This window comes from Symmachiella macrocystis (assembly GCF_007860075.1).
Taxonomy (GTDB): Bacteria; Planctomycetota; Planctomycetia; order Planctomycetales; family Planctomycetaceae; genus Symmachiella; species Symmachiella macrocystis.
Window position 1 is genome coordinate 1 of sequence record NZ_SJPP01000006.1, and the last position, 57,671, is coordinate 57,671.

Sequence of the window (57,671 nt, forward strand, 5' to 3'; positions counted from 1 at the left end):
GGGGGCTATGGGCTTCCCGGAGCTTGGTAATAATCTGTTCTGACGTATGACGCTTCCTCGGCATGATTGCCTCCTTCTTCTGGAACCAGAAGCCCAAATCCTATATCAAGCTCTGGTTTCGGTTAAAGGGGGCAGGTCACTCTCTTTGTCGCGCATGCTGTTAACCAGTAGGTGAAAAGTTTTGGCACTCTCCCCCGGTTAACGCAAAGAGACAGATTTCTGTTAACCAGAAATCGCGTGTGAGACATTCGGATTTGTCGCCCGAAGGCGATTTAGCGTCCCCTTGCCCCTTGCCCCTGCCCTTGCCCCTGCCCCGTACCGTTCTCGCCGTACCGTTCTCGCCGTACCGTTCTCGCCGTACCGTTCTCGCCGTACCGTTCTCGCCGTACCGTGCGCTCACTTTATGTCTTATGGAGGTTAACAGCTCCAATATTTCCTTTCACAAAGAGAATGTTCGTGTTTTGCGGTCATCAATAATCGTTGCGGCTGAGAAAAACGTGAAAATGTCGCGTACGTTTCTGTATGGTTGTACGTCTAGCTAAATAGGCACTGTTAGACGGAGTAGTTGCCTACAGCCAGTTGCGAAACCGCTATCTTACTGAACAATTTGGCATAAGTCTTGCTCTCTGATCGGGGTGAAAGGAGACCCTGATTATGAGATTGACGTTCGTGTTCTGGCCGTCGGTTCGACGGCACAAGCACGGCGTCCAGGACGGAGCCAAGACACAACTTACGGATGAGCAATGGGATCGGATCAAAGACCTCTTTCCGTGGGAACCGCCCACGCGATACGGCGGACGCCCTCGCAAAGCCCCGCGCGATTGCCTGGAAGGCATCCTGTGGGTGCTTCGCAGCGGGGCGCGTTGGAAAGATTTACCAAATTCGTTTCCCTCTTTTTCAACTTGCTGGCGACGATTTCGAGATTGGACCGAATCGGGCGTGTTCAAGATCGCTTGGGCGCGGCTGCTCGACGACTTGGGCGAAATCAACTGGGAGGAAGCGATGGCCGATGGCACGTTTTCCCCAGCAAAAAAAGGGGCGCCGAGGTCGGTAAGACCAAGCGCGGCAAGGGGACGAAGATCATGTTGCTCATCAACGGCGAGGGTTTGCCGTTGGGAGTCGACACCGAATCGGCCAGCGCCTCTGAAGTGAATTTGATCGAGCGGTTGGTGGATCGTCGCACGACGCAGCGGCCACCGGCGCGATTGATTTACGACAAAGCCGGCGACAGCGATCCGTTGCGTGAACGTTTGGCGGCGCGGGGCATCGATTTGATTTGTCCGCATCGCCGCAATCGCAAGCGGCCTGCGACTCAGGACGGTCGCAAGGTTCGGCGGTATCGGCGACGGTATGAAGTCGAACGCACAATTGCCTGGCTGCAATATTTCCGGCGTCTGGTGACGCGTTACGAATACCACGCTCACCTCTTCCAGGGCTTCGCCCAACTTGCGTGTTTGTTCACTGTGTTACAGACGTTTTGAAACTGGTTGTAATTGTTTCCCTTCTTTTTTCAGCTAGATGGCGGCGGTTCCAAGAATTGACCAAGTCGGGCGTCACCCATTTGTTATATTCGCTAACTGTCTTGCAGGGGGGGGGGGGAGACTGATTATTGTGTCAATGTTAATGCAGCCGGTCCTCGTTCCTGCGACCTTCCTATAAGGGGTCTATCTCATGTCATTTTCGATGTCGCTTCACATTGGTGTCAACGAAGTTGATCCGGACACGTACGGTGAAGTGCCTAGGCTCCGTAGCGCCGTGAAGGACGCGGAGGCGATGGAACAAATTGCAACAGACCTGGAGTATCAGGACACGTTTCATCTTCATAATGAAGATGCGACTGTCTCCGCAGTGCTAACGCGAATTGGTGAGATGGCTCTGCAGATTGAGCCTGGCGGCGTGGCGATGGTAACCTATGCGGGGCATGGATCGGAAGTTCCGGACGACACGGGCGACGAACAGAGCGGTCGTGATCAAACTTGGGTTTTATACGACAAGATGTTGATCGACGATCAGCTTCGCGCGATGTGGGGCAGATTTGCACCGGGTGTTCGTGTTTTCTTTGTATCGGATAGTTGCCACAGCGGAAGCATGGCACGCACATTCAAGGAAGCAATCAACAAGTTGAAGGATAACACACCACAGTTCTTGCTGGGAACTCGTGACTTCATCGGACCAGACATTCCGAAAGAACGCATCCTTCCTCCTGATGCCGCACTGCAAGCCTTCTCAAAATATGAGAGTGAAATCGTTTCGACTCAGTGGACTTGTGGGAATCGAGGGCTGGGCGTTATTGGGGCAACCGTAATTTCGCTGGCAGCGTGTCAAGATGATGAAGTTGCTGGTGACGGCGCGAATAATGGGGTCTTCACGGCCGCCCTTTTGCAGGTATGGAACAATGGGCAGTTCTCTGGAAGTAGTCAGCAATTCCTGGATGCGATTGCCAGAAAAACCCGTATGTACCAACGCCCGCGTTTCGAGGCGTTCGGTGCATCCAATCCTGGGATGATGGAACAGTTACCGTTTGGGGTTGCGTTGTCTGGTTTTCGTGGCTTGCCAGCTGATACGTTCCAGGTGCCACCCGATAAGTGGAGTCTGGATTGGTGTCGAAAGCTTGGACTTGTATTCGATCAACCGGTCTTGGGTGAGTCTGGGAAATATGGTCTTGGGCGCGGGATTGGGAATGGTGGCGAGTTGACAACTTTTGACGAGCCGGCTTTTCGATGCGCACTTGAATTCAATCCAGCCGCCAGCAAAATGATTACTCCTGAACTGTTCGAAACGGCTGTCAAGCAACAGCTTGCAGATGCGTTGTCTGCCGCATTTCTACAAGTACATGGCGGACTAGTTGCGCGCGGAGCAATCCATACGAATTATGCACCACGAGACGTTCATGGGGAGATCTCTGGAAAGGTGTCGTGCGACAAAGATGGATGTAAGGGTGAAGTCGGCGGTTCAATTCGCTTCTAACATTTCGATGAGTTCAAGAACATCTATGTGTTTGTCTGCCTATTGAAGGTCTATCTCATGTCATTTTCGATGTCGCTTCACATTGGTGTCAACGAAGTTGATCCGGACACGTACGGTGAAGTGCCTAGGCTCCGTAGCGCCGTGAAGGACGCGGAGGCGATGGAACAAATTGCAACAGACCTGGAGTATCAGGACACGTTTCATCTTCATAATGAAGATGCGACTGTCTCCGCAGTGCTAACGCGAATTGGTGAGATGGCTCTGCAGATTGAGCCTGGCGGCGTGGCGATGGTAACCTATGCGGGGCATGGATCGGAAGTTCCGGACGACACGGGCGACGAACAGAGCGGTCGTGATCAAACTTGGGTTTTATACGACAAGATGTTGATCGACGATCAGCTTCGCGCGATGTGGGGCAGATTTGCACCGGGTGTTCGTGTTTTCTTTGTATCGGATAGTTGCCACAGCGGAAGCATGGCACGCACATTCAAGGAAGCAATCAACAAGTTGAAGGATAACACACCACAGTTCTTGCTGGGAACTCGTGACTTCATCGGACCAGACATTCCGAAAGAACGCATCCTTCCTCCTGATGCCGCACTGCAAGCCTTCTCAAAATATGAGAGTGAAATCGTTTCGACTCAGTGGACTTGTGGGAATCGAGGGCTGGGCGTTATTGGGGCAACCGTAATTTCGCTGGCAGCGTGTCAAGATGATGAAGTTGCTGGTGACGGCGCGAATAATGGGGTCTTCACGGCCGCCCTTTTGCAGGTATGGAACAATGGGCAGTTCTCTGGAAGTAGTCAGCAATTCCTGGATGCGATTGCCAGAAAAACCCGTATGTACCAACGCCCGCGTTTCGAGGCGTTCGGTGCATCCAATCCTGGGATGATGGAACAGATACCGTTTGGGGTTGCGTTGTCTGGTGTTTCTCCAAACGACACGGGCGACGAACAGAGCGGTCGTGATGAAACTTGGGTTTTATACGACAAGATGTTGATCGACGATCAGCTTCGGGCCGCAATAGTTCGTTCTCCACGAGTCCAAAGGGCAAAAGATTTATTGGCGGCGAATGGAGTGTATCAACAAGGGTGTAGCGCTTTCATTATACATGTTCTCCAGGTTCCATGGGAAAATGCGAATGCGTTAATGGGAAATAATCCAATATCCGCTGGTACATGGCCGAATTACACGGGACTGAGCCCCGGCAATATCGTCGGGTGGAAGTCCACTTCCGGAAGCGGTCATGTTGCCATTTATATTGGCGAGGCGGATACGAAATTCATCGATGTCCGAGAGCCAGGTGCCGAATCACGGCCAAGGGCTATTGTGAACGGTTATGGCAGAAGTCAAGAGTTATTCAAGTCGTCAAGGTTCTGAGAACTCCAACAGGGTAGTATGAATGTTAATGGTCCGTCTGAGTCAGGTGGTCTGACTCTTGATCTTGTAACAGTCGAGTTAAATAAAGGTTCATAAATGTCACTTTCTAGACCTGGTGATGAAGAAAACCTGATTATGGTATCACATTTGAGAGTAACCGCATCTTGGGACGGTTTTACTGCGGAAAGGGTGTCTAACAAGGCGACCGTTACAGTTCCGGCGGGATGGTCGGTCAAAGCGTATCGTACAATAACTCACTCCAACTCAAATGGGTCGTCCTCGGTTGACATACTCGATGAAGGAACAGACCTCAATTTTATTGACGAGATTGATGAATCGTACGATGACTCAATTGAAGCGGCGATCAAGGAAGGTAAAACCGACATTGCCGCAAAGATCAAAAGCCTACAGAAGAAACATAGAAGAATTTTACAAACTTACTCAACAAATCGGACCACAATTAGAGCAAAGATAAGTGCGAAACCCCACGGAAGTTTTGTAGACCGAAAGCGAGGCTGGATAGATATATCCGTAAAATGCCGACTAGTATATCTCGGGGTAGGCTCAAGTGACGTTGACGATATTATTGAAGATGAAACTGGCTTCACAGTGAGCTTAACGAGAGGTGCGCCGGTCGCGTTTCAGAACCAGTTGCGGGGGATAATCGATAACATTCCTCACGAATCACGGGACGTCGGAGAAGTGATTGAAAGCACATCAAACATTCCACAGGATGAAGGCCGGTGGATAAGCGTACAAACAGAGTGAGAGTTCTGCGGACCGCGCGGGATAAGAACAATGGGCAACGGAAGTTGAACAACAAAAGAGGTTCATCTTAAAAACTTCCGGAAGGACTGTCGGAGGAGATAATGTTAGCCTGCTGAAAATAGGATTCCAAATCGGACGTTTTATAGGCCCTGCGCGCACAGGGAGCGCTCGTACCAAAAGGAGGAGTGATTGCGGAATCACGCAGCACGTTCGTAACATTGGATCGATCCGCTAAACCGTTCGCGGCAAACGATCTGATCGTGTTGTTCTTAGTCGGCGGGTCGCTCCCCAAATATCTCTTTGTCGCGCATGCTGTTAACACATGGGGCAAAGGTTTTGGCACTTTCCTCCGGTTAACACAAAGAGAGACATTTCCGTTAACCATAATTCGCGCGCGAGATGGCCGATTTCATCGCGAAGGTGCGAATTGCCGTGCCCTATTCTGCACGCCCAATTCCGTAACGTGCGCTAGCTACACCCCTTAGGTTGCCGCGACTCTCAAAACTCTCTTTGCACAAAGAGATATTAGTTCGAGGAGGGTTTTGAACGGGGAGCTTGTTTCTTTTCTGCGGAAAGAAACTACACACCAGTTAACGCCCTGCACCGAGAAATCGGTTGCGGGGCGTTTCGCGTTTCTAGCCTTTATTTGCAGTGGTTTGTGGCGATTCGGTAGTTGGCGAAAAAGTCTCTTTTTTACCAGAGACCAACTGGGGTCCGAGAGGAACCCACCAGGTCCCTTCCGCACCCCGGAATTTCGGGCCAAAACTCTCGGACTCTCGAATTAACAGAGGGCTTGGAGTTAACAACCCGTTCCCTTTCGGGGGCTGGTTTTTAGGTTCGAACTGGCGTGGACAACGGGCTTCATTTTTTCGGTGGTTTTTTACGCACGCAAAAAAAACGATTGAGTAGATGGGAGCGCGCCTTCTTGGGGGCTTCTCCCTTCTTGCCGTCCATTTCAAAAGTCTGGGCAGATCGCTGTTGGCTAAACCTGGCATCGAGGAGTAGACCGACTCATCGGTGGAATTTGGAACGCCGTTCCATTCATCAACGCCCTGGTCGGTCGGAATACGTCCCTCGGTGCGGCGAAGCAGCACAACTGTCCGTTCCATCGATCGCTTGGACGCTGAATCGCTCTGGACCGCCGTTCTCAGGGAGCGAGTTCGGGCAGCAGCTTGACGATAATTTCGGAGCCGGCAAGCTGTATGGCGTAAATCTCCAGAGTGTGCCGGCCAATGAATCGCAGGACGTAGGCTATGGATTCTGGCGGCTGGATGCGGCTCGGGCCGCGCAGGAACAGACACAGGCTGAAGGACAAAACGCCGAGGCCGAGAATGAAGGCGGCGAAATGGATCTGAGAAAACGAGAATTCCCTTTGTTCCTGCCAGACGTAGACCACCGAGGCGATAAAACAGGCCAGCAGGCGCATTAGGCCCACGTTCTTTATCGACGCGTGCGCGGGCGCTGCTGAGCTTTGGGCTGTGCCGTCCTCGTCGGTAGCTGATCTGCCATCGACAACCATGCGTTGGCATAAGCCGAACAGAGCCCACAGCCATCCCTCCGCGCCGTAATCGACAATCTTCGCCGCTATCGTTAGCACCGCCAAAAGTGCGGAGGCGAGGAGGACGAAGGCGGCCCAGCCGCGATGTTGCATAAAGATCCGCACATAGGGACGTGCAACGCGAATGATTGCGAGGCTCAAGAGAATGTTCGGTGTCACCCAGGTCCAGCCTTCGTTCCAGCTCTCAAGCAGGGTAAGAATGACACCGAGCCAGATCCAGCGGACCGGGACGGTCCGGGTCTGCGCGTAGCCCAATAGGAAGAAGAACACCGGAGCCGCCAAGCGTCCGAAGACGCTCCACCAGTCAGCGTTTTCAATGAAGAAATAACCGAAGTGGTCAACCGCGACTAGGACGATTGCGGCAGTTTTCAGCCAGTCGGTGTTGTCAACGGCGTGGGGTATTCGCGTTGAACGCGTGGCGTCGTGCATTTCTGGGCTCACTTGGGCTGAACATTCTGAGGCGTACGGATGACAAGCGCAGCGCAACTGTCCGTTCCCACGATCGCGTAGGCGCTGAATCGCTCCGGTCCGCCGTGGTCAGGGGGAGCATGGACGACATGCAGCCTTGGGGCTAGCTCGAACTCGAAGGCCTCGAGGCCGTATGGCAAACCCTCTCCGATGGACTTCAGCGCTGCTTCCTTGAGGCTCCAGAACTGATAGAAGGTCCGCAGGCACTGCTGACCGCTGACCGCCTCGACAGCCTCGGCCTCGGCGACCGAAAAGTACTGCCGAGCGAGCTCTCTTGCTTCCAGGTCCCTCGTTTGATCTTCAAGGTCGACGCCGATCGCATGCGTCGACGACCAGGCGCCGAGAAGACCGGACTGGCAGGAGGAGAAGCTGAACCAAAGATCCGGCGACTCGGAAAGGTAGGGTCTCCCATTCTCAGTCTCCTCGAAGACAATCTCCGATAAGGGCTGCGACAATCCGAGCGCGGTGGCACCGCAGAAGCGACGAAACGCACGGCGCTGTTCGAACCGGGCCTTGTCGCATTCGGCGTCAAGGCGGTCCCTTCTCTGCAGTTCGGCATCGGACAGGACCGACGCGCAATGCCTCGACACCTCAGCGTCGCGCGAGATCGGCGCGTACAGTACGCGAGCCGCATGACGCGCAGGTGCGGGTGTCACATCGCGCGAGCCCACGGTGAAAAGCTCGCTGATCCGTTCGCTCGAGTCGCTCATTGGATATCGTGAGCCTCATTAGTGTCACCCGGCGTTTCAAAACCGCCTGGTCGTGGCTGAGTGAGAAGGGGAGGTGAGTGTTGAACTCCACTGACGGGGTCCGTGGGGCTGCCCTCGTAAGCTGCTGTGGGCAGGTGCATCTCCTTCAGGACCATGCTCAATGGTAGGAGCGTTGTATCGGGCTCGATGACCACACCGCCCATGACCGTGGCGCCGAAGCTGACCGAACTGCCGTCCTGGATCTCTGTCCGCTTCACCTTCAGCATCATGTTCTCGAAGGTGTGGAGCTGCAGCAAGCCGTCGATGATGCAATCGTCGCCGAAGCTCACTGCGTTCCAGTCAAAAGCCTGCAGGGGATCTTCGATGATTGTCCGTCGCCCTATTCGACACCCCATCCGCCGCAGGGCGAAATTCGCGAGCACTGTCCCGGCAAGGGTTCTCATGGGCCTCCGGTACCAGGCAAAGAAGCAGTCCTGAACGAAGAAGTAACTGAAGTGTCGCAAGGACCAGAACAGAGTCGAGTGCGCGGTACCCCACTGGTTGCCGACGATGACCCTCTTGAGCAGGGCACAGCACTCAACCAGAACAACTTCACCCAGAATCAATGCGAGGCACGCGCTCACGACCGCGTGCCCGCCCAGCCTCAGCAGAACCGTGTAAAGAATCGCGAAGACGAGCACTTCGGCGATGGGCAGCATACCAACACTGAACACGTCATGCAGGGAGACACGTGCCAGGAAGAGGGGGAAGCTCGGCAGTGCTCGAGCTTCGTTCTCCGCCTCGAAGTCCGCACTGCCGAACTTTACCGGCGGGTTTCCAGCCACCGTGATGGACTTGCCGTCTCGCGACCGCATCTGGCGTCTGAACCGGATGTCAGTCGCCGGCGTGGAGACACCGAGGAGGAAGTTGGTCGGGAAGTTCCCGTACTCCGCGACGCAGTTGTTGCTGAAGAAGGAGTTCGCTGGCATATCGATCGGTCGGAGCGTCAGGTGTTCGGCCCCCTGGTCGAGCATATTCGTGAAGCCCCCGTGAGCCCAAAAAACTTGTGAGTCAGCCTGGGTGAGCTCCGGGACGAGGTTGAGCATCACGTCACACTCAGAGGCGCCGGAGCGCGCAAAACGCACACCAGCGAGAGTACGCAGATACTGTCCGATGATGCTCCAGGTCCACAGACGCTGGATCTGATCCATCAGCTTCACCCGGTACAAAAGGAGATGGCCCTTAAGCCCGTACGAGGGATACAGCCCCGGCGAGGCAGGCGTGTAACGAAGGAACACACAGCCCACCATTGAAACCAAGACGATCGTCACCCAGGTGGTGACGAAGGTGTAGAGGCTCATCTGCCAGACGATCTCGTGCAGGGGTGTGATCTGGAAGTAGTCACTGTTACTAGCGATCTCACTGGCGGGAAGAAGGACGGCGGCGAACCAGGCGACCGAGGCCGTGGGCACGACAAGAAGCAACAAGTCCAGGAAGATCTGCATCAGGATGCCGAGCGTCCCCAGGAGCCAGAACGGCAACCCGTACCGGCAGTGGTTAGCTGTGCGTTTCACCGCCGCGCAACGACCGGCGAAGTGGGCGGGGGCGCCCTCCCACATTTCGTCGGCACCCACGTCGGCAAGGATCGGCGTCAGTGGAGTTATCCAGCTGCCGCGGCCCACCGTCACATCGTTGGCGATGCCAGACCGCATGCCGATCTTGCAGCCACTCTTGAGGTGAACGGGGCCAATGTGCAGCTCCTGCCCGACCCACCTCGACATGGACAGGTACGCTCCCGTTTGGATGGAGACATCGTCCTCGATGGAGAGGAGGTCCAGCGGCCCGGAGAACACCACGGCGTGCGCGCAGTGAACGTTCTTGCCCACGGTCGCTCCCAGCCCGCGCAGCACCCATGCCATGAGCGGTGCGCTTCGGAACATCGCATTCAGCGGTCGGAGGACCCATTGTTGCAGCCGCCCGATATACCAGGTTCGCAGATGCATTCGGCTCCACTTGGGGTACACACCCGGCGCCACCCAGTTGTTGCGGATGTGACCGCCCATGCAGAGCTTGATCAGCATAACCCAGAGCAGGCCTGCGAACGGCAGCGTAAGAGCAAGCAAGTACGTCAAGACGCCGACGACGATGAACTCCTCGAGGTGAGCGGTCACGAAAAACTCGCCGATCTCTGCGAAGGCGACGAGCCCGATGAAACCCAGGATGGGTGGGGAGTAAAGCAGCAGCAGAAACAGGATCTGCAGGGTGGTGAAGTAGCCGACCGAGAGCACCTCTGCGGATGCCTCATCGCGCTCGCTGCGGTTGCCGTTGAATCGCGCGGCGGACGTGTGGTGGGCTCCGGAGGTCTGCGGTCGCTCCCGTGAGCGGTGGTGGGCCACCTTCCTGGCCGTGTTGCAGTCGGTTAGCAGCGACAGGACGGAGACCACCCTGCCCGCCGCCCGCAAACGGTTCGCCAGTCGCGCGATGACGATCGAGTGCCCGCCATGGTCGGCGAAGGCATCATCCCATCCAAGCGCGCGGTCAAACACGTCCCTGCAGATCGCCAGCACTTCCGCGGCGCCCTGGGCCACCTCTGAATCGGCTTCGGGGGGTTGGATGTCGTCGGCCTCTTCGTCCTGCGTCCTGGTTCGGGCGCCACGAGACGTCCCCTCCGCTGCCGGCGCCTCGTTCGGCAGCAAGCGAGAGAGGTCGGGCAGGCGCTCCCGGTCGATCTTCCCGGACACGGGCTTCATGACGAACCCATCGACCAGGAAAATCCTCGTCGGGACCGACGGCGCCGGAAGCTGTGCACTCAGCCTCTTGGTGACGCGGGCGGCCCACTCCGCCGGTGCCGGAGCGACGAGTGGGCTTTCACCTTCGGCGACCAACGGCGCGGCGACGAAGGCGACCAGCTCCTCGTTCTGGTAGTCCAGCACAGCCACTTCGATCTCCTGGAACTCCGTCTGGAGGATGTCCTCGACAGGCTGGGTCTCGACGCGGTGCCCCCGTACTTTGAGCTGAGCGTCGATTCGACCCAGGAAGTGCACACGCTGCGTCCGGACGTCGATTCTGCATTTGTCTCCGGTGCGGTATAGACGCTCGAACCGAGGGTGCGTGATGAACTTCTGCGCGGTTTGCTCTGGCAAGTTGCGGTAGCCGCGCGCAACGTGAACTCCACCAATGCAAAGCTCTCCGACCTCCCCGTGGGGCAGCGGGTCGAGCTTGCCGACTTCGAGGATGACGTAGGTGACGTTGGCCAGCGGAGGGCCGATGGTCACCGGCTCCCCCGGTCTCAAGCTCTGGCGGCTCGTGTCGGTGCTCGCCTCCGTCGGGCCATAGGTGTTGATGATCTGCCGTCGACCTCGCGTCCACGGCTCCACGAGCGCGGCGGGGAAGGCTTCCCCCGCCGGAACGACGTAGCGGCACAGCGGGTACGGGAGATCCAGCTCGGGCGACGGTGTGAGCGTGGTCAGCAGCGCTGGCGGACAGAATAGTACCGTGACCTCTGCTTCACGGAGGACGGGGACGAGATCCGGACCGGACCGGATCTGCTCCTTAGTCAGCAGGACCACGGCGCAACCCGAGACCCAAGCGCTGTACATCTCGGAGATGCTTCCGTCATATCCCAGTGACGACGTGAGCGAGGTCGCATCCATGCCCGGGTTGAGATCGAAGTAGTCCGCGTAGCTGAGGGCCAGGTTCACATAGCCCGCGTGCGGGCACTCCACTCCCTTGGGCATCCCGGTGGTTCCGCTCGTGTAGAAGATGGTCGCGAGGCGCTGCGTAGGGTCGTCTAGCCATGGTGGCGGCGCGCTGCGCGTCATCGTCTCGGGTAAAGCCAGGACATCGAGCGTCGGCAATCCACGGAAGCTGTCTTGCCCGCGCGTGAGGACGGCCACGGGCTGTGCATCCTCAAGCATGTGGGTGATCAGGGCTTCCGGCAACGTGGTGTCGAGGAACATGACCGTGCCGCCAGCCTTGAGAATGCCGACATGAGAGGCCACGATCTGCCAGTTGTCCTGCGACATGACCACGACCACGACTTGGTCTGGGCCCGTGAGGAAGGGAGACAGGGCCGCGGCCACAGCTTCGGCTCGCGCGTCGAGATCAGCAAACGTCAGCGACTCTCCGGTGTGTGGAATCTGCAAGGCCGGGTGATCCGGGAACCGCCTGGCGGAGCGGCTGAATATCTCCGTCAACCACCGCACTCCTTCCTGATGCGGAATGTTCACGAGGTGCCGGTCGCCAAAGACATCCGTCAAGCTGTAGGGGCAGGTGTCCTTCTGCACGTGTTGCGTTTTCTCGGCCACCCAAAGGTATCGCCGCCACGCCACAAACGTCAAGCCGAAGAATACTACGAACACGGCTGCCAGAATCGAACCTGCCATGGAATTTCTCACACAGTCGTGAAGTCAGGACGTTCAATCGAAGTACCGCTGGAGCGTTCCTTCCCGGCGGATGTCCAGGGTCACGCAATGGAACCCACCACCCAACATCTTTGAGTGGCGTAGCTTGAGGGGGGCGACATCGAGGCCATGTTTTTCCAGGAGCTTGATCAGAGCCTTCTGGTCTCGATCGACTGCGACTAGGTCCGGACTGACGCTGAAGAGATTCATGTCGATCCACTCGCTGCCGATGCTTTTGGACAGATAATCGGCATCGTGCTTGTTGGTGCTTTCCATGGGTGGGCTGTAAATAATGTCCCACTGCTTTAGGATCGCGGGCAGCGTATCGTCATTGACTCGGGTTGGGTTGCACAGCATCAGACCTGGACGCAGGGCCACAAATGTTGAGTCGATGTGGCTGCCATAGTAGACATCCTCGAGGAAGTGAACCCGAAAAGTGTCTCCGAGAATCGTCTGCAGCCATTGCCCTCCCAATCGGTTCCCCGTTCCACTGACCAAATAGATCAGGTCCCGGCCGAGGCGCAGGATGTTTGCCGCATCAAAGGCTGGTTCATCGTTGCACGGCGTGGGCTTGTTCAGATCGACGTCAAAGAGCGAGTCCAGAAGCATGGGTTTGGGCGCGCTGTACCACTTTGCACCTGATTTCAGGTAGTCCACCATCATGGTGCGATAGCTGAACGCTTCCTGGGCGCGGCTGCGAATGACATTGGGTGTTTCGATGATGTGATTGCCAATGACAAGCATGACATCGCGAGGGCAATAGTTGTAGAACCCCTTGGATTCCCATTCGATCGTCGAGAATGTGGCCTCGTGTGGCCATGTCTCCGGGCGTTTGACGGTAACGCCCTCTCTTTCCAGGACTGCAATGAATTCTCTCAGATCCTCTTCCGTCTCTTCAATGATCCACTGCGGAAAGGGTCCCTGCGGGATCTCCTCGAGAGACCGATCGGGAAACTCTGCGACCTGGGTGCTCGGATCTGCCGTAGGAAATCGCGCGCCCAGCGGATTTCCCACGATGACCTCCTTGAGCGGATCCCATTCATTGCAGCTCCAAACGATTGGGGTTGGATTCACCAGCTTACTCTCCCCGTCCGGGTAGGAACCCACTAACACGCATGCCAACGCCCGCCGCGTCGGCGAGGTTCCGCACCAGCCGACCGACGGCGAGGTCAAGAACACCGAGACCGAAGGGGCTGAAGACCGTCACGCCTTCAGCGCCGTGCCTGGGCGGAGCTGTGCCGAGGAGGACATCGGCCAGGGTGCAGCGAATGAATGCCCGGCTGCCGGACTGCTGCTCGGCCAGATGTACAGAGGTCTCCGCGCGACAGACGTGATTGACGTCGTCCACGATGTTGTCTGCCGCCAGGATCACCTCGGGCTTCAGATCGCGCAGGGAGACATGCAGGATCGTACTGCCCGGCTGGAACTGAATCTCGGGGCCCACGTAGGGGGCCAGCGCGGTGGTGGCAAAGGAGACCAATCGACACTCGGCGGTGATTTCCTCCAGGCGGCCGGCGAGCACGCCTTCGACTCCAGGGCACAGAGAATCGCACTCTTTTAGGAACGACGCGGCACGGGGCGGGTCGGTGTCGAATACGAGCAGCCTCCGAGGAGGTCCCGACATTGCCATGAGGAAGCGCAGGATCTCCCGATTGATCACACCACAGCCGACCATACCGATCGATTCTGTCTCTTCCGGGTAAGCCAGGTGTCTCGCCGCCAGCGCCGCACTCGCAGCTGTCCGCCGGGCGCTAATCAGCGAACCCTCCAGCAGCACGTCCGGCCGGCCGGTATCGACGGAGTTGAGGACCATGACGGCGGAGGCCCGTTCCATTCCCTGCTCCACGTTCTCGGGGAAGGAGGCAATCCACTTGATACCGGCGACAGGCTCGCTGCCCCCCAAGAAAGCGGGCAAAGCAATGATCCTGTCACGCGGCTTGTCCGGGAAGTGGAGAAAGTTCGACTGGGGAAGGCTGCTCTGACCAATGGCATGTGTTTCGTAGGCCAGGCGCACAGAATCGATGACCTCTCGCTCTCTGCCCTCAAGCAGCGCCTTCACGTCCTCGGCGGTGAGGACCAACAGACTGTCTGACATGGTCGTCTCCCTAGCCACGGATCTCGCTCACGGGACCCAAGTGCCGACGACCGATCTGCAGCCCGTTCTGCGCGAGCCACGAGTCGCTGAAGATAGTGGAGGCGTAGTGCTCTCCGCGGTCCGCGCAAATGCAGACCGCCCGTTCGATGTTGTCGTGTGTCTGTAGATACCGGGCACAGGCTGCCAGGCCGGCCCCGCTCGACCCGCCGATCTTCAATCCGGTAGCGGCATCCAAGGCCCGGCAGAACGCAAACGCCTCACAATCGCCAACGTAAATAATTTCGTCGTAGAGTCCGGGGGTCACGAACTCGGATCGCCGACTGGAGCCGATGCCGGTCACCTTCCGCACGCCGAGAGATCCGCCTAGAGCCACCGAACCTCTGGCGTCGACCGCGATAATCCGAGTGTCCGGGCTAGCGTCGCGGAAGAATCGCCCGATGCCCGCCAGCGTGCCGCCCGTGGAGACAGCGACGAAAACGGCATCAACCCTGCCCTCCATCTGCCGGTATATCTCGGGCGCTGTTCCCGAATAGTGGGCTTCAGGGTTTGCAGCGTTAGAGTATTGGTTCGTCCACGCCAGTCCAGGATCTTCAGCCAACATTTCCCGGACGCGTGCCAGCCTGCTTAGGAGATACCCGCCAGTTTCGTCTGGCGATTCGACGATCCTTGTCTCGGCCCCCAGGGCGTGGAGCCGACGCATGTTCTCCGCAGTCATGGTGGGGTCGACCACTGCGGTGAACTGATAGCCTCGATCGCGAGCGAGCATCGCAAGGCTGATGGCCAGATTGCCTGAAGACGATTCGAGTAGGCGCCCTCCCGCACACAGCTGTCCGGTTGCCTCGAGGCTTTGAAGCAAGCCAAACGCTGTACGGTCTTTGACGGATCCCCCCGGGTTGTGACCTTCGAGCTTCAGATAGGCATTCCGACTCTTCCCGTTAATCAGCAACCGAATACGCCCAATGGGTGTGTTGCCCAGCTTTGTTTCTTTGACGACGATTGACTGTGTCAAACTCATTCATTGAAACCCTATATTTATGCCCGAAGAAAAATTTTGCGACAGGCGTGGTCGTTCTGTGACGAGTGGCCAGAATTTAGCCGCCCCCCACACCTGCTCCTCGGCGAAAAGGCCCAGACTCGACTGGCAAATGGAGCGAAGCAGAGATTGTATTGGGCAAGGGCAGCACGATCAGTGAGCCTGCACGCAGGGCAAACGACTGTTAGGAGGCAGAATGCCCTGCGTTTGTACCAGGTTCTATTTCGTTGTTCCCACCTTGATGGATTCCCACAGGGCGCTGTTCGGAGCAATAATGAAGTCTCGGTTCGCCTTGTCAAGCTTGGCCACTTCGGAACCTTTGTAGCCATCCCAGAAAGTCCCCCACTCCTTGAAGGTTGGGGCCTGTACCACGAAAATCAAGTCGTGCTCACCGTTGGCGTTGACGGCAACTGGGAAGTGCACGGAGGCTTGTAAGTTGGCGCAACCGTCCATTTTCCGCGCGGCTGCAAGCCACTTCTGAGCAGCCTCCACCACCTGCTCTTCGGTGGCGTCATCGTCCAATTCGCATCTCCACATCTGGGTGGCCTTCATGTCAGAGGTAGGAGCGGCCGACCCGGCTGGCAGCTTTACTTTGATGGATTCCCACAGGGCGCTGTTCGGAGCAACAATGAAATCACGGTGCGCCTTGTCGAGCTTCGCGGCTGGAGAATCCTTGTAGCCATCCCAGAAAGTCCCCCACTCCTCGAAGGTTGGGGCGCTGACTACGAAGAGCAAGTCGGTATGGGGGAGGTTGTTGACGGCAACCGGGAAATAGATGGAAGCCTCAAGGTTCTTACCGCCTTTCATCGTCTTTGCGGCCGCAAGCCACTCATGAGCAGCCTCCACCACTTGCTCCTCGGTGGCGTCATCGTCCAATTCGCATCTCCACATTTGCGTGGCCTTCCCGCCCGCAAAGGCCGGAGCGACTGCAATCAGCATCACTGCAACGAACATCCATGGTAGGTTTCGGTTCATAACGCGTCTCCTTTTCTGTGTGTTTGCTAAGTTTAAAACGAAAGTCGCGCGGTCCAAAACTGGTCGCGTCACTCGCTCAAATTTGCCATCATTTCTTATTTTTACTCGCATTAATATCCCAAAGCAACTCACGTACCCTCATGGAGTATATGAGCAATATCGATCATTTGAATTTGGGTGGGAATACGCTGACGACATTTTTGACTGTCCTTGAAGAGACGTCTGTTTCCAGGGCAGCAGAAAGACTGGGTGTTACGCAGTCAGCGGTCAGCCATACACTCGAGAAGTTACGAGGAATATTTGACGACCCGTTGTTCGTTCGCGTAGGACTGGGAATCGAATCAACGGCCAGGGCACGCGCACTGCAAGGCTCGGTGGAATCCATGGGGGCAGGTCAGGCAGGCACGGAGGAAACCTGCTGCGTTTGGCGTTAATCGGACGTCCGCCAAGTGACGCCGATGAGTATTCCGGCTATCAATGCCGCGACGAGAATCGTCGCCTTTCGAACGCTCGGATTTTGCGTTGCAGTCGGCGTTGTTTGGCTTTTACGTCTCGCCTTTTTCTTACCCATACAGCGTGCGATCGAAAGAATAAATAAAAAGTCGAGTGCCCACTTCCGGGCACTCGACGATGGCAGGCAAATCCTACTTCACCTCCGCCACTTCAACGGTGATCTTGTCGATCTTGCCGGTGAAGCGAGTCTCCTCGCGCCCAATTCCGATGCCTTCGACAACAGGTGTCTGATTGTCGAGCCCCACATCGGCGGTCTCGTCGGCGGAGAACATCAAGGGCTGTGTTTTCTTGATGCGACCTTCCGCAACGACCTCGCCATTAACCGAAATCGTAGCCTTACCTCCCTTGCCCGCGCCACCGCCATCGTATTTGAAGTCGAGTTTCACCTCGGCCGGGCCGGCGGGAATCTTGTCTTTGGCCGCAATGGTGTCTTGCGAGAGCCCCAAGAAGTTATAGGTGTAGGCAGGCTTGCCGTCCTTCATGTAGAGTGACCAGCCGCCAAAACGCCCACCCTGCGCCAGTATCACACCGCTGGCACCGTCTTTCGGAATTTCGAGTTTTGCCGTGATCGTTTTTGACTGGTTCTTCACGTTGATAAACGTGTTTTCCAGCATGCCGTTCATTCCATCGTAGAGTGTGAGTGACGTACGACCAGCCATGACGTCTGGCCGTCCTGCGAGGGCCGGATTGACGCGTTCGATGACGCGATCGTCAATCGGTAATACGTGGTACTTCTCCGCTTCCTTCATGAACAGAGCTTGCAGTTCTTTCAGCTTTTTTGGGTTCTTTTTAGCCAAATTGTTGACGAGGCTGAAATCCTCCCTAACGTCGTAAAGATCCCAGACGTCAGATTTGAGTGGCTTTTGTTTCAGTGCTTGCCATGGGGCCCGATGAAGCGTGCGGGCCAGCCAACCATCGTGATAGATGGCGCGGTTTCCGAACATCTCAAAATATTGAGTCGTGTGCCGCTCTTTGGCCTTTGCATCGTTGAGAGAGTAGAGCAGGCTGACCCCTTCAATTGGCGTCTGCGGGGTTCCGTTGACGGAATTTGGTTCTGGCAAACTGGCGGCTTCCAGGATCGTGGGCGCAATATCGATGACGTGTCCGAACTGGCTGCGAATTCCGCCTTTTTCCTTGATCCCGTTCGGCCAGTGAACGACCATCCCGTTCCGTGTGCCGCCAAAGTCTGAGGCGACTTGCTTTGTCCATGAGAATGGAGAATCAAACGCGACTGCCCAACCGGCCGCCATGTGAGGAAATGTCTCCGGCCCCCCCCATTTATCGATGAGCGGGAGAAGGTCTTCTACTTTCTCTGTCACGTTGTTGAAATACGTCATCTCGTTGTACATTCCAACGAATCCACCTTCCGCACTGGTGCCGTTGTCACCAGCGATGTAGATGAATAGTGTGTTGTCCATCTCGCCGATCTCCTCGACGGCTTTTACCAATCGGCCGATCTCGTGGTCCGTTTGCTCAAGAAATCCCGCAAAGACTTCGGCCTGTCGCGCGAAGAGTTTATGTTCGTCGGAGCTCAACGCGTCCCAATCCTTGATGTCATCCGGCTTCTTGCCGAGCTTGGTCTCTGCTGGGATGATTCCCATTTTCTTCTGCCGAGCGATCGATTCCGCCCGAATCTTGTCCCAGCCCTTGTCGAATTTCCCCTTGTATTTGTCAATCCATTTTTGGGGAACGTGATGCGGTGCGTGAACGGCACCAGTCGCGTAATACGCAAAGAATGGCTTGTCCGGCGTCATCGACTGCTGCGCTTTGATCCAACCGATTGCCTGGTTGGTCATGTCGGTCGTGAAGTGGTAGTTTTCCATCTTCGTAGGTGCAACACGGGTCACGCCGTCGTAGACTAACGGATACCACTGATCCGTCTCGCCCCCGATAAACCCAAAGAACTTGTCAAAACCTTGGTGGGTCGGCCAACGATCGTAGGGGCCCGACACACTCGTTTCCCAGGCAGCGGTTTCATGCCATTTGCCGAACGCTCCGGTACTGTATCCGTTGAGCCGCAACATCTCGGCCAACGGCGCGACGCTGTTGGGAATCTGCCCGGTGTTGCCAGGAAATGCCGTCGCGGTTTCCATGATGGAACCCGCATTCGCTGTGTGATGGTTTCGGCCGCACTTGAGCGCGACCCTGGTCGGTGAGCAGAGAGCCGTCGTATGAAAGTTGTTGTATCGCAGGCCTGACCGAGCAAGGCGATCAAGCGTCGGCGTTTGGATCGGACCGCCGAATGTGCTCGGTCCGCCAAAGCCGATGTCGTCGATCAGGACGATCACGACGTTCGGTGCGCCTTTGGGAGCTTTGACCTCAAACCGTGGCGGCGCTTTCACGTTGCGTGCATCCAGCTCACTGTAAGTCGGTCGCTTGGGTTCCTGAATTGGGAGTACGGATCTATCTATTTCGTAGTCATCGCCCCGTTGTTGCGCCAAAGCGCTGCCGCTAGCGAGCACGCCTGTTGCCACAAAACAAACAACGACCATATTCGTCTTCATATTCATGACTGATGAATCTCCAATTGCGTTTTCCAACGTATTTCAGTATTCGATGCTTCAGCACGGTTGCCATCGCCTTTTTCGACTCATTTCTCCATGTCGTGATTCAAGTGTCAGTGAAGATTCTGGACCTGGAACACTGACACCTCAGCGCTTCTTTCCCTCTTCGACCAACTCGATCTCTCCTGGTCGCCAGGTCTTATCGTACCATGGCTCAAGTGGGCCATAGAGGCGGAAGATCGTATTCCAGCCTTTGCCGGGAACTGTCTGAACCCAGTTGTTCTCCTGACCCTCAGGAGCCTTCGGACCAAAATAAACATCGTAGGAACCGTCAGAATTCTTGATCATGCCAGGCTTGTTATTGTCGATACCTGGAAACCGTTCGTCCGTCTGCAGCATCGAGCGAGTCTGGTTATCGTAGAGCGTGAATGACCAAAAGTCTTTGGCTGGCACGTTGGGTGGCAGGTGGACCTTGTAGGTCTTGCCACCGTCCAGCGGGTTACCGTCGGTATCAAGGTAGGTGTAGGCGTACTTCGAGCCCTTGCCGATGATCTTTTTTGCCATGGCGGGGGTAATACCAGTGGCATAGAAGTGAAAGCCCGCTCGTGCATCCAACAGTGTTGCGCCGTCGAGGACCCAGGTGTACTCTCCTCCCGGGAATGGATTCATCCAATTGCTCTCTCCCGGGTAGAAGTAGAACATTTCGTCGCGCGGCTTGGCCCAAATGGTCTTCACGGACATCCCGCCGGCGGCGGCTGCGGCGCGGAGGATCCTTTTCATTCGCGCATCCGGCTTGAAGGGCTGCCCTTTCTTGATTCCGATAGCGGCCATGTGGCCGAGGACTTCCGGGCTCTCTCCCATGCTGGGCTCCGCCTGAACTACTTCGTTGATCTCTTCGAAGATGTGCTCGTCCATGCGGTGAATCGTGTTAAAGGATTTACCGGAGACGTTGACGAAGTTCATCTCCGGTGGGTTATCCTTCTTGGACAACGGGTAAATGCGGTAGCTCTTCTTGGTCGCGTCCACCGCTGTTTTCGTCGAGCCGTCCACCTGGAAACCGCGCCAGATCACCCAGTTGCCATACGTGTTGGTGCGGGCAACGAAATACCCTTCTGGCACTTCTCCTTCATATCCTGGGGGAAGGATCAAGAACTTGCCGCCCTTACCTTCGTCCGGTCCGAGACGCCCGAAGTCCGTGACGTACTTGAACCAGTGATCGTTTACGAACCCCAATACATCGGGTGGGGTTTCGATGACCATCGGCTCATTCTCCATATTGAGCCAGGCCATCATGTAGACGCTGGTGGTGTTCGCGGTCAGAAACAGCGCCTTGGAATCCATCAAGTCCTCGAAGAGCACGGCCGTCGTGTTGGCCGGCCCCGACTCGAGGAGCCCTTTCCGAATCGCATCCATCGAGGCAATCTTGGTCCCATCCATATAAGCCTGGACTGCGTGTTGGAAGTCCAGGAAGTTGTAAGCCTTCTGAACGGTCTCGTCGTTCGGCACGCCGTCGAAGAAGCTCAGGTCGCCGAGGCGGGTTTCGATATCGTCGGGTGTAACGATCCCCGGTGGAATCTCGGTGGTCATCTTCATCCTGGTCGGCTTAGCAGCGGAGGTGTCTTGAGCTATCGAGGCTTCGGCCAACAAGGCAATCAATGCGACGGCAACAACCGAGTGGTACAAGTTTCTGCTCACCATTGGGGAGTCTCCAGTGCGTAAAACAAGAAAATTGCGACCTGACGATTTCGAACTCAAGTCGTTCATTTGTCGCGTTGCTCATCCGCGTCTTCGATGTACCCGAATATATATCCATGTTGACAACCCGAATCAACTCACTTATCCTCATAGAATACATGAGCAATATCGATCATTTGAATCTGGATGGGAATACTCTGACGACGTTCTTGACCGTCCTTGAAGAGACGTCTGTTTCCAGAGCAGCAGAAAGACTGGGCGTCACACAGTCAGCGGTCAGCCACACACTCGATAAGCTGCGAGTCATATTCGACGACCCGTTGTTCATTCGCGTGGGACGAGGTATCGAATCAACGGCCAGGGCACGCGCGCTGCAAGGCTCGGTTGAATCCGTTTTGGGCGACCTCAAATCGCTTACCGACCACCGGGAATTCGACCCGCTGGTCGAGCAAATGGAATTCACTATCGCAGCGAACGATTTTCCGATTCACTTCATCTTTCCGAATTTACTCAAGGAATTGTCTGAGGATGGCATCCATCCCCGGATACGCTTTATTCCTTCAGGGATCCCGAGCGTCAGTGTCCTGCGAGCATCACGTTACCGAATGCTCATAACCCCCACACCACCGAACGATCCGGAGTTAAAGAAGGAAAGCCTCATACGATCGAAAATGGAGATATTCTTTGATGCCTCGGTCAGAAAGCCGCCAAGAACAAGGAAGCAGTTTTCCGAAAGTCGCTACGTGGAAGTCAGATTCAGCGATACCGAAGCGTCACTGATGGCTTTGCCTGGCTTCGATGTATCGAGAATGAATCCCCCCATGATCTCCGTACCCAATTTCGGTTTGCTGGCTCCAATGATTAAAGGGACCGATCGCATTACGACGCAGATTGCTGCGATGAAAATGGGGCTGCTGAAAGAGCTTGATACGAGTCCTCTGCCATTTAAAACAGACCCATTGGATCTCTTTCTTATCTGGCATCGTCGTGAACATGATGACCCCGCCCACCGATGGCTTAGGCAGAGAATAATCGAGACAGTCACTTCTTTGACGGAGGGCTAACGATTTAAAAAACGTTCCATTGATGCCTCGCCAATTCGGTCTGATTCGTCCGCGATCTCAATTCCTGTGTCGGTTTGCTCGGCACGATGTTGGGATGTTGATGCATCTCGGTTCGTCACCTCCATCCTCCACCGGGTAGTTCTCCAAGTAGAGCCCGTTAATCGGGCTGTCGCGGTTTGAGATTTCTCTCGCGGCCCTTCTACACATTCCACGGAGAGACTATGCCCGGACCCAACGATGCTGAAGCCATTTCGACAGACGTGTGTTCTGACCTCGCACGCATATTCGCCGCCGCCCTTCTCAGGCTCAGCAGCCGTGCGGCACTCTCTGGCAACAATTCAAAAACCAATCCCCCGACATGCCTTGAGGTTCCTCCAAAAACCGTGCTCAGTGACCACCACGGTTAACGGTTTTTGAGAACCCTCAACAAGGAGAAACGCATGTCGTTGAGTATTGGTAAAGAAGTAGCCGCTCTGAAAAAGATGACCGTCAAGGAACTCCGTGACAAATACGCGGAACTCTTCGATGACGAAACCCGCACAGGGAACAAGCGCGAGTGAGCGGGCAAATAGGTACTTCGAAAAAATGCTCTTTTTTCCTGATGCCAGCGGGAACAGCCGCGCTACTAAGCAGAGTTTCTTTTTTTGTACTGATCTTTTTTGGGTGGGCCAATGCCCTTCAAACGCGTGCTCCGCATCAGCCACCTTCGCGAAATCCTCGGTTTCGCGTACAAGGTCGTCGTCGAAACCGATGAGCCGATCATCGTCCAGCGGTATTCGCGGCAGGACGTTGCCCTTGTGCCGCTGTGGGAATGGCGGTTCCTGAAAGAGCTCGAGGAGCGGGTGAAAGCCGGTGATTTTTTAGGGCGCGAAGTTTTGGGCGACGGCGCAGATTTCGAGGCCACATGGCTGGATGACGGCCGGGAATCGAGGTAACTGTCCTGTCCTGACGAGCGGCGACCGTCGCCGCGAACCGAAACCAGGGACACCAGAAAGGACATTTATCATGGCCGCGAAGAAAACAACCCGCAAAACGACCACCGCCAAGAAGGCCAAGCTCAGTCAGATCCAGGCCGCGATCCGCAGACGGACGAGTCGGCGCGTTCACTTTCACAGTGTGCGAACCGGGAAAGCGTGCTGGCGGGTGCTGTGTTGGGCTTGAGCGGACCGGGACAGAAAATCTCCGGCATCATGCCCTGCACGGTCATCCGGCCCGGCGACATGGCGGACAATATACTGGACCGCAACAAACACCCCGAGTGGAATGGTGAACGAACCAAGATGGTGTATTCCTTCCCCACCGACGAAAAACTGTGGGCCGAGTATGCGCGCATACGGGCTGAAGGGATGCGGGGGGGTGACGGCGGCTGGGCGGCGACCGAGTTCTATCGCGAACACCGCGAGGCGATGGATTCCGGCGCACGCGTCGCCTGGGAACAGCGCTACAACCATGACGAGTTGTCCGCGTTGCAGCATGCGATGAACCTCAAACTGCGGGATGAAGCCGCCTTCTTCGCTGAGTACCAGAACGAACCCTTATTGGAAGAGACCGTCGGCGATGACTTACTGACCGCCGATCAAATCGCCGCGAAGACCAATGGGATGCCGCGTCGTGAACTTCCCGTGGCGTGTAACCATCTGACGCTGTTCATCGATGTGCAGCAAAACCTGCTGTACTACCTCGTGGCCGCTTGGGAGGATGATTTCACGGGCTACGTCGTGGGCTACGGCAGCTATCCGGATCAAAAGCGACCGTACTTCACGTTGCGGGATGCGCGACAGACGTTGGCGACGGTCGCCCAGGGAATTGGCCTAGAAGGTTCGATCTATGCCGGACTGGATGCGCTCACACGCGACCTGCTGGCGCGGGAATGGCACCGGGACGACGGGGCGGCGATGCGGATCGGTCGTTGCCTGATCGACGCCAACTGGGGCCATTCCACCGATGTCGTGTATCAATTCTGTCGGCAAAGCGTGCACAGCGGCCTGTTGATTCCCAGCCATGGGCGATTTGTCGGCGCGTCGAGCGTTCCGTTTGCCGAATACAAACGCAAACCAGGTGATCGCGTCGGTCACAATTGGCGAATTCCGAATGTGCGCGGCAAACGCGCCGTCCGACATGTCGTCTACGACACGAATTATTGGAAGTCCTTCGTTCAGGCGCGGCTGGCCGTAGCGCTCGGTGATCGTGGCTGTTTGTCGTTGTACGGCGATGAAGCGGACCGGCATCGATTGTTGGCCGAACATCTTACCGCTGAATATCGCATTAAGACGCAGGGCCGGGGACGCACCGTCGACGAATGGAAACACCGGCCAGACAAGTTCGACAATCACTGGCTGGATTGCCTGGTGGGTTGCGCCGTGGCTGCGTCGATGCAGGGAACGTCGCTGCTAACGACGGAGAAACCGGCACGGAAACAGCCCGCGCTCAAGTTGTCGGAACTGCGGCGATTGAAACGAGATCAACAAGGAAGAATGCAGTGGTGAGAGGCCATCTGTTTTGTTAGTGGAAGAGGAGCCTGAGATGAACAATGCGTGGCATGAACGTGATAGTCGTGGCATCGTTTGCCCGCGTTGTAACGACCGTTGTTTCATAACTCCCAATTCCAAACCACTGCTGCGTTGGACGGCCAGTAACGTCTCCAACGAGACCGATGCCGCCGATAACTGGAAGCCGTCGAAGAAAAAGAGCGTCGAGCGGATCGATGGCATTGTCGCACAAATCATGGCGTTGGACCGGGCGAGCACGCAGGAACAGTTTACCAGCGTGTACGAGAAGCATGGGTTGCGGTCACTTTAGCGTGCATGTAAGCGCAACCATCAACGCGGAAGGCGGAGGCTCGGGGAGACTCGAAAAAGGTTTGCGTCAGGTTTGGAGACGCTGGAACTCGGCGGCGGGCTATCGCCGTTGTTGATAGCTGAATTCGGTGCTGAGCACATAGCAGTTGGCTGCTGGCAAAGTGGGGCGATTTCGATAGGACGTTTCTGCAGTTACTGGGGGCGCGTCCGCGACGGTTGGGGAAATGATCGCCGGCGACTTGACTGCAACTACCATCGACCGCATAGTGCATTGGAGTATCAGCCCCCCGCCGCCTAAGCGGCCGGCTGCATTCTTCCGGGCTTAGCTACGCTACGTCCGCCAGAATCCAGCCGAACTATTGAACCCCGATTCTCTCACTGAGGCTGGAATAAACATCGAGGCAAGGTCAATAGAATCGATGAATACCTTAAAAAACCAACTGATCTACCCCCAATTCGCCGGTTTGAAAGCCGGCATGATTTCTTCGTTCCGTATTTCTACTTCGTACCGGCTACCATGCCAACCGCATCGGGCTAGGGCGTTATCTAGGTTGCGAGGTCCAGTGGATTCGGCATTCGGGCAGGACCATCTGTAGTTGGTTTACTCCTACTTCTGTGACTTGAGTGTCGTTGAGCCCAATACGACAGCAGCGCTTACAGCCTCGAAGATGTTTTAGTCCCTTATCGTTATCGTCCGTGGAGGCAGGTCAGAGCACAATGAGAAATTCCTTGATATTTGCCTTAGCGGGTTTCGTAGCGATCACCGGCTGTTCGACAGTCGCCCAGGGTGCTACTCTCGATCTTTCTCGCGCAGTGATCGTTGGAGCGGGCGACGTGCTTCCTGCCAAGACCGTCATCATGCTTCAGGAAGAAATCGAGAAACGGTCCGGAATTCGTCTTCGATCGACGGCATCGATCCCGACGACATCACAGCCGTTGATACTCATCGGCACACGGACAACTTTTCCCGAAGATAGGGCAATGCCTCCGGGGACCCTCAAAGTTCCGCTCACCGATGACGGGTACGCAATATGGGTCGATACAAAGCGACTCGATGCGCCCACCATATATCTTGTCGGCAGTGATGGCCGGGGAGCCTTATTTGCTGTGGGGTGGTTGCTGCGCAAATTGATGTTGGCACCTGGGAAAGTTGAATTGTCGTCGACGGTTGCGCTCGCACGTAGCCCTCAATACCCCATCCGTGGGCACCAGATCGGGTATCGCCATACCGCCAATACCTATGACGCATGGGACGTTCCGACCTACGAACAATATCTCCGTGACATGATCCTCTTTGGGACGAACAGCGTTGAGTTAATTCTTGAGGGGGGGCGAGGATATCGGGATGGACCAGTTTTGCAAGAAGACCAGTGGGAGATGAATGTGAAGCTCACACGGATGATTAAGGACTATGGGATCGACATCTGGTTGTGGGAACCGCTGAAAGTCGACATTGCGGATCACGCAGTCGCGGAGAAAGCAATGCGTCGCCGAGCCGAGTTCTACGCGGAGTGTGCGCGAATTGACCACGTGATGGTTCCAGGCGGCGATCCAGGTCATACCGACCCGAAATTACTGATGCCGTGGCTGCGCCGGCAGGCTGACGTCCTTCATAAAATTTTTCCTGAGGCGGGACTGTGGGTGTCCCATCAGAAGTTCAACCCACAGCAACTCGACTACTTTTTCGACTACTTGGATAAGAATGAGCCGGAATGGCTAGCGGGCGTGGTCTTCGGGCCGGGCACGGGTATTTCGCTTGAGGAAACGCGTCGACGAACTCCTGCTAGGTATCCAATCCGGCGCTATCCCGACATCACGCACAACATTCGTTGTCAGTATCCCATTCCAGAACTCGACGGCATTCTGGCTCAGACACTGGGACGCGAGGGAATCAATCCCCGCCCCGTAGCGATGAGCCATATCCACAATCTCCAGGCGAAGTATTCGGATGGTTTCGTCTCGTATTCCGATGGCGCTCACGACGATCTCAACAAGATGGTCTGGAGCGAACTTGGTTGGGAAGGCGACGTTGATCTGGATGAGATTCTGCTTGACTACGGTCGAGTGTTCTTCGGTGAGGACCTCGGCGCTGACTCCGCTCGCGGTTTGAAAATGCTTGAACAAAATTTGAAAGGGCCGGTGCGAGACAACGAGGGCATCGATGCGACTCTGCGCCACTGGCGGAAACTTGAACGACAAGGCGGCGCGAAACTCAACAACAACTGGCGATTCCAGATGTACCTATTTCGAGCAACGTTCGATGCGTACATCCGCGCTCGCCACCTTGTGGAACACGGCTATGAGCAGCAGGCGATGCAGGCGCTCACTCAAGCGGGCGAAGTGGGGGTCGCACAGGCCGTCGAGAACGCTCGCGCGGCACTCGCTCAGCCCGACCGTACGCGAGCGTTTCTCGACCAACGCGTACTTCTCGAAGAGATGGGCGTGAAGTTGTTGCGACTGATTGGGTTTCAGATGAGCATCGACGAACCGTTTCTCGCTCGGAATCCGGAACGCGGCGCCCTGCTTGACAAACTCGATCGTCCGCTCAACGACCGCCTGTGGCTCGAAGGAGAATTTAGAAGGATTTTATCCACTGAAAATCCCGTCACACAATTGGCAATGATTGAACGCATCGTGCACTGGGAAGATCCCGGTCCCGGAGGCTTCTACGATGATTTGGGAAATGCGACCAAGCAACCACATCTCGTACAAACGTCGACTTGGCGGGACGACCCCGGCTTTGTTCGCGGTCCTCAGGAAGCACATTTTCGTTCTCTTGACAATTACAGCCGAGGCCGCATCTCCCCGCTGAAGTGGTCGTGGCTCGACTATGCCCAAGGGACGCCGTTGACAATGCGCTACAAGGACCTGCCAGCGGATGCAAAGTATCGCTTGCGCGTTACCTATCACGGACGCTTCGCGCCTGTCATGACGCTGACGGCAAACAACGATCATCAGATTCATGGCGCGCTGCCCATGCCGGTGCCCGTCTGGCCCGTGGAGTTTGACATTCCGCAGGCGCTGACTCGTGGTGGCACGCTCGAGTTACGCTGGGACCTTGTCGATCGCCGCGGCTGTCAGGTGGCGGAAGTGTGGCTGATGCGGCGGTAATCGCACGTCCCGTTGATCATTTATCTACAGTGTCTCCGATCAATCTCTGATTCGGTAAGATGACAAGATTCACTCCGCCGCGCGTGAAGGTTCAAAAAACACCTTAACCACCGTTTGCGAGACTGCCGGGAATTTGCCTTGTTGTAATGCCGTTCCGCGAATGCTGAACGTACGCATCCCACGCAATCTCGCATCCGACTTTGAGAACACTTCGAACACCGTGTGGTTTTTACCGGCTGGGACCTCCAGCGGTTCAGCGCGTAGGGCTCCGTTTAAACCCTTTGAAACAATCAATTCGAGACGAACAGCTTCGGGTAGCTTGACGGATCGCAGAATCTCAATTGGAATTTCAATGCGGTCGCCCGGTTTGGCCAAAATCTCACGTCCTGGGTTTGTAACCTTCAATAATGCGCCTTCGAGCGAGAGTGAAATCGCATCGTCCTTGTAATTCACCAATTGCCGAATATTTCCCTGTGGATCTGGCACCTCGGTGATAGATATCATCCGCATCCGCGACGTGCGGTTTGTTTCCAGCCATTCCGGCAAAAAACAGGGGAAGATAATCCGGTCGGCGCCCACCGGAACGGTCACGTCTGCTGCGTTCATGCCCTGTCGGTGTCGCTGTTGGTAGGCCGACATCCGCACAATCACCGGCCCGTCAAAGTTCTCCTTCCGAGTGACGAAGATTTCGGCCGGATATGTCGTCCCTCGATGAGCCGTGCGGCTCACGCCGGAATGGGCGGGAACAACTTCGGCACGAGGTTGCATCGTTACCGCCAGAAGCATTGCCGAAACCTCGTTTTCGCTCGCCACACGTGCGACCGGATTGCCGGCCGCAACCGCCGTCGCGGTGCGTATGACGCGACGTTCACCTATCGTTGAAGTGCCGGCGACAGTAATCAGTGACGCGTGAACAGCGGAGGTCATGTCAGATGTAAGCAGAATCTTGCCTTCGTTCTTGTTAGGGGCGACCACAATGTTCTCCGGCGCGGAGACGCCAGCTGGTAATCCTGCCACAGTCAATGTGATGGCACCATCGAATCCACCGATGCGTTTTACGTTCACCGGCAGATTGTATTCTCCGCCCAACGGAATGCTTGCAGTTTGGGGAATGGTGAGTGCAAAGGTCGCGGCAGGCTGCTCAATGGACAACCGGTAAATTGAGCTCGGCTTGCCTTGGGCACTTGATGTGTCCGTGACAACCACGGTGTAGATTCCGTCAGCGGGCGGCGTGAATTCAAGTCCCGCATCTGTTGTACCGGGCAGGTCGTCGTTCTCCGCCGCTTCTTTGCCGGTAGAATCGACGACGGCAATCGACAAATCCAACTTTGATCCAAATCGCCAAGATTCGGCTGCAATCCTCAACGGTTCGTCTGATCGACCTCTGAACTGATAACGGTGTTGATCGCGTTTATCGGAAAAACGAGCGGTGACGCCGCATGGCAATGTTAGTTCGTGGTTCTGGTCGCCGTTAGCCCCACGAACCGTTTCAGAATTCTCGCTGACGGGAATCGAATACTCTATGACCTGCCCGTGGCTCCCTGAAACGGTTGCGAGAAACACATTGCCCTGCATAGTCGCCGGGATTTCGACGGATGTATTAATCGATTCCCATTTCGCCTCCCTCGATCGTAGGCCCATTCCAATCAACTCGACTTCCGAAGTCTTTCCGCGTTGAACACAAGCGGGAATCGTCGCAACAATTCGCGGCCCGGTGGTGGCATTTAGTCGATAAACATACGACCGATTGCCTCGAAAATCGATATCGTGAAGACTGAGTTGGTAACGCTCTCCGGCTTCTGCCAAAAAAGTAACGCAGGTGTCTACCCCTTCGCTGTCGACCGCATCGGCAACCGTCATACCTTTAGCATTACGTATTTCCAAGACACCATGTAGCGGAGACCCGAGCCGTCGGGCGGTCAATTCGAACGTGACCCAAGTTGATTCCGGAAGTGTAAACCAATATTGATCCCGTTCTTCGATTCGCTGGATGCAGCCGTTTACAAGCACAGGAAACTCGGGTAATCGCTGCGGCTCCAAACGGTGTTGATCTTCGAGAATTTCCGCGCCGTGACCAACCATCAAGACACCGGTTTTGGTCGCACCGTTGGCATTGGCCGCCTGCCAAAAAATTAGTCCCGGTGGAGTCCCAGTGGGAATCGCAAATGTGGCTGGGAATTCGCGCGGAATCAAAAATGCTTTGGAACTGTTCGCCTTGGGGCCGAACCAATAGGGAGGTTGCGGAACCAGCATTTTGCTTCCCGGGCCGCTGATCGTCAGCGTAACGGGCGAATCGATGACAAATGGCTCCATGTCGGACGTCCAGTCATACCCCCCCAGCTTCACCTGAATCGTACTTCCGGCGGGGCCACCAGGTGGAAATACATAACCGACTTCCGGTGCCTTTTGTGCGAAGGCCACCTGAGTCGCGGTGGACAATATCAATCGGCTCGCAATTACCCAAAAGGCATGGCGGTATTGCATATGTTGAGATCCGCGGTGGAGAGCTTGCGATTATGAAGTCGCCATGGCCGTATTTACTTACCAACCGAACGAGTCGCTAGCCGGACGGCTCGGCAAAATGATCCCCGTCGGCTATGCGAATAGGTCAGTAATGACGCGACCGCCGTTGGCCATGGGGATTGGCCGACCCAACGGTGTCTCATAGACCTTGCCCGTCTGCACCCCCAGCGCGTGGAGGACCGTCGTCAGGACATCTTGCACACCATACGGTTCGGTAACCGGGTACGCCGCATGCTTGTCGGTCCCGCCGACTACGGCGCCAGGCTTGGTCCCGCCGCCTGCCAAGATAATGCTCTGCGCCATCGGCCAATGACCGCGACCAGCATTGGGCCCAATTCGCGGTGTGCGGCCCATTTCGCCCATAACAACGACGAGGGTTTCGTCGAGCATCCCGCGCTCGTCTAGGTCTGTAACCAAAGCACTTAATGCTTTATCCAGATCGGGTATCAGATCTTCTTTGTGTGTCCGGAAATTGAAAGTATGCGTGTCCCAACTGCCATGGTCAACTCCGATGAATCGGCCGCCTGCTTCGGCGATTCGACGTGCGAGTAGGGCAGACTGCCCCAAGGAAGTGTGCCCGTAGGCAGCCCGGAGACTTTCGGATTCAGATCGCAAATCGAAAGCCGCTTTTGCCTGAGGCGAGGTGATGAGGTCGTAGGCTTTATCGTAATAAGTCGACATCGTGCCCACGCGCGTTTTGTTTGATTGCCTTATTTGAAGTCCCTCGACGCCAGCCAACAACTTTTGTCGCAAACTCATTCGATCACCACCAATTGATAACGGTGGTACTAAATCTTTGACTTCAAAATCGGGTTGAGCAGGATCATTCTCAATCACGAACGAGGCGTGTCGAGCGCCCAAAAACCCAGGCCCCCCAGCAGTAAAAGGATTGGGCATTGTAATGTAGGGAGGCACAGCACCACGTGAGCCGAGTTCTTTGCTAATAATCGAACCTAGCGACGGGTAGAGGACATTCGTCGGAATCCGTGTTGTTTGGCCCTCAGCAAAAGCCGCCTCATAACCGGTCATCACATAGTGAAAACCGGTCGTATGCCCGTTGATCTTGTGGCTGTGGCTACGGAGGATGGAGATTTTGTCCGAGATCTTCGCGCATTCGGGCAAATGCTCGCCGATGAATGTCCCCGGCACGGCAGTCGAAATCTGTTGGAATGGGCCGCGTATTTCCGCTGGCGCCTGTGGTTTCAAGTCCCACATATCGATCGTGCTGGGACCACCGGCTAAAAACAGGAAGATTACAGACTTTGCTTTCGCTGGCAGTTCATCCGCCGCATTTGCCTGCATTTCCAGCAGTTTTGGCAACGTCAATCCGCCCAGCAGAGACGTGCTCCCCAAACGCAACGCTTGCCGGCGCGATATGCCGTCGCAAAAATTCGATTTTACCGGCCGGTTTTCCAGAAAAATTTTGAGCATGCTCACCACCTCAATTTCGACTCATTCGCTCATTTGAAGCTCTGGCCGTTTGGAACGAACATATCAATGATTGTACATGAATTCCTTCGTATTCAGCAAGGTCCATAACACATCTTCGACCGCCGTTTGGGTATCGCTTACGGAGTTCTTAAACGCTTCGGACATAACCTGCTGCTCGCCAACTGTCGGAAAACGCGACAAGGCAGCAAGATAAAGGGTTTCAACCATCTCGACATGCGACATTTCCGAATTTGCGATCTGACGTGCCCGACCGGTAGGATTTCGTATTTTTTCGGCAAATTCGCGGGAATTCATGAGATGCAGTGCCTGAGAAATACTCGGATCATCGCCCCGGTCGCATTGGCAAACGCTGGTTCGAAGCGGTCGTCCAAAAATGCGGAAAAAATATGACGGCAGCCTATTATCCCACACTTGAATCGCGCGATATCCGGTGGGCCATCCGACGAACTTTTCGTTTGTTCCGGCCACTTGATTCACGGCATCGAGTAGCACTTCTGCCTTGATAGGTTTGAATAATGCGTGCGAAAAGTTTTGAAAATCGTCGACGTTGCCATCGTTGGACTCGGAACTCAATTGGTAAAGTCGCGAATTGAGTAATGTCTTAGTAAACGCACGCAAGTCAAAGTTCACTTCGCGTAAATGCGCTATTAGCGCTTCCATCAATGGTTCATTCGAAGGCGGATTTGTAGCTCGAATGTCGTCGATCGGTTCGATCAGCCCCCGTCCCAAATAGTGTGCCCAAATGCGATTGACAATCATCTTCGCAAAAAAAGGATTGTCGTCGCTCGTTAACCAATCTGCCAGTACTTCGCGGCGATCACGCCGACCCGTGAAATCGGCCGGCCCTGCACCCAGCGCTGCTGTGGCTACCGAAACGCCGCTGAGCGGGTGTATTGTGTCCGTCCCGGGAACCGGCATAATTGAAATCGCCCCGGTCGGCAATGGCTTATGTTTGATCCCCGTGAAGAAACCAGCAAAGGCAAAATAGTCGTCTTGCCCCCACCGCTCCGACGGATGGTGATGGCATTGCGCGCATTCAATGCGAACACCGAGAAACAACTGGCTGATTGAGCGGCTCAATTCGTCGGGATCTTTGACAGCACGGAAAAACGCGGCGGGACCTTCGGCATAGATATTGCCGCGAGCTGTCAATATGTCGTACACAAACTCATCGTAAGGCCGATTTTGAGCGATTTGTTTCCGCAACCATCGCGTCATCGCCACAGCGCCTTGAGGCTGCACGACCCCTTGGTCGACGCGTAAGATGTCAGCCCACAAAAGCGCCCAATAATCGGCGTATGCGGGCCGGCGAAACAGGTTGTCAATCAATTGCGCTCGTTTGGCCGGATTGTCACTGCTAAGAAATGCTCGGGCCTCTTCGGTCGTGGGGAGCGTGCCGATGACATCAAGATAAACACGTCTCAAGAACATGGCGTCGCTTGCCGGACGACTCGGCTGAATCCCCAATTGCTTCAGTTTGTCCCATGCGTGTTTGTCGACAAAGTTGGTTTCTGGAGGCCTCGCAAAATCCACACCTTCGCGCGGCAGCGTTACGCGACAAACATCGACCTGTCCCATGAAACTTACCACCATGGCCGCCTCACCGGGTATGTCGCCTGCGGTTATCCAACCTCGTCCGTCAATCGTGGCAATCGTGTCTGCATTCGAATTGTAAGCGCCTTCGGTCGTAACGCAAAATCTATTGCCGTCTGCATCGGTGGCCGTCACTCTCAATTGTTGATGTCCGTGTGGGCTCAGCGAGATTTGTTTGGGTTGCACTTCGATGCGAACGAGCGCCGCACGTCGGCCCAAATCTCGATGCGCTCCCTCATCGATCCAACGACGCAACAATCGGTAGCGGTGACTGTTTGGCTTAAGTTTCCGACCCCCTCCGTGGGGCACCTGAGCGCTGCCTTTGAGCAACAACAAACTTTGATCCGAAGACGCGGGAAACACGCGGCGTCCGCGCCCACCTTTCGTCAGCGAATCATAGTCGATGTCGGCGTCGTACCCGAACACGCTGAGTTTGAACCCGTTTTGCCCGTCGGCTTTCCCGTGGCAACCCCCGGAATTACAACCCGACTTGGTCAGAATCGGCATGATTTCATGCCGAAATGAGACGGGCTGCGGATGGTCGACTCCACGCACGGTAATTGGGACACGAACCGTGTCATCAACATAACGTACAATTAATTCCGTTTTGCCGTCGTGCCGAGGTCGGATTAAGCCGTCGGGATTGACGATCGCAATGTTCGTGTCGACAACTTCGTATCTGGCCGATCGTGTCCTGTCAAGCTGTCCTCCGGTTGAAGGTTGCTCGGTAACAAGCACCTGATACGTCACTTCTGGGCTGCCGAGTTCAACCACCGGCGGGTTCACAACAATTCCGGCGTTTGCAACACCGGCATACACAACCAGCAATAACGGCGCCAGATATCGGCAGTCCAATTGTAATTTCTTGTGCATTGCCATTCTTCTATTCGCTGGCCTTACTTGGTTCAAAGACCGCGTTTTACTGGGGCGAGGGACTTCGCAATTCGAGGATGTCCGATAAAGTATGCCTGCTATTGGTCGCGGAGATGTACTCTTGGCATTATACCCGATACAACAGATCGAACGGAATAGGAGCCGACTGATCTGCCACGCGCGGTCCAAAAACAGTGAGCAACGGAAGTTGTACGACGAAACGAGTTTCGCGCGAAAAATAATTGGTAGAAATGTCGGCGGAAATCATGGTATCCAGCCACAGTTGCTATTGCAAATTGGGAGTTTGTCACGGTAAGAGCGCAAGGCGAGCGCAGCCACGAAGACGTGGGCGATGATGCAATCACGCAGCCCGTTCGTACCACTGAATCAGCCCGCCGAGTCGCTCGCGGCGAACGATCTGAATAAGTACGAATTTGTTGTTTCTGACGGTGAGGAGAGGTATAAGTGTGGAAGGTTATCGCAGCATTGAATATTGCGTTCAGGTGTCAAGCTGCTCGCGTTTCGTAATGCCGCAACACTACACCAAGCCGCGTCCGACAAACCACAGCATCGAATTTAGTACCCTGACCCTCGCAGAAATCACCTGCCAACGGCACATTCCCCAACGCCTGATGCGGCCGCTCCGTATGGTAATGCTCGACGTATTCCGAGATCAGGTACTCGAAATGTTGGGGACCAAAGGCGATGAAATAGTCCAGCGCCTCTTGCTGCAGGCTCTGGATAAACCGCTCGATGTGCGCCTGCAGATTCGGCGCCCGCACGCTGTTTTTCTTCACCTTGATACCGGCATCTCGTAGGACCTTGTCAAATTCCCGACGGTAAAGGCTGTCCCGGTCGCGCAATATCAACGTGGCTTCTTGGCCAGTGGATTTCACGTGTTCCACAAATCGCTGCGCCTGCTCGATCATCCATTCCGTCGTCGGCTTCCGCGTGCACTTCGTCACGAACACCTTTCGACTGTCCAGGTGCAGAAACACCAGCACGAAATACTGCCGTGGGCCGAACTTGGTCCAGACTCGCTTGGAAAAGAAATCGCACTGATAGAGTGTCTCCGCATGCCGTTTGAGGAACTCGTGCCAACTGTCCGGACCACGGGTCGGACCGGGATCGAGGTCGTGTGCCTTCATGATCCGCTTGACCGTGTTGCGAGACGGTGGTTTAAGGCCGAGCTTCTTAAGCTCTCCCATAATGCGGGTATAGCTCCAGCCAGTTTCCGAGCCGATCTTCACGATCACCTTGCGGATCGATTCAGCGGTTCGCGGACGTCCCATTTTCTTGGGCTTATGACCGCCCCGCTCATTTCGCAGCCAACTCAGAAATGTGTTGTACGACACGATCGTGATCAGATGCTTGAGGTCGGACCCAATCCCCTGCCCTAGTTTCATCAGCCGCGCTTTCTCCTCCGGTTCGAGGAAGATCCGTTTCTTGTCGATGCGTTTGCGGAGCATTTCGTTTTCCGCTTTGAGCCATTCGACCTGCCGGATCATTTCGTTTCGACTGCATCGCGCAAGCAGAAATAGCAGCGGCTGGAAAACCCGTCCCATCGTGGTAGAATCCCTTCAAATTCAGCGGTTTCCTGGGGGTGTTCAAAACTATTGATACACCGCTGAGACGCTCGCCGCACCCGGTTGAAGAGCCCAAATGAGCCCTCCCGACGCATTGACCATCGCTGGTCCGCAAAGCCTGCCCAGATTGCCGCCGCAAAATGTCGCGCGGGCTGTTAACCAACTTCAAAAAAGTTCGAAGAGGGTTGGTTACGTTTCGAGCCACCGTGACGGACTCGAACTTTTGTAAACCCTTGCTACTACTGGGTTTCAAAAAACAGGTCCAAAGAGCATGGTTACGAAGAGGGTTTGGCACGGGGAGGGGCGAGGCATTTTGGAGACCGGTTGCGAGGTGGTGGTCCTTAGTAACGAGGAGTGTGGCCTACCGCTTTCCGATACCGGGGTCGAAATCCTCAATGACTCAAGTGTGGCCATATTGAACGCCTTTCGAGAATTAACGGCGGTAAACCCAAATATATCCATATTAGGAAAAACCGCCGTTAGCACCTCACAGCTTGCCACCACGGTCAATATGAAGCCGCGCCGGGTTCGCGAGTACCTCAACGGTCTCGAACGCCGTGGTCTAGTGCAAAAGGTGGGTGAACGATCGGGTTGGCACCTAATTGCTACTTTCGCTGAGGAGGTCGCGCCATGCCCGTGAGGATGTCCTCAACCAGCCGGCAACGGAAGTCAGACCGTGTCCGGGATGCGCTCATCGAGCACTGGCGATTATTGAGTGATCGCGAAATCGCCCTCGCGGTCGGCGTCAGCAACCGGACCGTCTCGAACCATCGCAAGCGGCTTGAAGAGGAAGGTCGCATTCTCCTTCGTCCTCAAAGTACACAGTCCGTCGAGGCATGCCTGCACGTAGTGTGTACTTTGGCGATCTCGCCTGCTCCACTTAACGACCAACTCTACGATCCGGTTGACGAAGCTGAACCATCCTTTCTGGCGTTGGTCGAGGACGTCCGCAAAAATGGCATTCTGGAGCCCATTGTCGTCAGTGGTGACGGTTACATTCTTTCGGGTCATCGTCGTCATGCGGCAGCACAGTGGCTGGGGCTCGAACGTCTCCCAGTTCGTATTCGACACGACGTCTCCTATAACGGAGACCAAGACGAATTCCTGCGACTACTGGCTAGTTTCAACCGGCAACGCATCAAAACCACTGCTGAGCAACTCCGCGAGGAGGTGGCATTGATGTCGGACGTCTCCTGTATTCAGGTTCGCCGGTTCCGACGTGACGCTGCCGCTGTTGAAGGAAACGCGACGGTGCCACTACGCAAGCGCAAACGCCGCTCAGCGATTCGGGACAAACTGGAACTGCGGGAAGCAATCGTTTCCGTTGTAAACGCCGAGAGACACAACTGGCCGTTGAGTGATCGATCTGTATTCTACCGCCTACTCAATATCCCTGGATTGGTCCGTAACGACCGCACACGCGTACCCTTTGCCAATACTCCACCCGTCTACGACGACGTCACCAATATGCTAACCCGGCTCCGCTTGGACGGTTCGGTGCCATTTGACGCCATCTCCGATGAGACGCGGCCTGTAGTGGTGTGGGACACGCATCGCGGTGTGGGGGACTTCGTCCGCCGGGAATGCGATCAATTCTTGACTGGTTATTGGCGTGATCTATTGCAGAGCCAGCCGAATTGGATCGAGTTGCTCGTTGAGAAAAACACGGTCGCCAGCCAACTCCGTAGCGTCGCTGGCAAATACACGCTCCCCATGACCAGCGGGCGCGGTTACTCGTCGTTGCCGCCCCGCAAAGAGATGGTCGATCGCTTCAACAAGAGCAGTCGCGAAAAACTTGTGGTTATCGTGGTCAGCGACTTTGACCCAGAAGGCGAAGACATCCCGGCTAGCTTCGGCATCTCGCTTCGTGACGAATTCGACGTTCCTGCCGACCGACTGCGGATCGTGAAGGCCGCGCTCACTGCCGAACAAGTTCGATCGATGGATCTGCACGAAGGTCAGCTCTCGAAGGAGACCTCGTCGCGCTATCGACGGTTTGTAGAAGCCCACGGCGACCGGGCCTGGGAACTGGAATCTCTTACATCCGAGCAACTCCGAGAGATCACAGAGGCAGCAATTCGAGGAGTACTTGATCTGGGCGCATTCGAGGCGGAGGTAAACCGCGAACAACGAGAGCAGAGCGAACTGACTGAGAAGCGACGGCAACTGCGGGAAACGCTGATCGATGACCTCGATTGAGGTTATGTGAACTATTCAATTCTAGGAGACGTTCGTAATGAGAATCTCGCAACGAAAATTGACGGAGATCAAACCGTACCAGCAGAACCCACGCGTCAATGATGGCGCGGTGGATGCTGTGGCGGCATCGCTTCGCGAATATGGGTTTCGCCAGCCGGTCGTGGTGGATGAGGAAGGGATCATTATCTGTGGGCACACCCGTTGGAAGGCGGCGCAGAAATTGGGACTCGAAAAAGTGCCCGTTCACGTCGCTAAGGACTTGTCGCCCGAGCAGATCAGAGGCTATCGGCTTGCCGATAACCAGACGGCCACATTGGCTGAATGGGACGCGGATCTCCTTTCGCTAGAATTGGCCGACCTGCAAGCGATGGGGTTCGACCTTGAACTGACCGGTTTCAGCGAGGACGAGTTGGCCAAATGGTCTGGTGGTGAGGTGAAAGAAGGCCTCACCGATCCGGATGATGTACCGGAGGTGCCGGACGAGCCAATTACAAAACCCGGCGACCTGTGGCTTTTGGGCAGCCACAGACTTTTTTGCGGTGACTCCACATCAATCGAAGATACTTTGCGCGTGATGGACGGTGAGAAAGCCGCGCTTGTCGCGACTGATCCTCCGTATCTCGTTGATTACACCGGTGATCGGCCCAATGAGTCCGGGAAAGATTGGTCAGATACCTACCGGGAGATCGACATCTCCGATGCGGATGCTTTCTTTACGCAGCTATTCACTTGCGTTCTCGGAGTGGTCGCACCCAAGGCGGCGATCTACTGTTGGCACGCGCACAAACGGTGCGGTGTGATTCAACGGACCTGGGATCAACTAGGCATTCTAGACAACCAGCAAATTATTTGGGTTAAGCCGACGCCGGTCTTTGGCCGCGTCTATTGGCACTTCCGGCACGAGCCCTGCATGCTGGGTTGGGTCCGTGGCAGCCAGCCGGATCACGACGGCCGGCACGAGGTCGATTCAGTCTGGAATGTCGACTGGGAAGGTAAGGCCCGCGTTGTGGGAAATAAACACCCGACCCAGAAACCGGTCGAGCTTTTCGCACGCCCGATGCGGAAGCACACACGCGCCGGCGATGTCTGTTTCGAGCCGTTCAGTGGCTCCGGTTCACAAATATTGGCAGCGGAACAACTGGGCCGCCGCTGTTTCGCCATGGAGATCGCACCGACATTTGTGGATGTTGCCGTCGAGCGCTGGGAGCAATTTACGGGCCAGAAGGCGGAGCGAATTCCTGCCACCAAGGAGGTGAAGGCGTGATCTATTTGGCATCACCTTACTCGCATCCGGACGCTATCATTCGCGAGCGCCGGTTTCGTGCAGCGTGCCGTGTGGCGGCGCGGTTGATTCGTTCCGGTGAAGTGGTGTTTTCGCCGGTAGCGCATGGCCATGCGATTTCGCTGTACGGCGTGCCGACGGATTGGTCGTTTTGGGAAGCACACGACCGCCGGTTCTTGGAACTGTGTGATGAGGTGGTCGTGCTCATGCTGGCTGGCTGGCTGGCGAGTGTGGGCGTTGCGGCGGAAATCGAGACCGCGAAGGAGCAGAACAAACCCGTGCGCTACCTCGATGCGGGGTCGCTAGCCAACGTCGGGCATGGCGGGATCAGCCGGAGCGACCGGATGGGGCAGATTCACCAACGTGGCGATGGAGAACGAGCAGGATGAAAAAGCGAGAAGATAAAATTGCGACATCGGATCTGCAGCGTGGCCTGCAGTGCGGTGCCTGCGGCCATCGGCGTTTACGTGTGATCTACACGCGAGCCGCAAAAGGCGAAAGGTTGGTGCGGCGACGGGAATGCCGGAATTGTGGCGAGCGTGTTACGACTTGGGAGCGGGTAGCAGGAAGTGGTTAATCCTGTCAGGTAGCACTTCGGATAGAGGTCATTGTACCCGAGCCGAAATCGTCATTTTTCGCGCTGTTGATTTTTGTGGAGGCATTCGAAGGTAGCGTTTAGCCCGCTCAGGACACGCCCTCATTCGTCACAAAGCTGGTGGTTGAATTGGGGATTCGAGGCGATTGCCAAGTTGTCGTCGATGTAGTGGCGGAACTGCAGAAGTCTCCTTCACCGCCTGCAGTTGGACAAAACACTAAGCTGGGCAGGTTTGTCCAATTTCTGTCAGTTTGAGACACCGCGATTTGCGTTCGGTGGATGTGTCCGACGTACGTTATGGATTCAGTGTCACCGCCTATTAAAGCCAGAACACGGTCGACTATTGACCTTCCCAATTGATGTATGAGTTGGCGGAGCGAGTTTTTCAGCACCTGGTGTAATTCTGAATGTTGCCTGTGGCTGAACGACAGAATGTAACAGGTCGCCACCCATCGCCAGGTAGCCTGCGTCTGGGGGGCGAGCGTTCCAGAACGGCTTGCTTCAAATCTTCGTCATTGAGAAAAGCGTCAGCAGGCTTAGAGCTGCCGCACGGGAGAAAAATAATTCACCTGTTCTAAGAAACCAAGACCCGATTTTGGCATTGAGTACCTCGCGATCAGACAATCGGAATAACTCTGGCTTCTTCGCACGATGCAGCATGAAGGAAATGATACTTCGTCCGAGAATTTCAGACCTTTAGATTTGCAGTCCAGGTAGCGGCACAGGCTGGTCCGACGGAGCGACATGATCGACGGGAGGTGATTCGGTAATTCGTTTCGCTGATTCGCGGGCAGCTTTCAGATTGCAGTCTTCGAACAGGACCGAATTTGAACCCGGACGCAGCAGTTCGGCCGCTCGTGATGCATGACGGATCGCGCCGGTGGAATTGCCCTCGCGACATTTGACGGCACTGGCTGCGAGCTTGATCATCCCTTTCATTGTAAGTGCTTCTTCCGAGGTTCGCCCGAGTTCCAGCCATAAGTGTTCCCAGGCTTCGTGGGATTCCCAGTAATAGCCGTGTTCGAACAACCGCCTCCCCCACTGCAGATGATCCTGCTGAGACCACGTCTCGGGTAGGCTGATCTGCTGCATGTGTCCATCCGGATCAGAGACCGGGTGAGGCGCGTAGCCTGGCACGTAAGTGTACGGCGGGAGATCAGGGAAATTAGTCTGAAGTTCACGCATGGCTCAGAGAGTTAAGGTGACGCACCGGCGTGTCGGCAGTCGACGAGTTGCTGCAGCCACGCGTACACTTCATCACGGTGAGACCAGAAATCAGATGACGTATTTCGTCGAGTGTTTCCTTTGTGTGACGCGAAGTTATCGGAATGACCCAGTCGTGTCTACCGTGAACCGCAGGACTTCGCCTCCAGTGGAGTGCTCCAGAAATCGCGACAATATTGGGCCGAGTGGCCAAGTAAAGGGACGTTGCCCAAGCCTACGCCTAACAACAAAACGCCCCGCCGTGGCGAATGTAGGGCGTCTGTGGCGATCTGGGTAGGGATCGGGGCTATTAGTTGATCGCGAAGTGGCCGCGGTCAGTTTTCGTGAACCGGTCTTCCTTTCCCTTGGTTTGAATCTCGCGGAGGATAGCGGCGTAAAGTGTGGCGTGCGACGTCTTGCCGCTGGGGCTGGTCCAATAGCCCTTCGCCGCCGCATCGAGAGCGCTCATTTTCTCTTCGTCCGTTTTGCGGGGGATTTCTTGGTGGCGTTTATTTTGGTCTTCGTTGGTTTGGGAGCCGCATTCTTCACCGTTGCCTGTTTCCGCGTTGTGGCCTTCTTGGTCGTTGCCTTCTTCGCCGTGGTTTTCTTCGTGGCCAGCGTGTCGTCCCTTTCGAGTTTCGGGGTTCGTGTCAAGTCGTATTTATTCGGTCCGTCAAGTCCGGTACAATTTCTTCCTGAGCGGAGCGTTTGCGATCGTTGAGTTTTGGCCGTGTATGCGGAGGATGCAAGGTGAGTGTGTTCAAAGAAGGAACCAATGTTTGGACGCAGCCGGGCCCGGCGAAGGCATACTATGACCGTGTCTGTCAGCTGCCTCAACTGCGCGACGTACTGATTGCCAAAATACGCGACTCGTGGGGAAACCCTGCGCACTCAGGATTGGAACTCTTCCCAGAGGTTTCACGCGAAGAGACCACCCTGCGCGGCTTGGACGGCAACGATGTGTCGGTCACACGTTTTACGCCGCCAAATGTTGGGACCGGCACATGGGTTTATCTGCACGGCGGTGCCTGGATTTCGCCTATCTCGGGAAAGCATCTGGCCTGGGCAAAGCGAATGGCTGCCTTAACTCGGTGGACGGTAATTGCAGTGAACTATCGCCTGGGGCCAGAGGACCCATTCCCCGCCGCACTGCACGACGTGATTGGTGTTGTACAACACTGTCAGAAGAATGGCAGTGGACCGGTTGTCGTGGGTGGCGATTCCGCTGGCGGCAACCTTGGACCCGCAGCAGCGTTTTACGCGGCGGATCATGATCTACAGGCGCCTGAGGCCGTGCTCGCCCTGTGCCCTGCGACGAACATGGTCTATGAAGAAGTGCCCGGTTTTGTCGAGTCCGCCTGGAATCACCCAATTCAGGATTTGACGCTTTTCGGTTTCGGGCGGTCGTGCTACGTGCCGCGCATTGAGGATTGGCGCCACCCCTATGTAAGCCCTGTCTATGGCGACCTGTCTCGTTTGCCACCGCTGATGGTCGTGATTGGCGAGCAAGATGCGATGTGTGAAGACAATCGGATCTTTGTCGACCGTGCCCGTGCCGCAGGCGCCCACGTCGAGGATCACGTCTATGCCGCCATGCCGCACAGTTTCTTTATGCAGGACGAACTGATCCCAGAGGCGTCCGCCCAAGCCAACGCTGACATTGCGGCGTTTCTGGCCCGGCTATAACTGGCTAAGGTCGACTTGCAGTTTGTGGCCGTCAAGCCAGAGTTGCTCGATCCACGTTAGGCTTTCTGTTACGGGCGGTTGTGGATCGCCCATCGCGATCTGCCAATGTTCCACGGCTGGCACCATGATGATGTAGTTGAGAATTGTACGTAGTAAGATCATGTCTCCAACCGTGTCTAACTGTTCGCGGTCGAAAGTGTATTCGTCGCGGTAGCCCTGTACCATCATTGCCAGGACATGTCCGGCCAACTCGGAGCTAGTGTGCGGGACTCGGAGACTTGGATAGTAGTAGTGCGAAAAGAGCAGGACGGCGAAGTCCATCGTCCGCCAGCCGTAACAGCCAAGGTCGAAATCGATGATCTGTATCTCGCCATCCTCGACAAGAAAATTCCCCGAGTGAAGGTCTCGATGGACCAGTCCATAGTGACGAGACGGTGTCGGTCGCCCGCGCAATTCATCTATGAAAGCTTGCATTGCGTCGGCAACTTGCGGGTTGAAGGCTGAGGGAAGAGGATCAGGAAACTGCCCGAGTTTGCTCTCGTACCAATGCCAGCGATTACGGTCGGCAGGTAATTGCAACTCGTCCGAAACTCGATGGATGCGGCCGGTCTCGCGGCCAAGTTTTAGAAAGAGTTCGTCGTTCCACTGTGCATCGTTCGCCGGGTCGAGTTGCTGCCCCCTGAAACGCTTGAAGCAACAGACGTGCATTGTGCCCACGTCCAGTTCGATTGTCTCAAGCAGTTCTCCGCCGCGTGAAGGAATCGGTGTCGTGACCGTGCAGCCATGGTGGATCAAGTGATCGAGCCAGAGCAATTCTCCCAACACCTCGCCTCGACTGCGCAGGGCACCGTCGCTGATGCGGATAATCACCGGGTCACCGTTCACGAACTCCGTGGCAAACACATGATTGACACCGTCGCGGACTAACTCCGTCTTACCGGGAACCAGTCCCCAGTGATCAACACATTGTGCAAGGGCATCGTGATAGGGCGAAGTGTCTCCTACTGGTAAGTGATTGGGGTCCACGATTTGCTACCCGAATGCCTCTGTTGGAATGTTTCTTGTTCTGATACCGATCATAAATTGAAGCAGCCGGTTTTGGAAGATCGCATCGATACTCTTTGTCGTTACAACTCTTCGCCCGTCGGTGAAATCTTCCGACCCCGGTTAGTAGGATGCAATTTGGTGTTTCGGTCGCCCTGACCTGTGATAGGGGCATCGACCAGTCTAGATGCCTAGGAATAAGCGTTACTGGTCGGCAACGCGAGTTGCTGGGATGACCACGTTGATCGCGACCGAACCTCGCCGGAGATTGCCCTTCGTGCAGTCTGCGTTCCAAAAGACTACAACGTTGGTTCGTACGCCGACTGATGCGGAGGTTTGGCGAAAACTACCACAAACAACAAAAAGCCCCGACGTGGTGAACGTGGGGCGTGCGAGGCGATCTGAGCCGGGATCGGGCTATTTAATGAGCGCGAAGTGCCCGCGATCAGTCTTGGCGAAACGGGCCTCCTTCCCCTTGGTCTGGATCTCGCGGAGGATAGCCGCGTAGAGCGTAGCGTGTGGCGTCTTGCCACCCGGGCTGATCCAATAGCCCTTCGCCGCCATCCGTTCGATCATCCCCCTGGCATTGAGCGGTTCCTTCGTTTCGCCGAGGACCTTCGCCGCCGCGTCCAGGGCGCTCAGTTTCTTGACGCCCGTTTTGGCAGCGACCTTCTTGGCGGCGGGTTTCTTCGTCGCTGCCTTGGCGGGAGCCTTCTTCGCCGTAGCCTGTTTCCGCGTCGCGGTCTTCTTTGTCGTCGCCTTCTTCGCCGTGGTTTTCTTCGTGGCCATCGTGTCGTCCCTTTCGAGTTATGGGGTTTGTGTCTGTCCGGCAGCCAACACGGCCACCGACAGGACAGTCAGTTACCTCGATCTGGAACGAACATCCAGCGACATCTGGTAGTATTCCACAGGATTCCGCTGAAAAGAATTTGGGGCGAACACAGGCCCCACGGCGCTACCAAACGCGGAGGATTGAGCAATGGCCAACGGTACCAACGACAACGCCCCACGTGACCCCGGTGCGGTAGAGGGCATTTCTTTACGACCAATACCGAACCACTTGACTACAAAATAATCCGTGAGAGTGCTTCAGTTGTATCTGCCGACCGTAACCACTTAGACTAAGCTTTGTTTCAGCAATCTGAAGACTATCGAAAATCGACAAGGAGCGATTAATGAGTGATATAGGCCCCGTTGATGATGATGCGCCGGAAGAATTCACAGAAACCGAATCGGGACTCAAGTATCGTATTCTGCGAAAATCAGACGGAGAAAAAGCGAACCCCAACAATTCAGTGACTGTCAATTACCGAGGTTGGCTCGATGATGAAACGGAATTCGACAGTTCCTACAAACGGGGTGAACCGATTTCGTTCCCGCTGGGGGGAGTTATCCCTGGCTGGACCGAAGGGATGCAGTTGGTCGGTGTTGGCGGAATGATTGAACTGACTATTCCTCCTGGGTTGGGATACGGACAACGGGGGGCCGGTGCCGCCGTTCCACCGAATGCAACGCTGCATTTCATCGTCGAGTTGATCAGCATTAACTGATCGCGGAGTCGACGTGTCCACATGAGTTGTATCCAGAAGCCGCCGCGCTGACTCGCATGTGGGACAAACCAATTAACGCCCTTTTTTGATTTACGCCGAGCAGTGTCTTTGAGCGATTGTTCTAGACCGCCTTACTTTTTCGAATCAGTATGAACGCATCAGAAACTCATGCGTTTGATGGGAATGGTACTTCATGGGGAGATTCACGCTTCGATAACTCCCGACCGTGTCTCGAAAACTCAAGGATTTTTGGATTCAGAATGATCTGAAAAACAAACATGGCTACTCACGTGTTAATCATTGGGGGCGGAATCGCCGGCTTGAATGCTGCCAAGTCCTTGGGTGACGCAGCAGGGATAACGGTGACGATTGTTGATCGTCAGAATCACCATCTCTTTCAGCCACTGCTGTACCAAGTCGCCATGGCGGGGCTCAGCCCAGCCGATATTGCGGCACCGATTCGTAGCATCCTTTCGGGATTCAGCAATATTCATGTGCTGCAAGGGGAAGCACGATCGATCAAACTAGATTGTGCCTGCGTCGAATTCGATTTCGGCGTACTCCACTATGACTATTTGGTCATTGCTTGCGGGGCGACACACAGCTATTTCGGGCACGCTGAATGGGAAGAGTTCGCTCCTGGGTTAAAGACCGTCGCCCAAGCGACTGAAATCCGTCGTCGGGTTTTGGCAGCATTCGAGCAAGCTGAACGTATCGAAGAGCCTGATGAACAGAAGAAGTATTTGACTTTTGTCATCGTTGGTGGAGGCCCAACCGGTGTGGAGTTGGCTGGCGCAATTGGAGAAATGAGCCGTTATACATTGGCCAGAGATTTTCGACGTATCAATCCACGGCTGACACGCGTGATACTTGTCGAAGCTGGTCCTCGGATCTTGCCGATGTTCTCCGAAGAACAGGCAGGGCGTGCTGCGCGGGATCTGGAAAAACTGGGCGTACAGATCTGGACCTCCTCAATCGTTACCAACGTCGATGCGAATGGAGTCGAGATGGGTGACGAAAGAATTCAGACAGCGACAGCCTTATGGGCTGCGGGAACTGAAGCTTCTGAGATTGGTCGTTCCAACGGAATGCCAGTCGATGGCCGCGGCCGAGTCATCGTCGAACCAGACCTCAGCATCGCGGATCACTCGAATGTTTTCGTTGCGGGAGACCAGGCGTGCTTTACACACCAAACGGACAGACCGTTACAGGGAACCGCGCCAGTTGCACTGCAACAGGGACGCTTCATTGGAAAGACAATTGTCCAAGAGCTGAGTGGCAAACCGCGAACGCAATTTCAGTTTTTCGATAAAGGTCAAATGGCAACGATTGGAAGAAGCCGCGCGATCGTGGAGATTGGTCGATTCAAATTCGCGGGCTGGTTTGCTTGGGTCACATGGTTGATCGTGCATATCTACTATCTGACTGGTTTCAAAAACCGCTTCTTTGTCGTACTTCAATGGGCTTGGTCATATATGACGTTCCGCCGAGGCGCACGTCTGATTGTCGAGAAAGAATGGAGGATGAACCAATTGGAGTCGGAAGAAATGCTAGTCGATACGACCGATGACATGCCCCGTTAAACTACTTCCGCGCCGACACAATCATTCGATGGCCCAATTGGGTACTAAGAAACGATTGACTAAAGCCGTGAAGCCGGGTGGTACCCAAGGGGCAGATACGTCGCCGCAATCGTTGCCGTAGTTGCGGGTGGGAAATCGTCACGTACGAGTTGGAAAGCGAAAGATTTTCTACAGCCGAACGCTAGATGCGTAATGATTTTCTGCGTTGGCTGTGATTGGCAGCGATTCAGTCTTTCACCGCGTAGCTCGCCGGGTAGAATACCTGCAATGGTTTCCACGGAGGACGTTCGCATGCCCGCCAAGCTTAAGACCCGCTGCAGCCATCCCGGATGTCCCAACACGACGCGGGACCGGTTCTGCGATGATCACAACCGCGAGGCATCGCACCGTTGGTCGGACGAGCGACGTGGCACCCCGGCACAGCGCGGGTACGACGAACGTTGGCGGAAGGTGCGGCGCATCCACATCAAACGGCATCCCTATTGCGAGGACTGCCTGGACGACGGTGTAGTCAATACGCGGAACTTAGAAGTCGATCACGTCATCCCCATCGACGTACGCCCGGACCTGCGGCTCGACCTCGACAACCTGCGGACGCGTTGCCGTCGGCATCACAAGCTGAAAACGGATGAGGACAAACGGAAGTATACGACCGGAGCCACCGCGCCGAATGCTGACCGGGTCGCTGCCGGTGGAAAGATGACCGGGTCCCTAAGGGGGGTACCTTAGATCCCTAAGGACTCAACCCCCAATACCACATCGCCAACGATGCGTGTTTTTCCGCGAAATTGGAGACCGGGGGGTGTGAAGTTGGGTAAAGCATCATTTCGCATCAATTTGATGCTGGAAAGCATGTCATGCGAGGTCGCAAACCAAAGCCAACAGCATTGAAAACATTGGAGGGAAATCCGGGTAAACGACCGCTCAATGCTCGCGAACCGCATGCTAAGCCTGAAGTCCCGGACTGCCCCGAGCATCTTGACGACATCGCTCGCGCTGAATGGTTCCGCACGGCGAAAGTGCTCATAGACATGGGCCTGCTGACGTTGGCCGATCGCTCGGCCCTGGCAGCTTACTGCGTGGCGTATTCGCGGTGGGTGCATGCCGAAGAGCAGGTCAAGAAGTATGGCACGATCGTGAAATCGCCGGCGAAGGGCTTCCCCATGAAAAGCCCTTACCTGACCGTCGCGGATCAGGCGATGGAGGCGATGCGGAAGTTGATGGTTGAGTTTGGACTCACGCCCAGCAGCCGCAGCCGGATCTAATTGCCCGAAGGTGCCGGCGCCGTGGATGAGTTTGACCTGTTTCTGGAGGCGGGCTAATGTCGCGCGAGGTCGAATCGCTGACTTCGGATTGGATACGCACGTCCGCCGACGAGCGGGCGGTTGCTGATGGTTGCTGGTTCGACCTCCACGCTGCCGAACGGGTCCGCTTGTTTTTCCGCAAGTTCCTGCGGCACTCCAAAGGCCAATGGGCCGGTCAGCCGTTTGACCTACTCGATTGGTAGTGGCAAGAGGTGGTGGCTCCGCTCTTTGGCTGGAAACGTCCCGATGGCACGCGGCGGTTCCGGCGAGGCTATATTGAGGTCCCCAAGAAGAACGGCAAGAGCACGCTCTTCTCCGGGCTGAATCTGTACTTGCTAGTCGGCGATAACGAACCGGGAGCGGAAATCTACAGCGCCGCCGTCGACCGTGACCAAGCTTTAATTGTGTATGGTGAAGCGGCGCACATGGTTGACGAATCGCCCGATCTCACCCGGCGGTTGAAGGTCGTCCGTTCGACGAAACGGATCGTGTATCACCGCACGCGGTCGTTCTACAAGGCGCTGTCCGCCGACGTCCCAGCCAAGGAAGGTCTCAACGCACATGCGGTGCTGATTGACGAACTGCACGCTCAGCGGACCCGTGATCTGTGGGACACGTTACGCTACGCGGGGGCCTCGCGAAGGCAACCACTGCAATTGGCGATCACCACCGCCGGCTACGACCGGCACTCAATCTGTTGGGAACAACACGACTACGCACTCAAGGTGCTCGACGGCACGATTGAGGATACGTCGTTCTTTCCCTTTGTCGCTGCGGCCAGTGACGAGGCGGATTGGACCGATCCCAACGTCTGGAAAACAGCCAACCCCAGTTTCGGGATCACGATCAACGCGGACCAATTCGCCGAGGACTGTACCGAAGCCCAGGAGTCGCCAGCGAAAGAAAACTCGTTCCGCCGCTATCGCTTGAATCAATGGACTGAACAGGATGTGCGTTGGCTGAGCATGGACAAATGGGATGCCTGTAACACACCGCTGGAGGATCTGCGCGGGCGAGATTGCTTCGGCGGGTTGGATCTCTCTTCCACGACAGATGTCTCGGCACTGGTGCTGGTCTTTCCCGACGAGGACGAGGGGCGGGCCGACGTGCTACCGCTGTTCTGGGTTCCCGAAGAAGGCGCCCGCAAACGGGAACGTCGCGACCGTGTGCCGTACGTGCAATGGATTCGGGACGACCACATGGAGGCGACCTCCGGTGAGGTGGTCGACTACGACGTCATCCGCCGCCGGATCAATGAACTCAACGAGCAGTTCGAGATTCGCGAAATCGCCATCGACCGCTGGAACGCCACGCAGTTGGCGACGCAACTGGAGGGCGACGGCTTCGAGATGGTCGCCTTCGGCCAGGGCTATGCCAGCATGAGCGCGCCGACGAAGAAGCTCGAAGAGTTGGTATTGAGCCGCAAACTGGCCCATGCCGGACACCCGGTGCTGCGTTGGATGGCCGGCAACGTCTCGATCGAAACCGCCGCCGCCGACAATTGGAAACCGTCGAAGAAAAAGAGCGTGGAACGGATCGACGGCATCGTGGCGTTGATCATGGGGCTCGATCGGGCGAGCACGCAGGACCAGTACACCAGTGTGTACGAGAAGCACGGGCTACGGTCGCTTTGACGCAGGTATGTGAGCGCAAACATGGATTTGGCGGGCTGAGAATCGGGGAGATTCAAAAAGGTTTGTGCCAGACTTGCTGGCTCAGGAGGTTGGTGCCGGGCATCCGTGTTGGCGTTTCATATGTTTGCGCTTGACAGACCAGGCAGTGTGGCAATAGATTAGCATGTGTGAATTAATTGCCACATCCGCGAACCGTCACGACGCCCCTGTCGTCGACGACAAAGAGCTCACCCCATGGCACGAAAAAAATCGGACCACGACCTCGGCCGGCGCGAACGGCAGATCATGCACGTGATCTACGAATTGGAAGAGGCCTCGGTGGGGGACGTCCTCCAGCGACTGCCCGATCCGCCCAGCTATTCGTCGGTGCGCACGATGATTCGACTGCTGGAAAGCAAAGGATTCTTGCGGCACCGCCGTGAAGGAACCAAGTATGTATATCGGCCGACGCAATCGCGGCACCACGCCAGCCAGTCCGCACTGAAACAGTTGCTAACCACCTTCTTCTCCGGTTCGCCAACCGACGCGGTCGCTGCCATTCTTGACGTCTCATCCGTCGACTTGACCGACGACGACTTGAACCAACTTGAACAACTGATCGCCCAGGCGCGAAAGGATGGTCAATAAGATGAATTTGACGAACCTTGATCCGATTGCGCTGTTGCAGCATCCGTTCGTTGCGGATGTTCTGATCGAGGCGGGCATCAAAACCACCCTCGTATTGGCGATGACGGCACTAGCCACGGCCGGTTTGCGGCAGGCGTCGGCAGCGCTGCGGCACCGAGTGTGGTGTCTGGGATTGATCGCCGCCTGCATGATCCCGTGCGGCGCGTTGCTGCCTCCGCAGTGGCGACTTCCCGTCTTGCCCGCCGCATCGACCATTGTCGTCTCCGTCGCACCTCCGGCGTCCACTCCCACCAATCGGCCAACTGGCGTTCAAACAGACGGAGCCAAGTCGTCACAACAAGTCGATCAAACGGCGGTACCACTCATGCTGTCCGCTGCCCCGACCAAAACGCGTGCGGATGAGACATCGGATCAGGTGGCGCTCATTCGCCCGGCGATGGCGTCCGCCTCATCCGCCACCGCGCGCAACCTACTCGCCAGTGCCTGGATGACAGGGACGCTTCTATTTCTAACTCCGTTGTTCCTGGGATTGGCGGCCAGTGTCCGGCAGGCGCGACGCTCGCAGCGTATGACGGACCCGGTCTGGACGAATCTGTGCGCGGAAGCGGCGGCGCGGCTGGGACTGTCACGGTCTGTCACGTTGCGGCAAACGGAAGATGGCGTGGTGCCAATGACGTCCGGCGTCTTCTTTCCGGTTGTCTATCTGCCTCGCGATTCCCAACACTGGACGGCGGCGCGGCGACGGTTGGTCTTGTTGCATGAGTTGGCGCACGTGAAACGGTGGGATGTACTGTTTCAAGCCCTAGCGCGACTGGCCTGCGCCATCTATTGGTTTCATCCATTGGCCTGGTATGCACTGCGTAACGTGCGGATTGAGAGCGAATCGGCGTGCGACGATTGCGTCGTGGGCACCGGCGAACGAGTCACGGACTATGCGGCGCAACTGATTGACATTGCGCGAGCCTATCGCCGACCGCGGCTCGTCTCTGGGGTCGCGATCACGCGTTCCACACAACTGGAAGGTCGCATCGTCTCACTTCTCGACCGTGCCCGATCACACCAGCCAGTCGGCAAACGCGTTGCCCGGGGACTGCTAGCCGGGGCGTTGATCACCGTATTGGGATTGTCGGTGATCGGTGTCGGCGATCGCGCCCGCGTGTCCGCTTTTGAAAGAGGCGACACACCGCGACGGGATAACGACGCGGTGGCCGCGCCGCCGGAAGATATTGATCGGGAAGCGTTCGCCAAGCAGCGCGCCGCCCAGGTTGCCGCATTACTCCCCCCAACCACCAATGAGATGGCGGATCGTACAGCAGAGGAAGTTCGGGAGATCGTCACCAAGTACGCTCCAGAACAGATCACGCCAGAATTTCGCGAGGCGCTCACCCGCGCGATTGCCACTTTCTGGGAATCGAGCTATCCCGACAAGGCGAATCAATTGTCATCCGCGCAGCGCGACGAGATTTACCTGAATCTGCCAATGAAAGTACGCACGTTTCAGTGGAAATTGTTCATGGCGCTCCGCCGTCGCCCGTTAGATGGCAAGGAGCAATCGCGACTCGATGCACAACAAGCCTGGCTACTGCAACACATCCGCTCACTGCCTGCCCTCGATCCGCCCTTTGATAAACGAAACTTGCACGCCGACAAAGTGGCCGAATTGAAAGCCAAGTTCGCCAACCCGCTCGTCCCGGTGTTTCACGAACCGCTCACCAGCAAACAATTCGCCGCATTCCAAAAGGAGATGAAGAGCTACGATGGCGGTAACAAGGAGTTGTTGTTCGTCGTGCCGCACGCGGTGTGGGCTGATTTGAATGCGCGCTTCCCAGCACCACAGGACGTTCCTATTCCCGAACTCACAACATGGACCGAACGTCCTCAAGGGTATGGACAAGGCAATGGCGTGATTCGCATTTCGTTCCCGTCAGCAGAACGGGTTTTGGGAAACCGAAACGTGATTGGCGGATACCGCAAACATCAGCATGTGATCGATCTCAAAGACGTGCCCCCCGGTCTGCGCGGGGTTGGTGATGGTCCGCGCAAGCCCTGGACGTTCGACGATGTGCAAAACTGGTTTGCCAAACCGGGCCGCGGTCAGATCGTCTTCGACGCCCAAGCCCTCCGCCTCATCGGCATGCGAGGCACCCGGCTGATGCCGCTTGAGACCAAGACATGGATCGATGCCGACAGCATTCCCACCGAAAAACTCATCGCAAAGATCGAAAAAGAGGGAGCACGCGAATGGTCCCTGCCCCAACCGATCGTACGTGACGCAATCGGCGGAACCAAATACGACGCCATGGCAGCAGCCCTGACAAGCGATGGCGAGCTCTATGTCTTCAAAGCCTTGGAACATGACGCCGGGGGCCTGAGCTATCACGTCCGCCGCCACCAATTTCCCCACCCCGCCGACACGAGCCAACCGCATTAACGACCAAGGCAGCACTCACAACTGCCGGCGTGTCTGAGAACTGGATCGTCTCGGCCGCACAACGAGGGGGGCGATTGACACGACCTGTACCTCCGGAGAACTTATCTTCAATATCTTCTCCGCGCTGGCTCAGTTTGAGCGGCGGCTGATTCAGGAGCGAACCAAGGCCGGACTGGCCGCCGCGCGAGCCCGTGGCCGCACCGGAGGACGACCGAAAATCTCCACCGGAAAAGCCAAGGTCTTGCTCGCCAAGAAGCTGTACGCGGACAAGAGTCTGGAAATCGATGCTATCTGTAAGACACTGCGGATATCGCGATCGACGTTCTACCGGTACGTGCGGCTGTGATGAGAGGCGTCATTTCCCGGTCGTTATCTCGGACAACGACATCGTTGACTCGCATTGATCGTATGCCGACGGAATGCCGGTTTTCGGACGATGCATTTGTCCATGCGAGATGAGAGCCGGGCCTCGTTGGAAGTCGACGCTTGCATTATCTCAAAATGGACTTCGTTTCAGTCCGAATTGGAATCCCATTCGTCGGCGTCTATAATAACAGTGAGTTTTTCGTCATTCCTTGAATTGAATCCCTTCAGACCGTGAGAATACAACAATGAAGAATCATCCAAATTCAGTCGATCGACGAGAGTTTCTGAAATATTCTGCCGGTGCCGTCGCAGCGACTACTGTCTCATTAAGCAGTGGAAGTCAGGCAGCCGACGCAAAGGAGAAGAGAGCCGTGTCCGAACGCAATCCGATCATGGTGAATCACGAATGGGGCACGCTCAAGGAAGTCGTTTGTGGTATCCCCAACGTCCGTATTCCCAGCAAACTTCCCGATGCAGTCTACAATTACGCCCCTTCCGAGGGAATCAAGTTCTTCGAGGCAAACCTCGGAAAGACTTTAAAAGAAGCGGATCCAAAAACGTATGGAAAGGTCGTCAAACAGATGGACGCCACCATCGCGATTTTGGAGAAACGCGGTGTCAAGGTGCATCGACCGGAGGCAGCGACCGAAGATGAAAGTGCTTACCTTTCCGAGATCTTCCCACCAAGTGTGATTCAATTCTACCCGCGTGATCCGATGGTTGTGATTGGGAACAAGTTTATTGAAACGGAGTTGTTCTTCCCACTACGGCGTCGCGAGCGTTTTGGACAGCGGCGTGCACTTGCCGGTCGTCTCGCCAACAGCAACGCCCAGATGGTGTCGATGCCTCCCGCCGTGCCCACATCTGAACAGAAGGATGGCAGCTGGGGCCCAGGACCATTCCTTGAAGGAGGCGATGTTTTCCTTCTCGGTAAAGACATCTATGTCGGCGTTTCGGGTAACGCAAGTAACGCTGCCGGAGTTCAGTGGCTCGCCCAATTTCTGGGTAGCGACTACAACGTGCACGAGGTCAAGCTCGCCAAGAAGTTTCTGCATTTGGACTGTTGTCTGGCTACACCTCGTGAAGGCCTGGCGATCATTTGCAAAGAAGCGTTTGTTGGCGGCTTACCCGATTTCCTCAAGGATTGGGAGTTGATCGAGTTGCCCTATGTCGAAGCGAAAGAAATGCTCGGTTGCAACGGCTTGGTCTTGGATAGCAAGACGATTATCATCCATACCGATCTTCCTCACCTCGGCAAAGCGTTACGAAAGGCTGGCCAGGAAGTGATCGAAACTCCCTTCGACGCCGTCTACCAATACGCCGGTGCGTTCCGTTGCTGGCATCATCCCTTGGTGAGAGAGAGTACGCTGTAAATACAAGCGAATTATTTCGGTTGTTATTCGTTTGCAACACATGTGCGGTTAATCGTCAACGTAAGTCTTTGATCGTCTGCAATCATGTCGAATAGGATTGGATTCGCCTTTCCATTCCATTGGCTGCTACTCGATTTTCAGAAGTAGAATCGAAACGACATAAGATACTCCATCGCACTACTATCGGAACTAGGAGCGATATAATTCGTCTTCTGCCGTGCCACTTCAAACCGTGATTCCCAATGTTCGCTGATTTTCCAAATGGCATTGGTCCAATAGGTTTCGTTGCGAGACCGTTGATTTTGTCCCAGGTGAGTATTACGAGGATCGTCTACTCCATAACCAACAGATACAGTCAGCGACGGTGTCGTATGGTAAAAGAACTCACCGAATCCCCCTACCGTATAGATAGGCTCGTCTGTCAAGGGATTGAGGCTTTGGCCAATTCCTGCGTTGTAAGTGCCGATGGCATTTCCGACAAATGCCTCTCCCTGAAATCCGAAATCACCGAGTTCGAGGTGTAGCTCCGGGATAACAGCCCAACTGGTAGAGACATTCGATTCAGCATTCCGCATAAAGTCGACGGCCCGTGTTTCGCCAATGACTCCGCCGATAGCTAGCATGACCGGTCGATTGCCTTCACTTTCCGGTCCTAATGACAATTCCCAACGGGTTTCCACATTGGGCCAACCGTTATCTGATCCAGCGACTTGAGGTAATGCAATGAAGTCAAGCACGACTTGTTGCGTCAAACCAAAATAAATAGAGGTCCGGGCAAATTCACTAAACGAATCGTATCGTTCCAGACGGAAGCCGGGTCGGACTTGTCCCATGTTTCCCGACATCTTGTGCGACGTCCAAGCAGGTGAATTCGTATTTTGCCGCCCAACCGCATCCGCATCTTGCCCGGCCCAGATTCGCCAATCATCGTTTTCGAGTTCAGCATAACCAAAAATGAGAAAGGCTCCTGGGTTATTTTGAATAGGGCGATCACCAAAAAAATTGAAAGCAACTGTTGCGCTACTCTTTAAATCTCCCAGGTCCGGTCCGGTGATCAATGCTCCCAAAGTCGTCTGCTGACCGGTGATTGTGAATCTGGAATCGGGAGTTTCCGACGGGACGGCAGGCAGCAGAAAAAGCGGACCTCCCAATAGCGTGTACGCTTTTTGGCTGAAGATCATGTCCGCTGCCACGTATCCGAACGGCACGACGCGAATCGGCCCCTTGTTCCATGAAAGCCGGTCTTTGCAAGCTGACGAGATTTGATCAACCCAGCTGCAGTTTGCATCCTCACCACAACTGCAAACAGCGTCGCCACAAGAGTCACAATAGCCGGCTTGGCTAACGACCGTGATCGTTGCGTCGTTTGGCGGAATGGCCTCGTTCCTCAGCAGTTGGTTTTCGGCTTCAAGCGTTTCCAACCGTTCGGAAAGATCGCGAAACTCATCCCATCCTGGAGCAGAAGAATCTTTCGCCTGCTGATGGAGACGAACAACCTGAGCATGCGCGACCCCGGTGAACAAGATGACGGTTAGCGCCATCATCATTAGGCTTTTGAGCCGATCCATGATTCAGTTGCCATATCTGGTGCGACTATATGCTTGCGCACAACATCCCCTTGAATCATGGATCGACATTTCTATTGTCAAACATTACCGATTATTCCAATTTCATAGACTGGGCAGGAATTGCCGAATAACATTGGGAATTCGGCACAGCTCGTTGCCGACAGGATCAGTGCCCGCTTCGGCGGTCACGCGTGTGTATTCCGCCATCTGCGAATTCAAAATGCCATCAGCCCGTCGCGCCGGTGGTAGATGGTATTGTTCGCGAACGCGGGTCTGAGTAACTTGTTTGTTCCGGTAGAGCGGACCCAACCAACACATTTCGGACCGATTGAGCGGAACCAACACCCGTTAACCCAAACAAAGAGAGTCTCTGCTCAAACCGAGAGCTTTGGGGTTTGGGGGTGCCAAAACCAGCATCGCCGGGCGTCTGGGAAGTCTCTTTGCGAAAGACGCACGCCGATGGGGAGACTCCACCCGTGACGCAACACGTTGCGGAGGCTGGCGATATTGCGACGAAATCGCCATTGTCTCTCGACAAGCGCAAGAGAAAACCCCGGGGTCGCGAATTTCGCTACTCCGGGGTTCAAGTGGCGGGGGCCAGATTCGGATCTGTGACTGCCGGGTTATGGGGCTTAAGGTTTACCTCCTTAGTCTCATACGGTCTTGGAGGTGGGCGAGGATTACGTGGTGGGCGGGACATTGCCGGTGTGAAGGATGTCGTTGTGCCTGTGCACTCGCTGAAGTCGGTAGAAAAGGTGCGGGTGAAAGTGGAGTTAGATTCCGAAATTACGCCAATGTCACATCGCAACAGATTTTGCGGCTAGCTCACTCACTCTCGACAGCAAATGTAAAACTGGGCGTGATCACGTCCCTCCGCAGAAGCTTGATGGAATGATACTCGTCGAATTCCAGAAAGGAAGCAGTGCATCTATTCAATGGCCTGGTTTGTGGCGGTAAGATATTGATCAGGCAATAAGGGTTTTTCACTCAATCTTTTTCGAGATTCATTTTCGACCATGAACGAAATCCGCCATCGTGTAGGCATAAAGGCACGCATTGAAGACATTTACGAGGCCACTTACAAACCTCAAAAGCTGCAATCATGGTGGGCGACATCTGCCAGCGGCTCGGATTCTGTTGGTTCATTGATCAAATTGATGTTTCCGGGATACCTGGAC

45 protein-coding genes (1 of these 45 running past the window's edge) are annotated in these 57,671 nt (G+C 55.7%); 27 read left to right on the top strand and 18 right to left on the bottom strand.

What is annotated here, in order from left to right; all coding sequences use genetic code 11:
• The first annotated feature begins 669 nt into the window (after positions 1-669).
• The 4 genes from CA54_RS30065 (at position 670) to CA54_RS28815 (ending at position 5,115) form a co-directional block, all read left to right on the top strand.
• A protein-coding gene (locus CA54_RS30065; protein WP_390817772.1) for an IS5 family transposase occupies positions 670-1,481 on the top strand; the annotation gives its coding sequence in 2 pieces (ribosomal slippage) (positions 670-1,042 and positions 1,042-1,481; 813 coding nt in all).
• A 190-nt stretch (positions 1,482-1,671) separates the two neighbouring features.
• Positions 1,672-2,967 carry a caspase family protein gene (locus tag CA54_RS28805; protein WP_146374484.1) on the top strand — a complete coding sequence of 432 codons (1,296 nt, stop codon included), beginning with the start codon at positions 1,672-1,674 and terminating at the stop codon, positions 2,965-2,967.
• A 57-nt stretch (positions 2,968-3,024) separates the two neighbouring features.
• Positions 3,025-4,347 (top strand): caspase family protein, encoded by a 1,323-nt coding sequence (locus tag CA54_RS28810; RefSeq protein ID WP_146374485.1) that lies wholly within the window; start codon positions 3,025-3,027, stop codon positions 4,345-4,347.
• A gap of 96 nt (positions 4,348-4,443) precedes the next feature.
• A complete protein-coding gene (locus tag CA54_RS28815) occupies positions 4,444-5,115 on the top strand; it encodes a hypothetical protein (RefSeq protein ID WP_146374486.1) in 672 nt (223 codons plus the stop codon).
• Positions 5,116-6,262: 1,147 nt separating this feature from the next.
• On the opposite strand, the gene CA54_RS28820 is transcribed toward CA54_RS28815, so the two are convergent.
• The 7 genes from CA54_RS28820 to CA54_RS28850 form a co-directional block, all read right to left on the bottom strand.
• Positions 6,263-7,102 carry a TraX family protein gene (locus CA54_RS28820; RefSeq protein ID WP_146374487.1) on the bottom strand — a complete coding sequence of 280 codons (840 nt, stop codon included), beginning with the start codon at positions 7,100-7,102 and terminating at the stop codon, positions 6,263-6,265.
• Between the two features lie 8 nt (positions 7,103-7,110).
• Positions 7,111-7,851, bottom strand: a complete 741-nt coding sequence (locus CA54_RS28825; protein ID WP_146374488.1) for a 4'-phosphopantetheinyl transferase family protein — start codon at positions 7,849-7,851, stop codon at positions 7,111-7,113.
• Positions 7,848-12,215, bottom strand: coding sequence for a non-ribosomal peptide synthetase (locus CA54_RS28830; RefSeq protein WP_146374489.1), 4,368 nt, complete (start codon positions 12,213-12,215; stop codon positions 7,848-7,850). Before CA54_RS28830 ends, CA54_RS28825 begins: the two co-directional genes overlap by 4 nt.
• Positions 12,216-12,248: 33 nt before the next feature.
• A complete protein-coding gene (locus CA54_RS28835; protein ID WP_231963239.1) occupies positions 12,249-13,247 on the bottom strand; it encodes a hypothetical protein in 999 nt (332 codons plus the stop codon).
• A gap of 64 nt (positions 13,248-13,311) precedes the next feature.
• Positions 13,312-14,328 carry a 2,3-diaminopropionate biosynthesis protein SbnB gene (gene sbnB / locus CA54_RS28840; RefSeq protein WP_146374491.1) on the bottom strand — a complete coding sequence of 339 codons (1,017 nt, stop codon included), beginning with the start codon at positions 14,326-14,328 and terminating at the stop codon, positions 13,312-13,314.
• Between the two features lie 10 nt (positions 14,329-14,338).
• On the bottom strand, positions 14,339-15,343 hold the full coding sequence (locus CA54_RS28845; RefSeq protein WP_146374492.1) for a pyridoxal-phosphate dependent enzyme: 1,005 nt from the start codon (positions 15,341-15,343) through the stop codon (positions 14,339-14,341).
• 237 nt (positions 15,344-15,580) lie between these two features.
• Positions 15,581-16,336: a hypothetical protein gene (locus CA54_RS28850; protein ID WP_146374493.1), complete on the bottom strand. Its 756-nt coding sequence runs from the start codon at positions 16,334-16,336 to the stop codon at positions 15,581-15,583.
• Positions 16,337-16,485: 149 nt separating this feature from the next.
• Between CA54_RS28850 and CA54_RS30300 the strand changes: the two genes are divergently transcribed.
• On the top strand, positions 16,486-16,770 hold the full coding sequence (locus CA54_RS30300) for a LysR family transcriptional regulator (protein ID WP_197532958.1): 285 nt from the start codon (positions 16,486-16,488) through the stop codon (positions 16,768-16,770).
• 210 nt (positions 16,771-16,980) lie between these two features.
• Here the strand turns inward: CA54_RS30300 and CA54_RS28860 are convergent, their stop codons facing one another.
• Both CA54_RS28860 and CA54_RS28865 read right to left on the bottom strand, forming a co-directional pair.
• Positions 16,981-19,353 carry an arylsulfatase gene (locus tag CA54_RS28860; RefSeq protein WP_390817774.1) on the bottom strand — a complete coding sequence of 791 codons (2,373 nt, stop codon included), beginning with the start codon at positions 19,351-19,353 and terminating at the stop codon, positions 16,981-16,983.
• Between the two features lie 147 nt (positions 19,354-19,500).
• Complete coding sequence (locus CA54_RS28865) at positions 19,501-21,117, bottom strand: DUF1254 domain-containing protein (protein ID WP_197532959.1); 1,617 nt, start codon at positions 21,115-21,117, stop codon at positions 19,501-19,503.
• Between the two features lie 89 nt (positions 21,118-21,206).
• Here CA54_RS28865 and CA54_RS28870 point away from each other — a divergent pair, with 89 nt between their 5' ends.
• From CA54_RS28870 to CA54_RS28895, 6 genes are all read left to right on the top strand, one after another.
• Complete coding sequence (locus CA54_RS28870; protein ID WP_197532960.1) at positions 21,207-22,112, top strand: LysR family transcriptional regulator; 906 nt, start codon at positions 21,207-21,209, stop codon at positions 22,110-22,112.
• Positions 22,113-22,552: 440 nt separating this feature from the next.
• The gene (locus tag CA54_RS28875) at positions 22,553-22,672 is read left to right on the top strand and encodes a DUF2924 domain-containing protein (protein ID WP_146374498.1); all 120 of its coding nucleotides are present in this window, start codon (positions 22,553-22,555) and stop codon (positions 22,670-22,672) included.
• A 111-nt stretch (positions 22,673-22,783) separates the two neighbouring features.
• Positions 22,784-23,047, top strand: a complete 264-nt coding sequence (locus tag CA54_RS28880; RefSeq protein WP_146374499.1) for a hypothetical protein — start codon at positions 22,784-22,786, stop codon at positions 23,045-23,047.
• A 198-nt stretch (positions 23,048-23,245) separates the two neighbouring features.
• Entirely contained in the window at positions 23,246-24,598 is a 1,353-nt protein-coding gene (locus tag CA54_RS28885; RefSeq protein ID WP_146374500.1) for a terminase gpA endonuclease subunit, read from the top strand.
• Between the two features lie 37 nt (positions 24,599-24,635).
• Positions 24,636-24,911, top strand: a complete 276-nt coding sequence (locus tag CA54_RS28890) for a terminase TerL endonuclease subunit (RefSeq protein ID WP_146374501.1) — start codon at positions 24,636-24,638, stop codon at positions 24,909-24,911.
• Between the two features lie 716 nt (positions 24,912-25,627).
• A complete protein-coding gene (locus CA54_RS28895) occupies positions 25,628-28,021 on the top strand; it encodes a hypothetical protein (RefSeq protein ID WP_146374502.1) in 2,394 nt (797 codons plus the stop codon).
• A gap of 69 nt (positions 28,022-28,090) precedes the next feature.
• Here the strand turns inward: CA54_RS28895 and CA54_RS28900 are convergent, their stop codons facing one another.
• The 4 genes from CA54_RS28900 to CA54_RS28915 all read right to left on the bottom strand — a co-directional run bounded on the left by CA54_RS28900 (position 28,091) and on the right by CA54_RS28915 (position 35,970).
• Complete coding sequence (locus CA54_RS28900; RefSeq protein WP_146374503.1) at positions 28,091-30,505, bottom strand: PPC domain-containing protein; 2,415 nt, start codon at positions 30,503-30,505, stop codon at positions 28,091-28,093.
• Positions 30,506-30,616: 111 nt separating this feature from the next.
• Positions 30,617-31,975, bottom strand: a complete 1,359-nt coding sequence (locus CA54_RS28905) for a DUF1501 domain-containing protein (RefSeq protein ID WP_146374504.1) — start codon at positions 31,973-31,975, stop codon at positions 30,617-30,619.
• A 63-nt stretch (positions 31,976-32,038) separates the two neighbouring features.
• Positions 32,039-34,462, bottom strand: coding sequence for a DUF1549 and DUF1553 domain-containing protein (locus tag CA54_RS28910; RefSeq protein WP_146374505.1), 2,424 nt, complete (start codon positions 34,460-34,462; stop codon positions 32,039-32,041).
• A gap of 506 nt (positions 34,463-34,968) precedes the next feature.
• On the bottom strand, positions 34,969-35,970 hold the full coding sequence (locus CA54_RS28915) for an integrase core domain-containing protein (protein ID WP_197532961.1): 1,002 nt from the start codon (positions 35,968-35,970) through the stop codon (positions 34,969-34,971).
• A 708-nt stretch (positions 35,971-36,678) separates the two neighbouring features.
• On the opposite strand from CA54_RS28915, the gene CA54_RS28920 reads away from it, so the two are divergent.
• Genes CA54_RS28920 through CA54_RS30305 form a run of 4 tightly spaced genes read left to right on the top strand, consistent with a single transcriptional unit; the run spans position 36,679 to position 40,106 of the window.
• Positions 36,679-38,247, top strand: a complete 1,569-nt coding sequence (locus tag CA54_RS28920; protein WP_197532962.1) for a ParB N-terminal domain-containing protein — start codon at positions 36,679-36,681, stop codon at positions 38,245-38,247.
• Between the two features lie 37 nt (positions 38,248-38,284).
• Complete coding sequence (locus CA54_RS29690; RefSeq protein ID WP_197532963.1) at positions 38,285-39,511, top strand: DNA modification methylase; 1,227 nt, start codon at positions 38,285-38,287, stop codon at positions 39,509-39,511.
• Entirely contained in the window at positions 39,508-39,918 is a 411-nt protein-coding gene (locus CA54_RS28930; RefSeq protein ID WP_197532964.1) for a DUF1937 family protein, read from the top strand. The genes CA54_RS29690 and CA54_RS28930 overlap by 4 nt, the downstream gene beginning before the upstream one ends.
• Positions 39,915-40,106: an NrdR family transcriptional regulator gene (locus CA54_RS30305; protein ID WP_390817760.1), complete on the top strand. Its 192-nt coding sequence runs from the start codon at positions 39,915-39,917 to the stop codon at positions 40,104-40,106. Before CA54_RS28930 ends, CA54_RS30305 begins: the two co-directional genes overlap by 4 nt.
• 714 nt (positions 40,107-40,820) lie before the next feature.
• On the opposite strand, the gene CA54_RS28935 is transcribed toward CA54_RS30305, so the two are convergent.
• Both CA54_RS28935 and CA54_RS29695 read right to left on the bottom strand, forming a co-directional pair.
• Positions 40,821-41,216 (bottom strand): DUF309 domain-containing protein, encoded by a 396-nt coding sequence (locus CA54_RS28935; protein ID WP_197532965.1) that lies wholly within the window; start codon positions 41,214-41,216, stop codon positions 40,821-40,823.
• 421 nt (positions 41,217-41,637) lie between these two features.
• Complete coding sequence (locus CA54_RS29695; protein ID WP_197532966.1) at positions 41,638-41,796, bottom strand: hypothetical protein; 159 nt, start codon at positions 41,794-41,796, stop codon at positions 41,638-41,640.
• Positions 41,797-42,077: 281 nt separating this feature from the next.
• Between CA54_RS29695 and CA54_RS28940 the strand changes: the two genes are divergently transcribed.
• On the top strand, positions 42,078-43,013 hold the full coding sequence (locus CA54_RS28940) for an alpha/beta hydrolase (protein WP_197532967.1): 936 nt from the start codon (positions 42,078-42,080) through the stop codon (positions 43,011-43,013).
• Here the strand turns inward: CA54_RS28940 and CA54_RS28945 are convergent.
• Positions 43,008-44,039: a phosphotransferase enzyme family protein gene (locus tag CA54_RS28945; RefSeq protein WP_197532968.1), complete on the bottom strand. Its 1,032-nt coding sequence runs from the start codon at positions 44,037-44,039 to the stop codon at positions 43,008-43,010. The genes CA54_RS28940 and CA54_RS28945 overlap by 6 nt on opposite strands.
• 435 nt (positions 44,040-44,474) lie before the next feature.
• Positions 44,475-44,846 (bottom strand): HTH domain-containing protein, encoded by a 372-nt coding sequence (locus CA54_RS28950; protein ID WP_146374511.1) that lies wholly within the window; start codon positions 44,844-44,846, stop codon positions 44,475-44,477.
• A 386-nt stretch (positions 44,847-45,232) separates the two neighbouring features.
• On the opposite strand from CA54_RS28950, the gene CA54_RS28955 reads away from it, so the two are divergent.
• The 10 genes from CA54_RS28955 to CA54_RS28995 all read left to right on the top strand — a co-directional run bounded on the left by CA54_RS28955 (position 45,233) and on the right by CA54_RS28995 (position 54,925).
• Positions 45,233-45,607, top strand: coding sequence for an FKBP-type peptidyl-prolyl cis-trans isomerase (locus CA54_RS28955; protein ID WP_146374512.1), 375 nt, complete (start codon positions 45,233-45,235; stop codon positions 45,605-45,607).
• A gap of 278 nt (positions 45,608-45,885) precedes the next feature.
• The gene (locus CA54_RS28960; RefSeq protein WP_146374513.1) at positions 45,886-47,190 is read left to right on the top strand and encodes an NAD(P)/FAD-dependent oxidoreductase; all 1,305 of its coding nucleotides are present in this window, start codon (positions 45,886-45,888) and stop codon (positions 47,188-47,190) included.
• A 291-nt stretch (positions 47,191-47,481) separates the two neighbouring features.
• Positions 47,482-47,919: an HNH endonuclease gene (locus CA54_RS28965; RefSeq protein ID WP_197532969.1), complete on the top strand. Its 438-nt coding sequence runs from the start codon at positions 47,482-47,484 to the stop codon at positions 47,917-47,919.
• A gap of 128 nt (positions 47,920-48,047) precedes the next feature.
• Positions 48,048-48,455, top strand: a complete 408-nt coding sequence (locus CA54_RS28970) for a phage terminase small subunit P27 family (protein WP_146374515.1) — start codon at positions 48,048-48,050, stop codon at positions 48,453-48,455.
• Positions 48,456-48,511: 56 nt separating this feature from the next.
• A complete protein-coding gene (locus tag CA54_RS29700; protein ID WP_197532970.1) occupies positions 48,512-48,697 on the top strand; it encodes a hypothetical protein in 186 nt (61 codons plus the stop codon).
• A 12-nt stretch (positions 48,698-48,709) separates the two neighbouring features.
• Positions 48,710-50,128: a terminase large subunit gene (locus CA54_RS28975; RefSeq protein WP_197532971.1), complete on the top strand. Its 1,419-nt coding sequence runs from the start codon at positions 48,710-48,712 to the stop codon at positions 50,126-50,128.
• 234 nt (positions 50,129-50,362) lie between these two features.
• Positions 50,363-50,755, top strand: coding sequence for a BlaI/MecI/CopY family transcriptional regulator (locus CA54_RS28980; RefSeq protein WP_146374516.1), 393 nt, complete (start codon positions 50,363-50,365; stop codon positions 50,753-50,755).
• Between the two features lies 1 nt (position 50,756).
• Positions 50,757-53,186: a M56 family metallopeptidase gene (locus tag CA54_RS28985; protein ID WP_197532972.1), complete on the top strand. Its 2,430-nt coding sequence runs from the start codon at positions 50,757-50,759 to the stop codon at positions 53,184-53,186.
• Positions 53,187-53,310: 124 nt separating this feature from the next.
• A complete protein-coding gene (locus tag CA54_RS28990) occupies positions 53,311-53,532 on the top strand; it encodes a helix-turn-helix domain-containing protein (protein ID WP_390817776.1) in 222 nt (73 codons plus the stop codon).
• 391 nt (positions 53,533-53,923) lie between these two features.
• Entirely contained in the window at positions 53,924-54,925 is a 1,002-nt protein-coding gene (locus CA54_RS28995; protein WP_197532973.1) for an arginine deiminase family protein, read from the top strand.
• A gap of 137 nt (positions 54,926-55,062) precedes the next feature.
• On the opposite strand, the gene CA54_RS29000 is transcribed toward CA54_RS28995, so the two are convergent.
• Positions 55,063-56,493 carry a hypothetical protein gene (locus tag CA54_RS29000; protein ID WP_146374518.1) on the bottom strand — a complete coding sequence of 477 codons (1,431 nt, stop codon included), beginning with the start codon at positions 56,491-56,493 and terminating at the stop codon, positions 55,063-55,065.
• 1,016 nt (positions 56,494-57,509) lie between these two features.
• Between CA54_RS29000 and CA54_RS29005 the strand changes: the two genes are divergently transcribed.
• Positions 57,510-57,671: the beginning of an SRPBCC family protein gene (locus CA54_RS29005; protein ID WP_146374519.1), read on the top strand. The gene runs 279 nt beyond the window's last position; 162 of the gene's 441 nt are visible here — the first part of the coding sequence; its start codon is at positions 57,510-57,512; its stop codon lies beyond the right edge, outside the window.

What these genes read in the sequence shown, in the direction of transcription:
- CA54_RS28805 (WP_146374484.1), top strand. Translation starts at nt 1,672, where the DNA reads ATGTCATTTTCGATGTCGCTTCACATTGGTGTCAACGAAGTTGATCCG.
- CA54_RS28810 (WP_146374485.1), top strand. Translation starts at nt 3,025, where the DNA reads ATGTCATTTTCGATGTCGCTTCACATTGGTGTCAACGAAGTTGATCCG.
- CA54_RS28815 (WP_146374486.1), top strand. Translation starts at nt 4,444, where the DNA reads ATGTCACTTTCTAGACCTGGTGATGAAGAAAACCTGATTATGGTATCA.
- CA54_RS28820 (WP_146374487.1), bottom strand. Translation starts at nt 7,102, where the DNA reads ATGCACGACGCCACGCGTTCAACGCGAATACCCCACGCCGTTGACAAC.
- CA54_RS28825 (WP_146374488.1), bottom strand. Translation starts at nt 7,851, where the DNA reads ATGAGCGACTCGAGCGAACGGATCAGCGAGCTTTTCACCGTGGGCTCG.
- CA54_RS28830 (WP_146374489.1), bottom strand. Translation starts at nt 12,215, where the DNA reads ATGGCAGGTTCGATTCTGGCAGCCGTGTTCGTAGTATTCTTCGGCTTG.
- sbnB (WP_146374491.1), bottom strand. Translation starts at nt 14,328, where the DNA reads ATGTCAGACAGTCTGTTGGTCCTCACCGCCGAGGACGTGAAGGCGCTG.
- CA54_RS28845 (WP_146374492.1), bottom strand. Translation starts at nt 15,343, where the DNA reads ATGAGTTTGACACAGTCAATCGTCGTCAAAGAAACAAAGCTGGGCAAC.
- CA54_RS28850 (WP_146374493.1), bottom strand. Translation starts at nt 16,336, where the DNA reads ATGAACCGAAACCTACCATGGATGTTCGTTGCAGTGATGCTGATTGCA.
- CA54_RS30300 (WP_197532958.1), top strand. Translation starts at nt 16,486, where the DNA reads ATGAGCAATATCGATCATTTGAATTTGGGTGGGAATACGCTGACGACA.
- CA54_RS28860 (WP_390817774.1), bottom strand. Translation starts at nt 19,353, where the DNA reads ATGAAGACGAATATGGTCGTTGTTTGTTTTGTGGCAACAGGCGTGCTC.
- CA54_RS28865 (WP_197532959.1), bottom strand. Translation starts at nt 21,117, where the DNA reads ATGAACGACTTGAGTTCGAAATCGTCAGGTCGCAATTTTCTTGTTTTA.
- CA54_RS28870 (WP_197532960.1), top strand. Translation starts at nt 21,207, where the DNA reads ATGAGCAATATCGATCATTTGAATCTGGATGGGAATACTCTGACGACG.
- CA54_RS28875 (WP_146374498.1), top strand. Translation starts at nt 22,553, where the DNA reads ATGTCGTTGAGTATTGGTAAAGAAGTAGCCGCTCTGAAAAAGATGACC.
- CA54_RS28880 (WP_146374499.1), top strand. Translation starts at nt 22,784, where the DNA reads ATGCCCTTCAAACGCGTGCTCCGCATCAGCCACCTTCGCGAAATCCTC.
- CA54_RS28890 (WP_146374501.1), top strand. Translation starts at nt 24,636, where the DNA reads ATGAACAATGCGTGGCATGAACGTGATAGTCGTGGCATCGTTTGCCCG.
- CA54_RS28895 (WP_146374502.1), top strand. Translation starts at nt 25,628, where the DNA reads ATGAGAAATTCCTTGATATTTGCCTTAGCGGGTTTCGTAGCGATCACC.
- CA54_RS28900 (WP_146374503.1), bottom strand. Translation starts at nt 30,505, where the DNA reads ATGCAATACCGCCATGCCTTTTGGGTAATTGCGAGCCGATTGATATTG.
- CA54_RS28905 (WP_146374504.1), bottom strand. Translation starts at nt 31,975, where the DNA reads ATGCTCAAAATTTTTCTGGAAAACCGGCCGGTAAAATCGAATTTTTGC.
- CA54_RS28910 (WP_146374505.1), bottom strand. Translation starts at nt 34,462, where the DNA reads ATGCACAAGAAATTACAATTGGACTGCCGATATCTGGCGCCGTTATTG.
- CA54_RS28915 (WP_197532961.1), bottom strand. Translation starts at nt 35,970, where the DNA reads ATGATCCGGCAGGTCGAATGGCTCAAAGCGGAAAACGAAATGCTCCGC.
- CA54_RS28920 (WP_197532962.1), top strand. Translation starts at nt 36,679, where the DNA reads ATGCCCGTGAGGATGTCCTCAACCAGCCGGCAACGGAAGTCAGACCGT.
- CA54_RS29690 (WP_197532963.1), top strand. Translation starts at nt 38,285, where the DNA reads ATGAGAATCTCGCAACGAAAATTGACGGAGATCAAACCGTACCAGCAG.
- CA54_RS30305 (WP_390817760.1), top strand. Translation starts at nt 39,915, where the DNA reads ATGAAAAAGCGAGAAGATAAAATTGCGACATCGGATCTGCAGCGTGGC.
- CA54_RS28935 (WP_197532965.1), bottom strand. Translation starts at nt 41,216, where the DNA reads ATGCAGCAGATCAGCCTACCCGAGACGTGGTCTCAGCAGGATCATCTG.
- CA54_RS29695 (WP_197532966.1), bottom strand. Translation starts at nt 41,796, where the DNA reads ATGAGCGCTCTCGATGCGGCGGCGAAGGGCTATTGGACCAGCCCCAGC.
- CA54_RS28950 (WP_146374511.1), bottom strand. Translation starts at nt 44,846, where the DNA reads ATGGCCACGAAGAAAACCACGGCGAAGAAGGCGACGACAAAGAAGACC.
- CA54_RS28955 (WP_146374512.1), top strand. Translation starts at nt 45,233, where the DNA reads ATGAGTGATATAGGCCCCGTTGATGATGATGCGCCGGAAGAATTCACA.
- CA54_RS28960 (WP_146374513.1), top strand. Translation starts at nt 45,886, where the DNA reads ATGGCTACTCACGTGTTAATCATTGGGGGCGGAATCGCCGGCTTGAAT.
- CA54_RS28965 (WP_197532969.1), top strand. Translation starts at nt 47,482, where the DNA reads ATGCCCGCCAAGCTTAAGACCCGCTGCAGCCATCCCGGATGTCCCAAC.
- CA54_RS28970 (WP_146374515.1), top strand. Translation starts at nt 48,048, where the DNA reads ATGCGAGGTCGCAAACCAAAGCCAACAGCATTGAAAACATTGGAGGGA.
- CA54_RS29700 (WP_197532970.1), top strand. Translation starts at nt 48,512, where the DNA reads ATGTCGCGCGAGGTCGAATCGCTGACTTCGGATTGGATACGCACGTCC.
- CA54_RS28980 (WP_146374516.1), top strand. Translation starts at nt 50,363, where the DNA reads ATGGCACGAAAAAAATCGGACCACGACCTCGGCCGGCGCGAACGGCAG.
- CA54_RS28985 (WP_197532972.1), top strand. Translation starts at nt 50,757, where the DNA reads ATGAATTTGACGAACCTTGATCCGATTGCGCTGTTGCAGCATCCGTTC.
- CA54_RS29000 (WP_146374518.1), bottom strand. Translation starts at nt 56,493, where the DNA reads ATGGATCGGCTCAAAAGCCTAATGATGATGGCGCTAACCGTCATCTTG.